The sequence below is a fragment of the Aminipila sp. genome, assembly GCF_032051575.1.
GTDB lineage: Bacteria > Bacillota > Clostridia > Peptostreptococcales > Anaerovoracaceae > Aminipila.
This window is the reverse complement of the sequence record NZ_DAMBYD010000017.1, coordinates 1-47,451: the sequence shown is the minus strand read 5'-3', so window position 1 is coordinate 47,451 and position 47,451 is coordinate 1. Positions and strand designations below refer to the sequence as shown.

General features: G+C 35.6%; 45 protein-coding genes. 18 read left to right on the top strand and 27 right to left on the bottom strand.

Annotated features, from left to right (window positions below; translation table 11 throughout):
- Positions 1-83: 83 nt before the first annotated feature.
- A complete protein-coding gene (locus tag RTW14_RS18065) occupies positions 84-2,666 on the bottom strand; it encodes a diguanylate cyclase domain-containing protein (RefSeq protein ID WP_312654098.1) in 2,583 nt (860 codons plus the stop codon).
- Positions 2,667-3,067: 401 nt separating this feature from the next.
- Here RTW14_RS18065 and aroF point away from each other — a divergent pair, with 401 nt between their 5' ends.
- The 9 genes from aroF (at position 3,068) to RTW14_RS18020 (ending at position 13,565) form a co-directional block, all read left to right on the top strand.
- Entirely contained in the window at positions 3,068-4,081 is a 1,014-nt protein-coding gene (aroF, locus tag RTW14_RS18060) for a 3-deoxy-7-phosphoheptulonate synthase (protein ID WP_312654096.1), read from the top strand.
- A complete protein-coding gene (locus RTW14_RS18055) occupies positions 4,082-4,924 on the top strand; it encodes a prephenate dehydrogenase (RefSeq protein WP_312654094.1) in 843 nt (280 codons plus the stop codon).
- Complete coding sequence (gene aroB, locus RTW14_RS18050) at positions 4,924-6,018, top strand: 3-dehydroquinate synthase (RefSeq protein ID WP_312654092.1); 1,095 nt, start codon at positions 4,924-4,926, stop codon at positions 6,016-6,018. The genes RTW14_RS18055 and aroB overlap by 1 nt, the downstream gene beginning before the upstream one ends.
- Positions 6,019-6,048: 30 nt before the next feature.
- Positions 6,049-7,320 (top strand): 3-phosphoshikimate 1-carboxyvinyltransferase, encoded by a 1,272-nt coding sequence (locus RTW14_RS18045; RefSeq protein ID WP_312654090.1) that lies wholly within the window; start codon positions 6,049-6,051, stop codon positions 7,318-7,320.
- Positions 7,310-8,431, top strand: coding sequence for a chorismate synthase (gene aroC / locus RTW14_RS18040; RefSeq protein WP_312654088.1), 1,122 nt, complete (start codon positions 7,310-7,312; stop codon positions 8,429-8,431). Before RTW14_RS18045 ends, aroC begins: the two co-directional genes overlap by 11 nt.
- Positions 8,432-8,479: 48 nt before the next feature.
- The gene (locus RTW14_RS18035) at positions 8,480-9,619 is read left to right on the top strand and encodes a bifunctional chorismate mutase/prephenate dehydratase (RefSeq protein WP_312654086.1); all 1,140 of its coding nucleotides are present in this window, start codon (positions 8,480-8,482) and stop codon (positions 9,617-9,619) included.
- A gap of 21 nt (positions 9,620-9,640) precedes the next feature.
- Positions 9,641-10,471 (top strand): shikimate dehydrogenase family protein, encoded by an 831-nt coding sequence (locus RTW14_RS18030; RefSeq protein WP_312654084.1) that lies wholly within the window; start codon positions 9,641-9,643, stop codon positions 10,469-10,471.
- Positions 10,472-10,482: 11 nt separating this feature from the next.
- Positions 10,483-11,244: a type I 3-dehydroquinate dehydratase gene (gene aroD, locus RTW14_RS18025; protein WP_312654082.1), complete on the top strand. Its 762-nt coding sequence runs from the start codon at positions 10,483-10,485 to the stop codon at positions 11,242-11,244.
- Between the two features lie 395 nt (positions 11,245-11,639).
- On the top strand, positions 11,640-13,565 hold the full coding sequence (locus tag RTW14_RS18020) for an endonuclease MutS2 (protein ID WP_312654080.1): 1,926 nt from the start codon (positions 11,640-11,642) through the stop codon (positions 13,563-13,565).
- 173 nt (positions 13,566-13,738) lie between these two features.
- Here the strand turns inward: RTW14_RS18020 and RTW14_RS18015 are convergent, their stop codons facing one another.
- On the bottom strand, positions 13,739-14,158 hold the full coding sequence (locus tag RTW14_RS18015) for a GNAT family N-acetyltransferase (RefSeq protein WP_312654078.1): 420 nt from the start codon (positions 14,156-14,158) through the stop codon (positions 13,739-13,741).
- Complete coding sequence (locus RTW14_RS18010) at positions 14,155-14,688, bottom strand: shikimate kinase (protein WP_312654076.1); 534 nt, start codon at positions 14,686-14,688, stop codon at positions 14,155-14,157. Before RTW14_RS18010 ends, RTW14_RS18015 begins: the two co-directional genes overlap by 4 nt.
- Positions 14,689-14,911: 223 nt before the next feature.
- On the opposite strand from RTW14_RS18010, the gene RTW14_RS18005 reads away from it, so the two are divergent.
- Positions 14,912-15,292 carry a RidA family protein gene (locus RTW14_RS18005; RefSeq protein ID WP_312654074.1) on the top strand — a complete coding sequence of 127 codons (381 nt, stop codon included), beginning with the start codon at positions 14,912-14,914 and terminating at the stop codon, positions 15,290-15,292.
- A gap of 66 nt (positions 15,293-15,358) precedes the next feature.
- Here RTW14_RS18005 and ybaK read toward each other — a convergent pair whose 3' ends face one another.
- From ybaK to RTW14_RS17930, 15 genes are all read right to left on the bottom strand, one after another.
- Positions 15,359-15,847 (bottom strand): Cys-tRNA(Pro) deacylase, encoded by a 489-nt coding sequence (gene ybaK / locus RTW14_RS18000; RefSeq protein WP_312654072.1) that lies wholly within the window; start codon positions 15,845-15,847, stop codon positions 15,359-15,361.
- 13 nt (positions 15,848-15,860) lie between these two features.
- Positions 15,861-17,144: a hypothetical protein gene (locus RTW14_RS17995; protein WP_312654070.1), complete on the bottom strand. Its 1,284-nt coding sequence runs from the start codon at positions 17,142-17,144 to the stop codon at positions 15,861-15,863.
- A 2-nt stretch (positions 17,145-17,146) separates the two neighbouring features.
- Positions 17,147-18,445, bottom strand: coding sequence for a hypothetical protein (locus RTW14_RS17990; RefSeq protein WP_312654069.1), 1,299 nt, complete (start codon positions 18,443-18,445; stop codon positions 17,147-17,149).
- 29 nt (positions 18,446-18,474) lie between these two features.
- Positions 18,475-19,101, bottom strand: coding sequence for a GNAT family N-acetyltransferase (locus RTW14_RS17985; RefSeq protein WP_312654067.1), 627 nt, complete (start codon positions 19,099-19,101; stop codon positions 18,475-18,477).
- Between the two features lie 4 nt (positions 19,102-19,105).
- Positions 19,106-19,645, bottom strand: coding sequence for a GNAT family N-acetyltransferase (locus RTW14_RS17980; protein ID WP_312654065.1), 540 nt, complete (start codon positions 19,643-19,645; stop codon positions 19,106-19,108).
- Positions 19,646-19,657: 12 nt separating this feature from the next.
- Positions 19,658-21,637, bottom strand: coding sequence for an LTA synthase family protein (locus RTW14_RS17975; RefSeq protein WP_312654063.1), 1,980 nt, complete (start codon positions 21,635-21,637; stop codon positions 19,658-19,660).
- A 62-nt stretch (positions 21,638-21,699) separates the two neighbouring features.
- A complete protein-coding gene (gene rsmA / locus RTW14_RS17970) occupies positions 21,700-22,578 on the bottom strand; it encodes a 16S rRNA (adenine(1518)-N(6)/adenine(1519)-N(6))-dimethyltransferase RsmA (protein WP_312654061.1) in 879 nt (292 codons plus the stop codon).
- Complete coding sequence (gene rnmV / locus RTW14_RS17965; RefSeq protein WP_312654059.1) at positions 22,578-23,114, bottom strand: ribonuclease M5; 537 nt, start codon at positions 23,112-23,114, stop codon at positions 22,578-22,580. Before rnmV ends, rsmA begins: the two co-directional genes overlap by 1 nt.
- Positions 23,115-23,126: 12 nt before the next feature.
- Entirely contained in the window at positions 23,127-23,630 is a 504-nt protein-coding gene (locus RTW14_RS17960; RefSeq protein WP_312654057.1) for an FtsB family cell division protein, read from the bottom strand.
- Positions 23,576-23,980 carry a spore cortex biosynthesis protein YabQ gene (gene yabQ, locus RTW14_RS17955; RefSeq protein ID WP_312654056.1) on the bottom strand — a complete coding sequence of 135 codons (405 nt, stop codon included), beginning with the start codon at positions 23,978-23,980 and terminating at the stop codon, positions 23,576-23,578. Before yabQ ends, RTW14_RS17960 begins: the two co-directional genes overlap by 55 nt.
- On the bottom strand, positions 23,980-24,240 hold the full coding sequence (gene yabP, locus RTW14_RS17950) for a sporulation protein YabP (RefSeq protein ID WP_312654055.1): 261 nt from the start codon (positions 24,238-24,240) through the stop codon (positions 23,980-23,982). The genes yabQ and yabP overlap by 1 nt, the downstream gene beginning before the upstream one ends.
- 155 nt (positions 24,241-24,395) lie before the next feature.
- On the bottom strand, positions 24,396-25,115 hold the full coding sequence (locus RTW14_RS17945) for a hypothetical protein (protein WP_312654053.1): 720 nt from the start codon (positions 25,113-25,115) through the stop codon (positions 24,396-24,398).
- 14 nt (positions 25,116-25,129) lie between these two features.
- Entirely contained in the window at positions 25,130-25,330 is a 201-nt protein-coding gene (locus RTW14_RS17940) for a hypothetical protein (RefSeq protein ID WP_312654051.1), read from the bottom strand.
- Positions 25,331-25,487: 157 nt separating this feature from the next.
- Entirely contained in the window at positions 25,488-27,311 is a 1,824-nt protein-coding gene (locus tag RTW14_RS17935) for an ATP-binding protein (RefSeq protein ID WP_312654049.1), read from the bottom strand.
- 3 nt (positions 27,312-27,314) lie between these two features.
- Positions 27,315-28,013, bottom strand: a complete 699-nt coding sequence (locus RTW14_RS17930) for a response regulator (protein ID WP_312654047.1) — start codon at positions 28,011-28,013, stop codon at positions 27,315-27,317.
- A 209-nt stretch (positions 28,014-28,222) separates the two neighbouring features.
- Here RTW14_RS17930 and RTW14_RS17925 point away from each other — a divergent pair, with 209 nt between their 5' ends.
- The 7 genes from RTW14_RS17925 (at position 28,223) to RTW14_RS17895 (ending at position 36,329) form a co-directional block, all read left to right on the top strand.
- Positions 28,223-29,911 (top strand): methyl-accepting chemotaxis protein, encoded by a 1,689-nt coding sequence (locus tag RTW14_RS17925; RefSeq protein WP_312654045.1) that lies wholly within the window; start codon positions 28,223-28,225, stop codon positions 29,909-29,911.
- A 115-nt stretch (positions 29,912-30,026) separates the two neighbouring features.
- Positions 30,027-31,235 carry a S8 family peptidase gene (locus tag RTW14_RS17920; RefSeq protein ID WP_312654043.1) on the top strand — a complete coding sequence of 403 codons (1,209 nt, stop codon included), beginning with the start codon at positions 30,027-30,029 and terminating at the stop codon, positions 31,233-31,235.
- A gap of 49 nt (positions 31,236-31,284) precedes the next feature.
- Entirely contained in the window at positions 31,285-32,067 is a 783-nt protein-coding gene (locus tag RTW14_RS17915; RefSeq protein ID WP_312654041.1) for a MerR family transcriptional regulator, read from the top strand.
- A 69-nt stretch (positions 32,068-32,136) separates the two neighbouring features.
- On the top strand, positions 32,137-33,492 hold the full coding sequence (locus tag RTW14_RS17910) for a Sapep family Mn(2+)-dependent dipeptidase (protein ID WP_312654039.1): 1,356 nt from the start codon (positions 32,137-32,139) through the stop codon (positions 33,490-33,492).
- Between the two features lie 33 nt (positions 33,493-33,525).
- A complete protein-coding gene (locus RTW14_RS17905; protein WP_312654037.1) occupies positions 33,526-34,902 on the top strand; it encodes a Na+/H+ antiporter NhaC family protein in 1,377 nt (458 codons plus the stop codon).
- Between the two features lie 134 nt (positions 34,903-35,036).
- Entirely contained in the window at positions 35,037-35,807 is a 771-nt protein-coding gene (locus RTW14_RS17900) for an alpha/beta fold hydrolase (RefSeq protein WP_312654035.1), read from the top strand.
- Between the two features lie 24 nt (positions 35,808-35,831).
- Positions 35,832-36,329 (top strand): GNAT family N-acetyltransferase, encoded by a 498-nt coding sequence (locus tag RTW14_RS17895; protein WP_312654033.1) that lies wholly within the window; start codon positions 35,832-35,834, stop codon positions 36,327-36,329.
- Positions 36,330-36,470: 141 nt separating this feature from the next.
- Here RTW14_RS17895 and rbr read toward each other — a convergent pair whose 3' ends face one another.
- Complete coding sequence (gene rbr / locus RTW14_RS17890; protein WP_312654030.1) at positions 36,471-37,004, bottom strand: rubrerythrin; 534 nt, start codon at positions 37,002-37,004, stop codon at positions 36,471-36,473.
- 27 nt (positions 37,005-37,031) lie between these two features.
- Positions 37,032-37,637 carry a flavin reductase gene (locus RTW14_RS17885; protein ID WP_312654028.1) on the bottom strand — a complete coding sequence of 202 codons (606 nt, stop codon included), beginning with the start codon at positions 37,635-37,637 and terminating at the stop codon, positions 37,032-37,034.
- Between the two features lie 199 nt (positions 37,638-37,836).
- On the opposite strand from RTW14_RS17885, the gene RTW14_RS17880 reads away from it, so the two are divergent.
- Positions 37,837-39,165, top strand: coding sequence for an MATE family efflux transporter (locus RTW14_RS17880; protein WP_312654026.1), 1,329 nt, complete (start codon positions 37,837-37,839; stop codon positions 39,163-39,165).
- Between the two features lie 21 nt (positions 39,166-39,186).
- Here the strand turns inward: RTW14_RS17880 and RTW14_RS17875 are convergent, their stop codons facing one another.
- The 7 genes from RTW14_RS17875 to RTW14_RS17845 form a co-directional block, all read right to left on the bottom strand.
- Entirely contained in the window at positions 39,187-40,272 is a 1,086-nt protein-coding gene (locus tag RTW14_RS17875; protein ID WP_312654024.1) for an ABC transporter ATP-binding protein, read from the bottom strand.
- Positions 40,253-41,332 carry an ABC transporter permease gene (locus RTW14_RS17870; RefSeq protein WP_312654022.1) on the bottom strand — a complete coding sequence of 360 codons (1,080 nt, stop codon included), beginning with the start codon at positions 41,330-41,332 and terminating at the stop codon, positions 40,253-40,255. Before RTW14_RS17870 ends, RTW14_RS17875 begins: the two co-directional genes overlap by 20 nt.
- Positions 41,316-42,431: an efflux RND transporter periplasmic adaptor subunit gene (locus RTW14_RS17865; protein ID WP_312654020.1), complete on the bottom strand. Its 1,116-nt coding sequence runs from the start codon at positions 42,429-42,431 to the stop codon at positions 41,316-41,318. The genes RTW14_RS17870 and RTW14_RS17865 overlap by 17 nt, the downstream gene beginning before the upstream one ends.
- A 16-nt stretch (positions 42,432-42,447) precedes the next feature.
- On the bottom strand, positions 42,448-43,317 hold the full coding sequence (locus tag RTW14_RS17860) for a carbohydrate ABC transporter permease (protein WP_312654018.1): 870 nt from the start codon (positions 43,315-43,317) through the stop codon (positions 42,448-42,450).
- Positions 43,314-44,201: a carbohydrate ABC transporter permease gene (locus RTW14_RS17855; RefSeq protein WP_312654016.1), complete on the bottom strand. Its 888-nt coding sequence runs from the start codon at positions 44,199-44,201 to the stop codon at positions 43,314-43,316. The genes RTW14_RS17860 and RTW14_RS17855 overlap by 4 nt, the downstream gene beginning before the upstream one ends.
- Positions 44,194-45,657, bottom strand: a complete 1,464-nt coding sequence (locus RTW14_RS17850) for an ABC transporter substrate-binding protein (RefSeq protein WP_312654014.1) — start codon at positions 45,655-45,657, stop codon at positions 44,194-44,196. The genes RTW14_RS17855 and RTW14_RS17850 overlap by 8 nt, the downstream gene beginning before the upstream one ends.
- Before the next feature lie 122 nt (positions 45,658-45,779).
- On the bottom strand, positions 45,780-47,264 hold the full coding sequence (locus tag RTW14_RS17845) for an ABC transporter substrate-binding protein (RefSeq protein ID WP_312654012.1): 1,485 nt from the start codon (positions 47,262-47,264) through the stop codon (positions 45,780-45,782).
- Between the last annotated feature and the right edge of the window lie 187 nt (positions 47,265-47,451).

Genomic DNA, 47,451 nt, shown 5'->3' with positions numbered 1-47,451 from the left:
CTGGATGAAAAAGTTTATATTTATTCAGTTGTCTACTTGACGGGGAGCGGTTCATCCTACAAGTGACAACCTTTTTAAATAACTTAATCAATATGGCTTGCATCGTAAATCACATACCTGCATTTACCGCATTTCTTTGCCTCATACATTGCTTCGTCGGCATATTTATATAATAATTCATAGTCAACATATTTGTTAGGTACAATAACAATTCCAACAGAGCAGGTGGTAATTAAATCATCCTTTTCAAAAACTAAACTATTACAAATTTGTTTTGCCTTTTTTTCAACCATTTCATAGGAATTGGCATTTTTCATAAATATAATAAATTCATCCCCGCCAAGCCTTCCTATAAAATCTCCCGTTCTAAAGGATTTTGCCAGTTTGTCAGCAATTTCTCTTAACACCTCATCTCCATATATGTGTCCATACGTATCATTAGCCATTTTAAAGTCATCTGTATCTAGGATAATTAATGCACTGACTGAACCTTCCTGATATTCTTTTTCTAAAAATTCCTGCACATAAGCCTGAAAAGAAGTTCTGTTTAATAGGTTTGTAAGCGGATCTCTTGAAGCTTTTTCCTTAAGTCTTAATGCCTCATTGACCTTATCCGTCACATCTTCTGTTAACCCCACTGCACGAATGGGTTTTCCATTTTTATCAAAAATAGTGGTAATTTTAGTTTCCACCCAAATATACTGATCTGTCCATTGACCATCAGTTCCCACTTTTTTAAGCCTAAACACTCCAGAAGCAACCTTTTCTCCCTTTGCAATATTGTCAAACATTTTTAAAAATTCTTCTGTGCATTCAGGATGAACATATCCAGATTCGATAAAGCTTTCCGGGACATTTTCTACCCGATCCTCTAACCCCCTCCAATTTTTGCTTGTCTTTGTTCTTATGATGCGTTTATTGGCCAAATCGTAATCCCAAACAAGCATATTTGTTTGTGCTAAAGCGATATGGATTTTTTTATCACTTAACTGTATTTCCTGTTTAACTGTTCTCTCCAGTTTTCGATTACAATAAATAGCCATACATATGACCAGCCACAGGATACAAATTACTGTTAATGTAAGTACTGGGTACTTATAAACGTAATCAAAAGTTTCTTCGTGTTGTTCATTAAATAAAATATTGTTAAATATGATGTTGTCAATCTGGCTTTGGGGAATGTTGTTTATGGCCTTGTTTATTATTTTATATAGAATTAAATCACTATTATCAGGTACAGCAAAGCAAAGTTTATAATTAAAATCTGGTACTGCATACGTTCTTATCCTCGTATATGAAGCTTGCGATCCAAAATAATCTGCACTATATGTAGGTATATAGGTAATATCAGCATTCCCACTATTCACTGCTGCAACGCAGGACTTTATACTATTACAATAAACAAAACTCTTATATATCTTAGTTTCCTTTATTTTCTCTGTTAAATAATCGTTTTTTACAACGGCTACCTTTAGATTTGAAAGCGTATAGTCTTTTATATAGTCCTGTGTAATAACGCTAATGGGTATGTTTAAATAGGAAGAAGTAAGCCTTACATGTTTTTTGGCTGCCCATTTATAATCTGCACCAAAAGAATTGATAAGCTGAATTTGATTCTTTTCTACATTCTTGCTGTCACCACGGCAATTATCATATATAACGTAATTAAAATCCAATCCTGTATTTGCACTTATTTGTTCCAGTACATCACCAGTAATACCTGAAATTTTATTTTTATCCTTATCATAGTACTCAATTGGTATAAAATCAGCGTTAACACCTACTGTGATAACTGGATTATTTTCTATATATTTCTGCTCTTCTTGTGTCCAGGAAATACTTAGCTCTTCAGGTCCACTATAGTACTTATTATATAATTCACTAGAAAATTCAGGGTATTTAACGTTTATTTCCTCTAACGCTGCATCCAACTGACTATACAACTGAGGCCTTCTTTTATCTGTAACTACATATAAAGAACTGGGATGTAACCTTAAAATTACTCTTTCGCCTTCCAGCTGCCTAATGTTACTTGTATATATGGCATCAACAGTTTTCGTATCAAATAGCGCCGTTTTCATTTCCTCAACAGTAGAGAATGTACTTAATTGAAATGAAACATTATTATTTCTCAAATATTTACTTATTTCATCATTTCGTGAACTGCCTGCTAATACACCAATGGTTATGCCTTTTAATGAATTGATATCCTGCCTACTGTACTTTATATTGTCCTCACTTGTAGTCAATATGCCATAATCCTCGGACATTGGAAAACTTGGAAACATAAAGCGGTTTTCAGTATCTGCTGTTTTCCTTACATTGCAAACTAAATCTACCTTCCCATTTTCAAGCATTTTTAAAGCTTCTTTATAGGTAAGCCTGTGTTCTTGCCCTGTCGCGGTGTCTGTTGTTTTATATACAAAATCATAATTCCATCCTGTATACTTAGCAACCTCCATTAAATACTCATAACCATAACCACTAAAATACCCATCCTTGGAAATGTCATTAAATCCATCCAGTTGAAAATATCCAACCCTTATAGTTTCCCCTTGATTATTTCCCTCTGCATAGGAAGTATCTGGTATAAAACTACTGAAAATAATTAGGACTGTAACTATTACAGCTATATATGTATATGTATGTCTTTTTTGTTTTGACATTACTTCGTTACCTTTCGAACAGATTGTACCCTTTTATACCTTATTTTTAATTATACATTTTATGCTTATAAACCGTCAACGAACAAAAAAAGATAATTTTCAAAAATATCTTTACAATATTGCGCGGTTGTTGTATAATCAAACATATTATCACATATTTTTAGTGAATAAAAACAAAATTGAAAGGGTAAGTCCATGAAAAACGTAATTAGCTGGGCAGTTGAATATTTTTATTTTAGCTTTACATTCTACTTTAGAAGTAAGGCTTATTTGAATTTCTCTGCAAATATGGACACTCTGGTTTAACGGATAAATAAATCTGTTAAGCAAGCATATATAAAAATTAGAGTCCGCAGGTGAAATTCACTTGCGGATTTTTTTTAGTTTTGGAGGAAAACATTATGGTAATTATTTTAAAAAGCAACCCCAATCAGAAGCAGCTGGACAATTTATTATCCTGGCTAAAAAGTATGAATCTTGGAATTCATATGAGTGAAGGTGCAAATACTACTCTTATTGGATTAATAGGAGATACATCAGGAATTGATATGGAATTAATAAATGCACTTGATATTGTTGAAGCGGTAAAAAGAATACAGGAACCCTATAAAAACGCAAATAAGAAATTTCACCCAGACGCTACGGTGGTAGATATTTCAGGAATTAAAATTGGCGATGGTAACTTTCAGATCATAGCAGGTCCTTGCTCTGTTGAATCAAAAGAACAGATTTGCCAAGTTGCTTTAGATGTAAAGGCAGCAGGAGCCTGCTTATATAGAGGTGGGGCTTTCAAGCCTAGAACTTCGCCTTACGCATTTCAGGGAATGCGGGAAGAGGGTATCAATCTTCTTATTGAAGCAAAGAAGGTTTCTGGGCTGCCAATTGTAACTGAAGTAATGGATATCTCCCATCTTCCATTATTTGAGGATGTGGATGTCATTCAAGTTGGTGCAAGAAATATGCAAAACTTTGAACTTTTAAAAGAATTAGGTACTTTGAAGAAACCAATTCTTCTAAAACGAGGATTATCCAGCACATTACAAGAATTTCTTATGAGCGCAGAATACATCATGGCTGGGGGAAATGAAAACGTAATCCTCTGTGAAAGAGGTATTAGAACCTTTGAAACGGCCACTAGGAACACTTTGGATCTGGCTAGTATTCCACTTTTAAAATCGATGACCCACTTGCCTATTATTGTTGATCCAAGCCATGCCACAGGCATTGCTAAATTAGTAAAGCCTATGGCTCTTGCAGCAGCTGCTTGTGGTGCAGATGGCTTGATGATAGAAGTTCATAATGATCCAGCCCATGCACTTTGTGATGGCGCGCAATCCTTAACACCAGAAGCATTTAAAGATGTGGCAGATGCCGTAAAAGCAATTTTGCCATACAGTTTTAAGGGGGACAGATAGATGAACATCGGAATAATTGGTCTTGGTCTTATTGGGGGTTCTATGGCAAAAGCTATTAAACAAAATACCGCTCATAAAGTTTTCGGCCTTGACCTTCAGGATACCATTATAAAAAAGGCCATTTTGGTAGGTGCCATTGATGAAGCTCTAACGGATGAATTTTTTCCAACTTGTGACTTATTAATAGTAGCCCTTTACCCACAAGCTACGATTGACTTTGTTAAATCTCATGCTCATATCATAAAAAAAGGTGCCCTTGTTCTTGATTGCTGTGGAGTAAAACAGGTTATCTGCCGGGCGTTAGAACCAGTGGCTAAAGAAAACGGCTTCACCTTTATGGGGGGCCACCCTATGGCAGGGCTCGCCCACGCTGGATTTACACATGCCAAAAAAGCATTATTTAATAATGCCTCTATGATTTTAACTCCTACAAAAGGTACACGAATCGAAGATGTTCAAAAAGTAAAACTATTTTGTGAAAGCATTGGTTTTTCTAATACTCAGATTTCTACACCTGAAGAACATGACCAGGTTATTGCTTTTACTTCACAACTTGCCCATGTGGTTTCCAATGCGTATATAAAAAGTCCCTCTGCCTTAAAACATAAAGGTTTTTCCGCAGGAAGCTACAAAGATATGACTCGAGTTGCAAAATTAAAGGAGGACATGTGGACTGAACTTTTTCTTGATAACCCAGATTACTTGGCAGAAGAAATCGATGGCATTATAGAAAGGCTAATGCAGTACAGCAAGGCTATAAAAGAAAAAGATGCTGCTACCCTTTGTGCGCTTCTAAAAGCTGGCAGAGAGCGCAAAATGCAGATAGATGGAGAAAAGTTCTAATGGAAAAGATTCAAGTAAGTGCCTCTAGAAAATATGACATAATAATAGGAAGAGATCTACTGAAAGATACTGGTAAATATGTGTCCCAAGTTATTTCACCTTGTAAAGTTTGTATCATAACGGACGATATTGTGTATGGCCTTTATCACCATATGGTGTGCAGCTCGCTTACTGATGCTGGGTTTGAAGTATTTCGTTTTATCTTTGAAAAAGGTGAAAGGTCTAAAAATATCAATACGGTCAGTTCTATTTTGGAACTAATGGCGGAAAATGACTTTACCAGAAGTGATGCTATCATAGCTTTAGGCGGTGGCATAACCGGTGATGTCGCTGGTTTTGCTGCTTCAATTTTTCTTCGCGGGATACAATTTGTACAGATTCCCACTACTTTTTTAGCTGCTGTGGATTCATCTGTAGGTGGAAAAACAGGAGTTAACCTGCAAAGTGGAAAAAATTTAGCAGGAGCCTTCTGGCAGCCTTCATTAGTTCTATGTGATTGTAATACTTTTGCTACTCTGACTTATGAAATATTTTTAGATGGTGTTGCAGAAGCTGTGAAATATGGTGCTATACTGGATAAATCGTTATTCGATTTACTAATGCTGCATGGCGACAAGCTCTTTAACAGTTCTATGGTTGGCAATAATGATTGTCTTTCTGACACTCTCATTCAAATTGTAAAGCAATGTGTAAGTATAAAACGAGACATTGTTATGGAAGATGAACGAGATACTGGAATCAGACAGCTTCTTAATTTTGGCCATACCATTGGTCATGCTATAGAAAAATGCAGTAATTATTCCATCACGCATGGTCATGCAGTTGCTCTGGGTATGCTTATAGTTTCTAAGGCTTCTCATAAGCTCGGATTATGTCAGACAGATTGTTCATTAGATATTGAAAATATATTAATGAAGTTTAACTTTCCTATCACGTGCCCTTTCACCTCAGAAGAACTTTCTCATATTGCTCTGAAGGATAAGAAGCGCGCTGGTGACACCATTACCTTAGTTTTGCCAGAATCCATCGAACATTGTTATTTAAAGAAAATCGATATTTCTGACTTAAAAACTTTTATCAGTGCCGGCTTATAGTTTCCATTCCCGTTTTATTTTTAGTAACTGTTGGAGAAAAACTTTATGAATATAAAAATTATACCACAGCCCTTGAAGGGATCTATAAATTCTATAAGCTCAAAATCACATGCCCATAGGCTTATGATTGCCGCAGCACTTTGCTCTGATTATTGCAAAGTCAACATTGCTGATATGAATCAGGACTTAGAAGCCACGCAAAATTGTCTACTGCAATTAATGAAGGCATCTCCTGTTTTGGATTGTAATGAAAGCGGCTCTACTTTAAGGTTTATGCTGCCTATAACTATGGCTTTAAAAGATAAAGCTACTTTTCTTGGCGCAGGAAGACTGCCGGAAAGACCCATTTCTCCTCTTAAGGAAGAAATGGAATCTCACGGCTGCACTTTTGATACAAATATTGAATTACCACTAGAAAATAACAAAAAATCAAAACCTATTTTTACAGTATCAGGTAAACTGAAATGTGGCACCTTTAACTTGGCGGGGAATGTGAGTTCACAATATATAACAGGTCTGTTATTTGCCCTGCCCTTGTTAAGAGGAGACAGCCTTATAAACATTACTTCTAAGCTTGAGTCGCTAGGCTATGTCATGCTGACTTTAGAAGTCTTAAAACTCTTTGGAATTAACATTGAATTAAAAATTGCTGCAAATTCACAAATTCAAAGCGAGCGTTTTTATTCATTTTTTATAAAAGGAAGTCAAAACTATACGTCTCCAGGCGAAGTCACTGCAGAAGGAGATTGGTCTAACGCAGCTTTTTGGGTTGTGGCGGATGCCCTGTGCTCGGATGCTAACTGCTTAGAGCCAGCCGTCTCATGCCGGAATCTAAACTTTAGCTCTGCTCAAGGTGATAAAGAAATCGTCTCTTTTATTAAGACGATGAAGGCATCTGCAAACAGTGGCAAAAACCCAGTATTTGATGTTTCCGATGTGCCTGATTTAGTCCCAATACTAGCAGTACTTGCTGCTTCCCGTCAGGGCATTACGGAAATCGTAAACGCAGGAAGACTAAGAATAAAAGAAAGCGACAGATTATCTACTGTCTGTGAAATAATACAAGCTTTAGGAGGAAACATTACTGAACGTCCTGAGGGACTTATTATCCATGGCACAGGAATACTAAAAGGTGGCACGGTCAACGGTCACAATGACCACCGAATCGTCATGGCGGCTGCCATTGCCTCCATACTATGTACTGAACCAGTTATTATACTGGGAGCAGAAGCGGTCGATAAATCGTATCCTCGATTTTTTGATGATTTTTCTTATTTAGGAGGTGAATATCATGTGCTCTAATACAAACACTACTGAAACTCAATCTGCTACGATTTCCTCTTCCTTTGGAAAAAACCTCAAAATCACTATCTTTGGCGGCTCTCATGAACCCCATATAGGTGTATCTATTCAAGGTTTACCAGAGGGCATTACCATAGATTTTCATAAAATGAATCAGTTTTTGTCCCGAAGAGCTCCCGGCAACAGTATTTTTGCCACTCCACGAAAAGAAGCTGACACTCCTATAGTTCAATCTGGTCTTGTGGATGGAAAAACCACCTTAGAGCCCTTAACCCTGATTATAGAAAATACCAATACTCGTTCCGGTGACTATACGGCCCTCCGAGATATACCCCGGCCAGCCCATGCAGATTATACTGCATCAGTAAAATATGATGGCTCGGTCAATATGTCTGGCGGGGGTCCCTTTTCAGCAAGAATGACGGCTCCCTTGTGTATTGCAGGGGCTATCGCCTTGCAATTACTTGAAGATTGGGGTATTTCCATAGGGGCTCATATATATTCCATAGGTCATGTTAAAGATACGCCTTTTGACCCAGTAATGGTCAGTTCAAGCGACTTTATTCCCCTCAGAGAAAGTTCTTTTCCTGTTCTTGATGAATCGAAAGGCTATCTTATGGGAGATTTAATCCAGAGAGCTATGGCAGAGGGTGATTCTGTGGGCGGCATGATTGAATGTTGTGCTGTTGGCGTTCCCGTAGGCATCGGTGGGCCTATGTATGATGGTATCGAAGGTCATTTATCACAAATCTTCTTTGGAATACCCGCTGTAAAAGGCGTTGAATTTGGTAATGGTTTTGAGTGCACTACATTATATGGTTCACAAAATAACGATGCTTTCTTTATGGACGGTAATACAGTTAAAACGGTTACAAACAATCATGGGGGAATTTTAGGTGGAATTTCTTCAGGAATGCCGCTTATCTGCCGGCTTGCATTTAAGCCGACACCTTCTATATCTAAGGAGCAGAATTCAGTAAGTTTAACGAATAAAACCAATGAGAAGCTGATTATTACAGGCAGGCATGATCCCTGTGTCGTTATAAGGGCAGTGCCTGTGGTTGAGGCGGCCATGGCCGTTGGACTATTGGATTTATTATTAGGAAATTAAATGTAAATTGTTATTTCTATATTTTATAATAGAATAAGGTGTGTAAATATGACATTAAAAAAATTAAGAGATGAAATAGATAATATAGATACTGAAATGATGGATTTGTTTGTAAAACGAATGAATCTTTCAAGGCAGGTTGCAGAAGAAAAAAAAGCTTCCGGGACTCCTATTTTAAATATGAAAAGAGAAAAAGAAGTGTTAGCTAAGGTCTCTGATCAGGCTGGAGAAACGCTTGATCGATATGCACGCATTTTATATAATACGATTTTCGATGTAAGCCGTTCTTATCAGACGCGTTTTGTGCATACAGATTCTCCTTTAAAAACTGCTATTGAAAACGCCATGTTAACTACGCCGGATATGTTTCCAACAAAGGCAATCGTCGCTTGTCAGGGGATTGAAGGTTCTTACTCGCAACAAGCTACGGAAAAGATTTTTAATTTTCCATCCATCATGTATTTCAATAATTTTGAAAGTGTTTTTAATGCAGTTGATAAAGGTCTTTGCCAATATGGGGTTCTTCCAATTGAGAACAGTTCTTATGGTTCGGTAGGCCCTGTTTACGACCTGATGAAGAATCATCATTTTTATATTGCTAGAAGTTTTAAGCTGAGGATTGCTCACAGACTGTTAGCTAAGCCAGGCATTAAACTTGAAAATATAACAGAAATTGTTTCTCATGAACAGGCATTAGGGCAATGCTCCAAGTTTCTTGAATCTTTAAAAGATGTAAAAATAACCGTATGCGAGAATACAGCCATAGCTGCTGAAATGGTAGCAAAAATCCAGCGTTCCGATATAGCTGCGATTTCTTCAAGGGAATGCGCTGAAATTTACGGTTTAGATATTATTTCAGAAGACATTCAGATTAGTGATAATAACTATACCCGCTTCATTTGTATTTCTAAAAATCTTGAAATATATCCTGGAGCAAATAAGCTAAGTCTTATGTTATCACTGCCACATCGTCCAACGTCATTATACAATATGATTGCTAAATTTTCTGCGTTAGGCCTAAATTTAACTAAATTAGAATCAAGACCGATACCAGGAAGTGATTTTGAGTTCATGTTCTACTTTGATATGGAAGCCTCTTTATGTTCTCCTGAAGTTGTCAGCTTACTTTGTGAGTTAGCATCACAGCCTGAGCTCTTTGTCTTCCTTGGGAGTTATATAGAAAACTAATTTATGATTACTGGAGGAGTTATGATTTACGGACTAATTGGAGAAAAACTTGGACATAGTTATTCAAAAATCATCCACGAAAAACTGGGTGCTTATACATATGACTTATTTCCACTTACTATACAGGAGTTAGACTCTTTTTTGAAAGAGCGAAGGTTTGCAGGTCTTAATGTCACCATACCGTATAAGCAAACGGTTATCCCTTATTGCGACTATATATCTCCTTTAGCAAAGGAGATTGGTGCAGTCAATACGTTATACTTTAATGGTCAGAAAAAACTTTGCGGAACCAATACTGACTATAATGGTTTCATCTATGCTATGGAAAGTGCTGGCATACCAATTTATAATAAAAAAATACTGATTTTAGGAGATGGAGCTACTTGTAAAACTATCCGTAAGGCTGTTCTGGATAAAGGTGCCAATGAAATTATAATTGCATCAAGAAAAGTCAAAACTCCAATCTTTGAACAGCTCAAGACAAGTACAGAATTTTCACCGTACGCTTTAATAAACTGTACTACTTTAAACTATGAAGATCTCGATGCGCAGCTTGATGTAGAAATAATTATAAATGCAACACCAGTGGGGATGTGGCCAAATACAGCCAGTCGGCCCGTTGATTTAAGTAAATTTTATAAATGCTGCGGGGTTTTTGATGTGGTCTATAATCCTTATTACACCAAATTCATTCTACAGGCCAAAGAACTAGGTATTCCTTACGCAAGCGGACTTGCTATGCTTGTGGCACAGGCTACTGCAGCTGCTGAATATTTTACAGGGGAAAATGGTTTTGAAGCTCATAACAATACTATTATTAAGGAACTTAAGGAATTATTTTTAACGGCTTAAGGAGCGAAAATATGAAAACTGTACAAATAAGAAATTTAATAATAGGAGAAGGCATGCCAAAAATTTGTGTGCCTATTGTTGGCATTACAAAAGAAGAGATTCTTGCTGATGCCAAATCAACGAAGGATATTTCTGTGGATCTGGTTGAATGGAGAGCTGACTGGTTTGAAGATATCTTTAATTTCAATCAGGTTTTAGAAGTACTTTCACAGCTTAAAACAATACTCAATGAGGTTCCTCTTCTATTTACTTTTAGGACCGCTCCTGAGGGCGGCGAAAAGTCTATAGACATCGCTGCCTATGCTGAATTAAATAAAGCAGTCGCAAGAACAGGCTTTATAGACTTAATAGATGTACAAGCTATTGGAGATGATGACTTTATTATCCCTATAATTACAGAAGCTCACACGCATGGCATAAAGGTCATCACCTCAAATCATGACTTTGAAAAGACCGTATCAAAGGATGAGATAATCCGCAGGCTTACAAAAATGCAGGATATAGGTGCAGACATAGCTAAAATAGCTCTTATGCCTCGAAATAAACATGATGTACTGACCCTTTTGGATGCATCTCTGGAAATGTCAGAACAGCACGCCCAAATCCCGATTGTGACAATTTCTATGGGGAAGGACGGGCTTATAAGCCGTTTAACAGGGGAAATGTTTGGATCTACAATTACTTTTGGGACTTTGAAAAAAGCATCTGCCCCGGGTCAGATGGGTGCGGAAGATTTACATCAAATATTAAATCTTATTCATAGGGATTTGTAACACAAATGTATTTGACTTTACATATATAATAAAGTATGCTAGAGTAAATTATAATCATTTAGAAATGGGAGGACGTTTTTTGTTAATTGTATCTGTAATGGTGATTTTCAACTAAATAGTTGAGAAAGGTTACTTTATAAAGTGGGTATTTGCCTGCTTGTTTAAGTGTGCCTATTTGGGCCTTACAGATATACTTCCTATATTCTATTTGAGTATTAAAATGCTGATGATGTAGCATTAAATTTATAATATTTCAATAAAAATTTTCGGAGTGTAACTGGCTTTTTCTGTTGCGCTTTTTTTATTCCCAAATCTTACTTTATGGAAGTATTCTGTCTTTCATTAAACAAATTAAGGTAACCTTTCTTTGGTTATACTTTATATGGAGGATTTTTATGAATACAAATAATACCTTGGAATTTAATATTATACTTGAGAAATTAGCATCTTTTGCACTCACAAAAAAGGCAAAAGAAAAGCTACTCGTATTAGAACCTTTTTTGAGTGAACGAGAATGTAAAAATAAAATGCAAGAAACAACAAGTGCATTTAAAATACTAGACAGCATCGGCAATCCACCTCTGGCATCCATGGAAGAACTTGAACAAATTTTAGATTTGACATCTAAAGGGTCCATGTTACTTCCTGAACAGCTTATGTGCATCTGCTCATTTCTAAATTCCTGCAAACGGATGAAAAGCTATCTGAAAAGAGCTGAAACCATTCAAGAAAATATTTCTGCCTATGGCGCTTCTTTTTATACTCTTGATAATCTTTCTGAAGAGATTACTAGTTCTATAAGAAACGGAATAGTTGATAATGAAGCGTCTGCAGCCTTACATGGAATACGCAGAAAAATTGAAACGATGAATGCTTCAATAAAAGCGAAGCTTGAAAGTATACTTCGTAATAATAAAGACTGGTTTGAAAATGGATATATTGCTATTCGAAATGGAAGATATGTTTTACCTGTTAAAAGTAAATATAAAAATCAAATAACTGGGACTGTAATTGATACTTCTAATACGGGAGGGACTTGTTTTATAGAACCTGCTTCCATTACCAGACTACAGGAAGAATTAGCTGTTTTACAAATTGAAGAAGATAATGAAATCCGAAGAATCCTGTATACTTTAACAGCATTAGTAGATAGCTGCATAAATGAATTAAAAATCAATATAGATTGCATGGAAACCCTGGACTTCATATTTGCCAAAGGCAAGCTATCTATGGAAATGAACGCCATTCCGGTTCCACTTACTACGGAACGAGAAATAATAATAAAGCAGGGAAGGCACCCCTTGTTAAAATCTGATACCTGTATACCTTTAGATTTCCAAATTGGAGGAGATATAAACGGAGTCGTAATAACAGGACCAAACACTGGAGGAAAAACAGTTGCACTGAAAACCATCGGCTTATTATCACTTATGGCACAAAGCGGCCTTCACGTGCCCGTGGAGGAAGGAAGTTTATTTTCCATGCACAGCAATATTTTATGTGATATTGGGGATGGCCAAAGTATATCGCAAAATCTATCTACTTTCTCTGCACATATTACAAATATAATTGACATTCTAAAGAATGTTTCTAATGAGAGCCTTGTTCTGCTGGACGAATTGGGTTCAGGGACAGATCCTGCGGAAGGAATGGGCATAGCTATTTCCATTTTAGCTGAATTAAAACATAAAAACTGCCTGTTTGTTGCAACTACACATTATCCTGAAATAAAAGATTTTGCTAAAAATACGAATGGTCTTACTAATGCAAAGATGGCTTTTGACCGTGAAAGTTTAAAACCGTTATATAAATTGCAAATTGGTGAAGCAGGCGAAAGCTGTGCCTTATACATTGCACAAAGATTAGGCTTTCCTAATCATATGTTAGCCATAGCAGAAAAAGCATCTTCAAATAAAGCCACTATGGCAGACAATTCCCTAAATATATCTTTTCAGGAGGAAACCATAAAATCTGATCTGATATGTACCAATAAAATAAAAAAAGATGTAGATAAAGATGGTATAGTCTCACCAGCCGATGGCTTTCGTATGGGTGACAGCGTCAGAGTATACCCACAAAAACTAATTGGAATTGTTTTCAAAGAGGCCAATGAAAAAGGTGAATTAGTTGTACAAATCAAAGGGAAAAAACAGGTTATTAATCATAAACGACTTAAACTTATAACACCTGCAAGTGAATTGTATCCAGATGATTATGATTTCTCCATTATTTTTGATACCAAAGAGAATCGTAAAGCCAGACATGACATGAGCAGAAAATTTGATCCTAATCTAATAATTAAATATGATGACGAAATATGACAAGTTCAAGTAAGCGCTTTGTCACATTTTAAATATTATTCATAAAAAAAATATTAAAAATATTCTTTAAATAAAAAAAAAGAGTCACTATGTGGCTCTCTTTTTGTAAATTAAAATGTAATTTTTGCTTAAGTAACATCTATCAATTCAACGCTTTAGGATGATTGGTTTATCTATTTTACATTCACCCATCGGCACATTCCTGGCCCCATAGTCTTGTTTGGTCTTGCAGCAAGTCCAAATTTCTCATAAAAAGTTTCTTTTCCTGGTACAGACATAAGATTTATCATCATTATATCATCACCCGTCACTGAAGATTCCAGTGTGTTCATTACATTGTTCATGATGTAAGACCCGATTTTCATATTTTGATAATCAGGATGTACCATTACATCTACAATTAAAGCCATATATGTGCCATCTCCAACAACTCTTGCCATCCCAACGACTTTATCATTGTCGTACGCCACAATCATATACACAGACCCCTTTAAAGCTTTCTTCGCTTGTTCTCGAGGCACGTTCTTCCACTTTACAGCATCTCTTAACTGTAAATAATCATCAACAGCAATCTTATTCTTATATGTTATCATTCAGTACCCTCCATTATTCTAAGTTTTAATACAATTTCCTGACAAATCTGCAGAATATCTTTGTCATCTGTATTAACTATAATATCAGCCGCCTTTTCGTACGCAGCTTGTCTTTTCTTCATTAATCCTTCTATATATTTCACGTTCATATTGTTTTTAAGCAATGGTCTCTGAGTGTCACTTTTAACTCTTATATAAATGTTTTCTGCACTGGCCGTCAAAAGAATAACTTTGCCTGATTTCTTCATTATTTCCACATTTTCATCTTTTACAGCAATCCCGCCTCCACAAGAAACAATACTGCTATCGGAAGTAGCAATTTTCTGTAATACTTTCGTCTCTATTGTCCTAAAATAATCTTCACCTTTTTGTTCAAAAATCTCAGGAATACTTATCCCACTTATGTCTTCAATAAAAGTATCTGTATCTAGTACTTTTAATTCCATTACATCTCCTAATTCTTTTGAAACCTGAGATTTTCCAGTGCCCATAAACCCTATTAAATATATATGTTTGTTAAAATTACTCATATTATAATCCCTTATTTATCGCTTATATCATAGTGAATTAATTAATAGACTATATTTTAGCATATCACTTATTTTTATGCTAGTTGTTTTTTTGCATATTTATTCATTATAATATATATTTATAACCATTATCTTACTTGAATCCTAGCAAATAAAGCTATATAATTATAATTAGTAAATTATAGTAAAGCTTTTAAAGCTTTAGTCTAAGGAGGATTTAAAAATGCGTAAAGTAGTTTCAACATCAGCAGCACCTGCTGCTATCGGTCCATATTCACAAGGTAACATCTTTGGAAACTTTGTATTCACATCTGGACAGGTTCCACTAGACCCTGCTACTGGCGAAATCGTTGGTACTACCATCGAAGAGCAGACAGAACAGGTATTCAAAAACATCAAAGCTATTCTAGAAGAATCTGGAAGTTCTTTGGATAAGGTTTTAAAGACTACTGTATTTATCAAAGACATGAATGACTTTGGCAAAATGAATGCAGTTTATGCCAAGTTCTTTGCAGAAGGTGCATTTCCTTCAAGATCTGCAGTTGAAGTTGCACGACTTCCTAAGGATGTTCTGGTAGAAATAGAAACTATCGCTTATTTATAATAATTAGTATTTACCAAAAAAAACCATAAATAAAAAGAATGTCCCAAATGAAATGAGACATTCTTTTTATTTTACTATTAAGTCCGTTAAATCCGCACCTACTACACTTACTAAATCTGTGACCAACAATTCTACTTGGAGTCCAACTTTCCCTGCACTTACAACGATTTGTTGTAAATTTTCGGCATGGCTGTCAATAGCTGTCCTAAATTGTTTTTTCATCCCAATGGGGGAACACCCCCCTTTAATATAGCCAGTTACATTTGTTATTTCTTTTGCTGGAATCATTTCAATTTTTTTTTCACCAAAATGCTTTGCAGCCTTTTTTAAATCCAGTTCTTCCGCTACAGGTATTACACAGACATAATGCTCTTTACTGGCGCCTTGCGTAACCAATGTCTTATATACTTTATTTACATCCATCCCCGTTGCCTTTGCAACAGATACTCCATCTAAGAAGCCGTTAGGCGCATCATATTCATACACATTATGGCTAATTTTTTTTGCATCCAGATGCCTTAATGCATTTGTCTTAATCTTTGATGTCTTTACCAATTTTACATCCCCTTTAGTGTACTATTTGACTTCTATGTCGTTCTGCCACCCAAATTTCTTCTGCCGTTACTGAGTTAAGCAGCTTTATACGCTTTAACTTTACTTCCACATTTAACCTTTCATGCCCTTCTCTTTTCTGGCATACAACATAATAGACTCTTTCACCTGGCGCATCATGTAAAATCCCATGTTCAAGAACAGTCACCATAGGAAGTTCCTTGGCTACAAAGGAATTAAATACTTTGTCCGCATCATAATCTGATTTATGCTGTCCCACATAAATTTCTCTTGCATATCTTTCTGTTAATTTTTCTGAATAATCATATTCCTGCCATTTTATATCGTCTTCTACATAACCACTAAACCTTTTAAATGGTCTTTCATCAAATCCATCCGTTATCCAGATTTCAGTTACTTTTTCATCACTAGCAAAGAATGCAATATATCGATTTGTATCATCTTTAGGAATAAAGCCATAGCATGGACCAGCGCCTTTGAAATCTGCTTCATAGGATAAATCTCCACGATACTTTTCTTTCAATTCTTCCAGAGAGCTTCCTACATGTATTCCCCGATGAGTTTCTGCCACAGGATTAAAACTTTTAATCCAATAAATCAGTTCTTTCTTTTTTTCAAACTGGATCCAAGTGCTGACTTTAATCTCCTGGCCTTCCCAAGTATCTGTAAATTGAGCAGTATAACTAAGAAAGTCCTGCGTACGCTCTCTTGTTTGAACGGCATAAGGAAAAGGTGCTTCCCCTTCTAGGTTTTCCCATAGTGTAATTATGTTATCATCCACTTTCAAAGAGTATTCTTCATCGACAGGCCAATTTTTTGTATTCGCATAACGAAAGTTAACATAGCCTTTATATCCTTTTTGGGCTATATCTCTGTCGTCTAAAAAAGATATTTCAAAAGTTTGATCTGCATCTTTTCTAAAAAATAGTAATAATGGTTTTCCTTTTAAGCCGCCTTTAGACAAAAGTTCACTTGAATTTAATACAATCCCATTGGCATCAACGACTGCTTTTTCTGGGCAGATGGTATAATCAAAGCTGTAATATTCGAACTGCCCATCCTCAAACGGTACCTCAGAGAGTAATTTAAATCTGTTGAGTTCAACTTCCTTTACCTTAAGCTTTAATGTTGTTAACAATAATTCACAATACTGTTGGAAAGCTGCCTCTATCCCTTCGGGCATTACCTTTTTGGGTTCAGGTTTACGAATAACAATTAAGCTTAAGAATGCTATGATTATAAGTATTATACAAATTACTAAAATGATGAATTCTCGCATATCTATCCCCTCTTTTTTTGACTTCTGTGATGACTGACTACCCAGATGGTAGTATTACCGTTAGGTGTTGTTATAGGTATCTGCTTTAATTTCACTTCAACATAAAGTTTACTTTTATCATTAGGGTTTTCACATATTACAAAGTAAACTAGTACTTTGCCCTCCTCATATTCTCGCCAGAGACCTTTTTGGAGAATAGACACAGCTTCAAAGTTATTCGTTACAAATATATTAAAGACTTGCCTTGGATCCAGGTCAACCTTATGCTGCCCTAAATATATAGACCTTGCATATTTTTCAGTAAGCTTTTCTCCATAATCATCCTCAATCCAAGGGATGTCTTGATCTATATAGCCATCTTTAGGCTCAAATGGGCGCGGTCCAAAGCTGTCCGTAATTATAATCTCGTTTATAATGTCATCTTTGGTTCTAAAACCTATGTATCTATTACTTTGATCTTGAGGGATATAACCATAGGCTGGTCCTTGTCCATTTAAATCTTCTGTAAAAGAAAGATCTAAAGGATATTTTTCTTTTAATTCCTGTACGGAACTGCCTACGTGAATCCCTCGTGGAGTCTCAACATTCTTGGTTTTTGCAGTCAGACTAAAAACCAACTCCTTCTTACGCTCAAACTGTATCCACGAGTGGATTTGTATGTCTTGATTTTCAAGTATATCAATATACTGTGCAGCGGAAGCAAAATCACCCTCAGCCATGGTTCTTGCCACCGTTAAATCCTCAAATATCGATTGGTCCGCTATGTTTTCCCAAAGAGCCAATGGTTTACCATCTATAGACACACTGTATTCATCTAAAGTCTCCCATTCTTTCACATTTGTATATCTCGTGTCTATGTAAGCCTTATATCCCTGCATAGTAAGGCGTCTTTCTGAAATAAAAGAGACTTCAAAAATTTCTTGATTTTCTTTATAAAATAATACGATAACTTCGTCTTTAATGCCAAACATTTCAAATATCTCTTTGGAATTTAGTACGATGCCCTGTGCCGTCTCAACTGGAGTTTCAGGAACCAAATTATACTCTATTCTATAATAGTGAAAAATACCATGCCCATAAACAACTTCTGATAAGGGTTCCCAGCTGATTATTTTTGCTTCTTCAAGCAAAATTCCTTCCTTAGCTAATAAATTGTCCGCAAACTCTCTAAAAGAAATTTGTACAGGCTCTGGGATAATCAATATATCGTCCTGATTGTCCTTTTTTTTATCCGACTTTGCCGCCACAAAACAAATTGCTATAAACACGATGCTCATTATAAGTATAATTGTTTCTGTCATAAATACTACTCCCGTTTACCATGAATTAATTACGATCTTACAAGATATATATTTATAAATTCAAATTTTCTAGAGCTGGTTATACCCATAATTTTAAATCCCATACTCTGATAAAACTCAACATCCTTCGGTTCATTTGTGAATAACATAACAGGAAGATTCATTCCTTTGCTGTAGTCAATAATCTTCTCCATCATTGCACGGCCATTTCCCAGCCCCTGGTATTCAGGTTTCACTCCCAAAAAGTTAACATATATATATTTTGACGGAAATTTTATTTCTGTTTCCATCTGATCCATTTCATTGAAAAGCTCAATTCTTATTCGTTGCTCCTCTTCTGTAAGTCTTAATAAAGCATTCTTATATCTTTTGGAATAACTACCGGCAATCATATATTTTAACTTAGAGCCTTTTCTACGGGATGAAGGAATAATCACCACAGCTCCCTGGCACTTTTCATTTAAGGCATATGCTCTGCCATATCGCATACAGTAGGCAACATAAAACCTTAAAGTGGCTTCCACTGCAATAGCACGTCTTCCACGTTCAGGAAAACCCTTTGTTAATTTGGGATAATCAATAAATGCACTGGTTAAGGTGGCAATTACTTTCTCTTTATCTCGTATTCGTGTTAACCCACTTATATCTGCTGCCATTAAATCACCTTAAGGCTTCCCACTCTGTTTTAAATAATGAAAAACATCTAGAGTCTCTCACGCTGCCATCATAAATTTTATAGCAGTATCTTGACGTTCCTTCATACTTAAATCCACATTTTTCAATGACTCTTGCAGATCTTTCATTAATTGGACCTGTACATATAGCTATAATATCCAGGTTCATTTCTTCAAAGGCATATGTAATAGCAGCTTTTGCTGCTTCTGTCATTATCCCTTTTCCCCAAAATTCTTCTGCTAAAGAATATCCTAATTCTTTAGCAGCAATTCCTGGTCTGCGCTTATCTGGTTCAAAACCAATACTTCCAATAAGCCTGCCACTCTGCTTGTCAATAATAGCCCATACCTGGTTTATCAAAAATATCTCCTCAAGTACTGCCTTGGATTCCTGCACATCTGCGTGGGGCTTCCAGCCAGCGTGTGGTCCTACATTGGGATTATTCGCATAAGCAAATAATCCCTCTGCATCTTCTTTTGTAAAAGGCCTTAATAATAATCTTTCTGTTTCTAGTGATTGTAACATATTTTTCACCTTCTATTCTGTAGTACTTAAAATTTCTTTATTCTTCTCTACCTGGCTCACTTTCATTCTCCCGGCTGCATTTAAATCAACCTCTTCCTGAAGTCCTAAAATTGAAGAACCAAGGAATATCGTTTTTAATATTTTACCATCCAAAGAGATTTTGCTAAACTCGGTAAAGTTTTCGCCCTTTATATATAGTTTGTCGCCAACCCTGACAACATCTGTTATCTTTATTGGTTTTACCCCCATTTGCAAATCTGTTTTTTTGTATGGGTTCTGGCCATTGAAGATGTACTTTTTACCATAAAGCATGTCATACTCAAGCTTCTTCATATCTGCCTTATAAGTCTGGCTGCCTTGATGATTTTGGTGATATTTAGTCATAACACCCATGTGGAATCCAAGTCTGTCAAAGACATCTGCCGCTACCTGATAGGCATACATATCCTTCGGAATTTTTTTCATCGGAAAATTGCTCCAGATAACGTACTGAGTCTGGAATATAGAGCCATTAACCATTTGATCTTCTGTCATTTCCAAAGCCGGTAAATGGTCGCCGTAGATGACTAAAACTACCTTTTCGTCATACTTCTTTAGCCTGTCTGTCAACTCTCCTAAAAACTGATCCATCTCATGTATCTGATTTACATAGTACTCATACTGCCATTTAAGGTCTTCCGTTGGCGCATCCGTCACTACAACCTCTGGATCTTCAATCACTTTCTCCGTTGGATATTTACCATGTCCCTGAACAGAACAAGTATAAATAAAGTCTTCATTATCTGTAGATTCCAATGCGTCAAAGATCTGATCGGTTAGAACATAGTCTTTTGCCCAGTTTTTAGGAGTCCTAACCACATGGTTCATATACTCAACACTGGTAAAAGTATTAAATCCTAAATTCGCAAATACTTTATTTCTACCATAAAATACAGCTCTATGATCATGTACAGCATGAGAAGAATAGCCTATAGAATTTAACTCATACGGTACACTCTCGCAGGTTTCATCCATAAGAATAGATTTATATGGATATTCTCCCGGTCCGAAGAATTTAACACTCATACCTGTCAACATTTCAAATTCTGTATTTGCAGTTCCTGCACCAACAACAGGAACCGTCAAATATCCTGAAGAATAGTTCTTCTCCAGCTTTCTAAAATTTGGTATTGGATCTGTGGAATATGTAAACCCCTTCACCAATGTGGGATCAATAAAAGATTCCATCTGAAGAAAAATTATATTGGGATGTTGTTTCCCATCATCCTGTACCTTTACCTGTGCATAATTTTGATCGCCCAATTCACCCTTATCAAATATGGACTTGATGGACTCTTGTGAATATCCCGCTGACTGTCGAATACCTGTATTCATCCAAGTATTAATAAAACAGTACGGTACACCGTAATCTCTGTACGCATACGCCAGATTCCCAAAAAAAGTATCTACAACTTTAGTTTTTATAGCAAGATCTGTGGCACCTATAACCCCAATCCATATTGCTAAAAATAACGCAAGATTTTTCTTATAATTTATTCTATCTTTTTTCCTAGGCGCAAACTTAAATAATAGGATTGTTAGAATTATACCTATTACTACACCAACGCACGCCAAGATGATTTCTGTTATGGATAAATAGTTTGTAACAATTGACAGCCCATCACTAAGTACCGCCAAATCATTTGTAGTAAACGGTGTCATACGTTCTGCCAGAATGATACCATTCGTTAGACCAAGTGCCAGCCATAAAGCCGAAAATGCAACATAAACAAACACTCTTCTTTTAATCAGAAGTGCCAATGATAATGTTGCAAATATAATAAAAACATTATACATAAACACTAATGGTGAATTTAGGAAAAAACTAAATCCACTTGCAAGTGAATGTCTCGCTAATGATTCAATAATTAAATTTAATGCTAATGACAGTACTATACAAATAGCAACTGCATTGTGCAGATATTTCATAAAAAACTGTTTATACTTCTCCATATCTTCTTCCTTTGTTTTCCCTTTTCTCGTGTGTAAAATTTTTGCTGCATTTTTAATTACAGCTATCCCCTAATCATGTCATATACAGAATTTGATAATTGGGCAAATTCTTCTATGCTCATTGTTTCTGCTCGTCTTCCTGAATCTATCCCGATAGATTCCATAACTTTCCCTACTTGTTCTTTAGACAAACCACACACTCCAGTAATAGAATTGGACATCGTCTTTCTCCTTTGTCCAAATCCCGCTTTTACGCATTGAAAGAAAATCTTTACATCCTTTAACTCTACTGGTTTTTCTTTTCTAATATCTAGCCTTATTACGGTAGAATCTACCTTTGGCTGTGGAATAAATACTTCCTTGGGAACACTTGCCACATGGGCTACCGTGCAGTAATACTGAACTGCAACTGACAATGCTCCATAAACTTTTTTCCCTGGCTCCGCTTTAATTCGATCAGCTACTTCCTTTTGCATCATTATAGTTATGCTGTCGGCTTTAACACCATCCTCTAAAATTTTCATTATAATTGGGGTTGTAATGTAGTATGGTAAATTACCAATAATTCTAACAGAATTTAATGGTTGTCCATTCACTACAGAATTTTGTTCTATAACCTCATTTAAATCTGTCTTAAGGATATCTTTGTTTATAACTTCAACATTATCATATTCCTTCAAGGTATCTTGTAAAATAGGTATCAAGTTTCGGTCAATCTCTACAGCAATTACTTTTCCTGCATGCTCAGCAGCTTCTGATGTGAGTACACCAATCCCTGGCCCGATCTCAATAACTAGATCGTTTTCACCAATAAAGGACTCCTCAATAATTTTATCAATTATATTCTTGTCTGTTAGGAAATTCTGGCCTAAGCTTTTTGAAAGTCTAAAGTCATACTTGTCCTTTATTTCTCTAATTGTTGATGGTGCGTATAATTTCATTAAAGTTTTCCTGCTTCCTCTGTAAATTGTTGCCTGGCAATACCATACTGGTTTAGCTTGTTTAAAAATGCAGCAGAATTTCCATATCCGATCCCTAAAGCCTTACCAAGCCTGCCTCGCTTATCAGAAGCTCCAGCTCCTCCTGCTAACCCATACATCATCAAATCCTGCATAGTAAATTCTTTTATTATTTCTGTTTTGGTACAGTGAGCTTTCTCTAATGCCTCTAGAATAGCTTCGGGTTCTGCATTTTCTATACCTATATCTCCTGCCTTGGTTGCATCTGCTCTTGCTAAATATGCATCTTTAGCTTTCGGAAATTTAGCTTTGAGTTTTTTACGTATTTCTTCTCCAGCAAAATCTGGATCTGTAAAAATAATAATCCCTCTAGTATTGTATGCCCGCTCTATTAATTCCCATGTGGATTTTTTTATTCCATACCCATGGGTTGCAATAGTTTCAGTATCGATGGCTCTTTTAACAGCAGCCTGATCATCTCGACCTTCCACAACTATTACTTCTGCTATACTTTCCATTTTTAATCCTTTCTAATCAGAAGCTTCTCCTGCTGGTAACAAATGAGAATTGTCCCTTGGAACGATGGAAGCTCCTGTTGTATTTGTCTGTGGTAATACATATAAAACTTCTCCAGGCTTAACCATTTTTAGTTGTTCTCTGGCCTGCTGCTCTACATATTCAGGCTTATTCACGTTACCAAGTTCTTCTGCAAGATCTTGTTTTTGTTCTTTTAAAGCTTTATTTTGAGCTTCAATGTCTTTATATTCTTTATGCAATGAATAGACATTAAAAATAGACACACCTATTACCAGCATAATACCTAATATTATACAGAAATAGATAAGCCTCTTTCTATTCCTTTTATTCGCTTTTCTTTCTGATAATTCTCCTGAAACATTTCTTTTGTCCTTATTTTGCTTCTTGTTGACCGCTTGTTTCCTTCTTTCGCGTCTTTCTTCTCTAGCCTGCTTCAGGTCAATTACTTTATCTGAGTTTTTAAACTCTCTACTTCTTCTTTTCTTTTGTTTAAACATTTGCCTTCACCCACTGACATTGTAGCATAAAACAACAGATTCCACAAGAAAACTCCGCATACAAATGCACATATAACATGAATGCTAATCTCTCCATAAGAGCAGTAATATAAAAACTGGCATGTAAGTATTCCTGCAAAAACCCAAAAAAGGATTTCATAAATTGCAGCAATTATCCTGTTTTTTATGTAAATTTTAATATGCCTTGTAAAAAGTCCATATAATAGCGCAATAACCATGCCGCAGCCCAGCATAACCAAGCCTTCAAAAATCTGTGTTTTTATAAGGTCTGTGAGTACTAAATTTAACTTAAAGTTATTTAAAATGGCTGCACCAGAAGACACAACCATTATTCAAAAATCCTCCTTATTAAGCTTTTTTCGCTCTTATTTTTCTTTTCTGTATATACGGCTGAATTTATTTCTCCAGTAATAACAACTTTTCCTTCCGCAAGATCAAGTTTCTGAATATGCAATTTTTGCCCTTTTACAACTAACCCTCCGCTCTTCAAGGTAATTAATATGGTATCTTCATTAAAGCTATCCACATCAGCTACTTCTGTAACTGTAAGACGCTCTCTGTTATCAATATTCAAAACATGGTTTTCCATATAGACTCCCCCTTCGTATTTTAAATATATGCATGAAAATAAAAAAAATACCTCACAAGATTGCATTTTCTATGCTCTCTGCAAGGTATTTTCATATTTTCTTTAAAAATCCTAATTCTTAATATCAGAAGTATCATTTTTATAATAATTCTCTTTTAAAATGCCACCCATGTTGTACGGCCATCTGAATCATAACCTGTCTGTTTAGATGCAGATAATATTTCACCTGTTCTGGGATCTAAAAATACATGTGCAAGCAAGCTCTCACCGTCTTTATTTGGTGAATTGGGAGATATGCCTGTTACCCTTATAACCATAGTCGTATCATAGGAGTCCGGATTTGTAAGTGCCCCATATATTGTAATATGATACCCATTTATCCAGTCATCTTCAACGGTAGGGTTACCTGGTTTTATATGTTTGACTTTTATTGCTTTCTTAACAGCATAAGCAGAGTCAACTTTTAAATCAGAAATGCGATATTCACCCTTTAAAAAAAGTCCCTCCTTATTTTCTTTTACAAAGTCGATGCTACTTTTACCATCTCTTACCTTACAGCATACTCGCACTGTACCTTCTGCATTTCCAAAAGACAAATTCCATGCAGTTCTTCTTCCATTTAATCCCTCTTTTATATTCGGACTCTCTTTTGTATCATCTGTACTTTGTATATTATCTAATAGGGGATCAGTCATTACACTTTGTGCATCTTTGTATGCCAGCTCCCAAGCTTCTTTAGCCGTAAGCATTTCTTTGTTTTCTTCAATCTGATTAGCTGAAGTCCTTACAGTTTTTTCTGTGCTGTTGTCATAAACTTCTATACTTACGACAGCAATAAATATAATGAAAACTATAATGAAAAGTTTTTTCTGCATTTTTCAACGTCCTTCTATATCATCTGATTATATGTCAGTACAATATTACCATAATTTATAGCTGATGTTGTATCATGATGATAATAAACATCTAGCCAATAATTACTTTTATTAGGTCCACGACCTGTATCATCTACTCTAAACTCACTTACGTACCCTACACCATCTGGTAGCCATACATTTCTGTCCAAATAAACGTACGTTCCAAAAGGCATAACCGGTTTATTTCCACTACCGCCTATATCTTTTTCCTATGTACTGCTACAATTCCTAGTTCAGGCCAATTGCCATTTGCGGTCTTATTTCCAGTCCAAAAGTGTAAAGTAAGAAAACAGCACTTCATCTTACTAAAATCAAGTACTGTTTTTTACGTTATTCTATATTACTTATGCCTTTTTTAAGTGAAAGGGGTAGTGTAATCGTAACCTTGGTTCCCTTACCGTCTTTACTTTCAAGTTCAATTGTCCCCAGGTGTCCTTCCACAATTTGCTTTGAAATGGCAAGACCCAATCCTGTTCCTCCCAAAGCTCTTGAACGGGCCTTATCTACACGAAAGAAACGTTCAAATACTCTGCTTTGTTCAGTTTCTGGGATTCCTATGCCATTATCTGTTATGGTTATAACTGCATTTTTTTCCACTTTTAACGCATCAATGTCAATTCTTCCGCCCTCTGTGGTATACTTTATCGCGTTACTTATAATGTTTAAGATAACCTGTTCAACTCTATCTTTGTCCATATCTACAGGAATCCGTTCCTCCGCATTAAATAAACAGTTTAAATGCTGGTCTTTATTAGCTGCAGTAAGCTCCACCTTTTTAACTGCTGCTTTAAGCAGACTGATTAGGTTTCCTTCTTTTCGGTTAAGGATTTCCTGGTTATTGTCCAGCCTTGAAAGCTGTAGCAAGTCCTTAACCAGTCTGTTCATTCGGTCTGTCTCATTGTCTATGATTTCAAGAAATTCATTAACCGTTACAGGATCATCAACGCATCCATCCAAAAGTGTCTCGGTATAACTTTTTATAGTGGTAAGTGGTGTTTTCAATTCATGTGAAACATTAGCCACAAAATCCATCTGCATGTTTTCCAATTTTTGTCTTTGGGTTATGTCCTGAAGAAGAATAATTATCCCTACATCATTCCCATCTTCATCTTTAAACCAATCATATCTGGTGGCGTACGTGCACCCTGCCTTTTCAAATACGTCTGAAAGCTCTCCTTCCTTGCACTTTTCCATAAGCAGTTCTAAAGACAACTCTTCATTTAATTGCTTTATAAGTGTATTGTAGCTTTGACTTTCTATTTCTTCTGAAGTAACCTTCAGCATTCCAATTGCAGCAGGATTTGCATGTATTATATGCCCCTCTAAGTTTACTGCAATTAAGCCATCCGCCATATGCTTCAAAATGGTTTCCATTTTGTTCTTCTCACTGGACATTTCAAACAAAGTCATATCCAATTGTGTTCTTAACAAGTTAAACATATCGGCGAGACGGCCTATTTCATCATTGGATTTGACGCTAACCTCTTGTGAAAAGTCACCCTGTGCCATTTTCTCTGCCTTTTCTGTCACATCGTTAATAGGCGTTGTTATACTCCTTGATATAAGTGTTCCTAAAATGACAGTAATAACAAGCCCTACGATCATAGCCTGTACAAATATCTGCTTTGACTCATTTATGGTATCATAAACACTAGTCATATCTGACCGTATATAGATAACACCTGAAATCCGTTTGCCCTCTCCAATTGGAAAAGTCATATTCATAACAGGAATCGTGGAGTTTTTGGTAGAAATATTTTCATAAGACTGGCACACCTCACCCTTAACTAATGTATTCATTATAATTGGGGTTTCAAGTAAATCAACAGCACTCCGTCCCTGATTTGCATTATTTGATGCAATAATCATGCATTTGTCATCAATTACAAAAATTTCTTCCTGTATGGTTTTATCCCACGCGTTAATATTTGATTGTATTTCTTCCCGATGATCACTTAAATTGTCATAAATATTTAAAGAGGATATAAGTGTTGCTTCCTTTTTAGTCAGATTTTTCTTCGTAGAATCAATATAATATGATTCAAGCTGGCTCATAATAAGTACACCAATAATGGTGGTTGCAATAAATACTAACAAGCAGTAAATTAAAACAAGCTTCCACCTCATACTGCGGCTAAATTTTTTTACATTCATACTTTATGGCCTCCTAAAGTAATATCCTATACCTCTTTTGGTCATAATGTATTTAGGGCTGCTGGAATCATCTTCCAGTTTTTCCCTTAACCTTCGAACCGTAACATCCACTGTCCGAATATCTCCGTAATATTCATATCCCCAAACCTCTTCTAACAGCTGTTCTCTGGAAAACACTTTATTTTCCCTTTCTGCTAAATACTTCAATAATTCAAATTCTCTTAAAGTCAGCTCAAGTACCTGATTATTCTTTCTTACTTCATATCTGTTCATATCAATTTCAAGGTTTCCAAAGTCCTGAATATTTGATGGATCATTTGCCGCTCCTGTTGCCAGTTCCGTCCTTCTTAAATTAGCCTTTATTCTGGCAATAAGCTCTCTCATACCAAATGGCTTTGTAATGTAATCATCCGCCCCCAGCTCAAGGCCTAGTACTTTATCTACTTCTTCCTCCTTAGCTGTAAGCATAATAATTGGAACCGTGCTTCCCTCTCTCACGCGTTTACATACCTGAAATCCATCCATAGATGGCAGCATTACATCTAGTAAGATTAAATCTGGCTGTGTATTTAATGCTTTATCTAACCCCTCTTGCCCATCATAGGCAGCATCCACTTCAAAGCCTTCTTTTTTTAAGTTAAATTTTATAATATCCGAGATTGCTTTTTCATCTTCAATTATTAATACCTTTTTTGAGTCCATATGATGCGACCTCCCAGCTCCCACTTTTGTTATTTATTTATATAGTTCATAGTATTATACCAAAAAAAATACGTTTGGGCAAACGGATTATATGTTGTTATTCTTTGTTTTATTACTAATTTAATTATTGTTACCTTGGGCTAACTATGCTAAAATTAGCTATAATTTACAATGCTTTCATTAAAATGCGAAGAAAGGAATCTAGTACTATGTTAAGTAATTTAAAAACTCTTTTCTCTAAAAATAGTTTAAAAAGTAAACTTCTTACTCCGGTGCTTATTTTGGTCTTACTGTTTATGATTTTTATCATATTTCAGATTAACCAGACCAGCCATGTGTTAAGTATGTCAAAAGAACTACAGAATAATCAGTTTGCAACAATTATAAAAGGAGAAGAATTGAAACGAAGTGTAATTCAGGTACAACAGTGGCTTACTGATATCAGTGTTACCCGTGCAGCTGAAGGCCTTGATGATGGGTTTGATGAAGCTGCGGTCAATGCAGAAAATGTGCGTACGCTTGTTGAAGAATTAAAAAAACTGAATCCCGATAAAACTGCAGAGCTTAATGAGATACTCAAAGCTTTTGAGGCCTATTATCAAACTGGAATAAAAATGGCAAACGCATACATAGAAGGTGGCACAGAAGCTGGGAATGCTACTATGGGCCAATTTGATGATACTGCCACAAGGATAAACCAGAATGTTGATGATTTCATGGGTTTTGCTAATGAAAACATCTCCGATGCTATGAAAAAGATGTCTATTATTATAAGTATATTAATTGCTACAAGTATATTTACTCTAGTAGTTTCTGTAATCATTAGTATACTTATACGTAAATCACTTATTAAAAATGTGCTTACACCAATTAGCGAAATTACTGAGGTGGCAAGCAGCATGGCACAGGGAAGTTTGAAACAACATATAGAATTCCACTCTGACGATGAGGTGGGTAAACTGGCAGAAGATCTCCGTGAGATGTCAACCAGCTTAAATTCATATATATCAGATATATCTGGTTTTATGCTGCAGTTAGAAAGTGGTAATCTAAAAACATCCTTAAATTCCGATTTTAAAGGAGATTTTCATAATTTAGCCCTAAGCCTTGAAAACTTCCACCAATCCATAAATTCAACATTACAGGAAATCCATATAGCTTCAAAAAAGGTAGAGGAAGGTTCTTCTCAAGTTTCTTCGGGTGCGCAGCTACTTGCGCAGGGTTCCACAGAACAGGCCAGCAGCATAGAAGAACTTTCTTCTTCACTAATAGAAATGTCTGATAAAATTCAGACTAATGCCTCCAATGCAAAACAGGCTTATGACTTATCTGAAGAAGCTCATAACAATGTAATAACAGGAAATCAGCATATGAAGGACATGTCATCTGCTATGGCAGATATATCTGAGAAATCATCGGAAATTGGCAGAATTATTAAAACAATTGATGATATTGCATTCCAAACAAACATTCTTGCACTGAATGCTGCTGTAGAAGCTGCCCGGGCAGGCACTGCCGGAAAAGGATTTGCCGTTGTTGCAGATGAAGTCCGTAATCTGGCACAAAGATCAGCAGATGCTGCTAAAAGTACTACCCGTCTTATTGAGGGTACTGTAAATGCTGTAGATAATGGTGTTCATATTGCCAGTGAAACGGCTTCTGCATTAAATGTTATAGTAGAAAAGGTGACAGCAGTTACTCAAACACTAAAGCAAATTGCCTCTGATTCAGATGAACAGGCATATACGGTTAGCCAAATAACAGAAGGTATAGAACAAATCTCCTCTGTGGTTCAGACGAATACTGCAACAACAGAAGAAAGTGCTGCAACTAGTGAACATCTTTTCTTACAATCACAGAAACTTAATACCTCAGTTAACAAGTTCATTCTTAAGTAAATAAATCTAGCTGTAAAACAAACCAACTTCATACAAGCCCTTTTATATCACATGGGGAATGCCTTGCATATTATGGTATAAAACCAGAATTACACCCTAAAAGGAGGGCTTTGAAATGAAGGATAGTAAAGGCACTATGCCTGTAATTATATATTCTAAGAAAAATATAAACCAAATACGACAGTGTGTCTTAGAAAACTATGGAAAAATTAAATATGAACTGCCTTTTATAAATGCTCTATGCGTTGAGGTCCCTATTCGAAAACTTAGCAGCATTAAATGTAATACAAATATTTCACTTATTTCAATGGACGCAGAAGTTTCAAAACTACCAGTAGAGACAACCTCTGTACTTACAGACCCTTTTTCTCTTATCGGAAAAAAAAATGCAAAAAACAGAAAACTCCGAAAAAATGTTTTTTCAGGTTCCCTTTGCGGGGAGGGAGTTACTATTGCCATAATAGATACAGGAATATCTCCTCATTATGATATTGTTAAACCCGTAAACAGAATTGTTGCCTTTAAAGACTTTGTAAATAACAGTATCATTCCTTATGATGATGACGGCCACGGTACTCACGTTGCTGGTCTGGCTGCTGGTAATGGCTATATGTTTGGTGGTAATACTATAGTGGAAACGATTCGTAATATGTTTCCAGAAAACGCATGCTCCTTGATTTGTATGGGCACTGCTCCTAAAGCAAACATTGCAGCACTAAAGGCTTTAGATAATGAAGGAAATGGTAACACTTCGGATATTTTAGCCGCAATGCAATGGGTTGCAGATAATCACCAGAAATATAATATTCGGGTTTTAAATTTATCTTTAGGCATTGATGCTGCAAGCTTTGATATGGACGGAGACGGTCAAGACGATGTGGCCGACCCTCTGGTATTAGGCGCTAATTCTCTGGTAAATATGGGAATTACCATAGTTGTTGCTGCTGGCAACAGTGGGCCGAAGGCTGGAAGCATTACCTCCCCAGGAACCAGCCCGGCTGTAATAACCGTAGGTTCTATAAATCCAAACGGAGAGGTCCCTGATTTTTCCAGTCGTGGACCGACGGCCACTGGAGCAATTAAGCCTGATTTACTTGCTCCAGGCATGGATGTACTTTCACTGGATGCAAGCACTAATAAACGGTATTTACGACAGTCAGGCACTTCCATGTCCGCTCCGGCTGTGGCTGGGGCAGCCGCCTGCCTTCATGCCGCAAACCCAAAGCTGACACCTGCACAGGTTAAAGCTTATCTTATGAGAGTCGCCATCCCTCAGGAAAAAGCTGACCTGAATGCTCAAGGGGCAGGCTTGTTAAATATTTAAAAATTATGTTATACTGTGTGTAAAATTTATAATAACGAGGTGGCTGCCCATGTATTTAACAGTTGGTGAAATATCGAAATCACTGGAAATTTCTACAGAAATGATCAGGTTTTATGTGAAAGAAGGAATTATTACACCTAAAAAAAATGAGGAAAATAATTATTGGGTATATTCTTCTGATGATTTAATGCGTTTAACTGATGTTCTTTTTTATAGAGATTTAGATTTATCTTTAAAAGATATAAAAACAATTATGGGTGGCCTGGCGTTAGAAAAAATAGGTGATGTCATTCAGGAAAGAAGATCGGATCTTATTAAAGAAATTCAAAAAAAAGTTAAATCTCTTTCTATGTTACAGGAGTGGGATGAGGACTATCATAAAGAAATAAACCTAGTTGGTAAATTTGAGCAAGGCAATATGCCTTCAGAACTAAGAAAAGAAGATTATTACGATGAGATGGATCATATAGCCAAGTATATGCAAGGCAGTCTTAAACTAGATAGAGAAGACTGGATGTATGTTTCGCTTTCCTTTTTCTATAATATTTATGAGAAGGATTTTAAACTAAAAAAGTACTTGTCTGTAAATAAAACCTTAAAAACTCAGATTACAAATGGCTCTTCTGATATTATAGAAGAAAAAGCAGAACGTTGTATCTACACCGAAGTTTATTATAGTGAAAGCATCTCTGATATGATAAATCCTCTGATAGAATATGCCGAAAAAAATGGCTATGAACTTACTGGCGAAATCTATGGTCGTGAAAATACCAACTACTTTGAAAGTGGCAAGCGTATGGCCCTTTATAAAGTTTACGCTATAATTAAATAATAAAAATACATGATTGACCCCGGAGTTACTCCGGGGTTTATTATTTTATTGAAAGAGAGATGAGATTTTATGTACAACGAAAAAATTATTCAATATATAGACTATATGCAGCCTGACATGTTAGAAGCTTTAGCCGGCTTTATTAAGATACCCAGCATTTCAGCTGATAAACAACAAGTAACCGAAGCCTTAACTTATGCTTTAAACTTAGGCAGGGATTTGGGCTTTGAGGCCCATTCTTATTTAGATAATCAGGTGGGAGTTATTGAAATCGGTCATGGAGATGAAACACTAGGAATTCTTTCTCATGTAGATGTAGTGGCACCCGGTGATATGAAAAAATGGAACACCCCACCTTTTCAAGCTGTAATTAAAAATGAAAAAATATTTGGTAGAGGAGCTATTGATGATAAAGGTGCAATTATTGCCTCTTTATATGCCATGAAAGCTGTTTTGAATCTGGGGTTCCCTTTATGTAAAAAGATACAGCTCATTTTAGGAACTCAGGAGGAAGTAGAATGGACAGATATGGATGCATACGTGAAACAATTTCCTTTGCCTGATTATGGTTTTACCCCCGACGGTGAATTTCCTCTATGTAATATTGAAAAAGGCTGTATGGACATTACCATAGAGTTTCCTCTTGGCTGCATTTCAAAAGATGCTGGCTCCTTAGTCTCCATATCTGCAGGAACTGCTGCCAATATTGTTCCAGGTTTATGCACCGCAGAAATAATGGAGAATACCGATGGCGTTCTCGTTCCATGTACCCATAAAGCCTTAGGGAGGGCTGTTCACTCATGCCAGCCAGAAAAAGGTCAAAATGCAATTTTTAATATGGCGAAACACTTATCTAATTTAACTTTAAAACAAAATAGGCTTTTAGATTTAGTATATATGATCAATGAAAAATTTAGTGATTTGAATGGTACTGCCCTTGGACTTTATAGCCAAAGTGAATATTATAATGAAGAATTCGTGCATAGGAATGTATTTACTCCAACAATTTTAAACGTTGAAAATAATATTGCAACGTTAATTGTTAATGTACGATACTCTTATGGTACAAACGCCCAAGATATTATAAATAGATTTGAAGATTTAGCAAAATATTACGGGGGTTCGTTAACCTCATTTACCAATCTTCCTGCCGTATATGTTAGTAAAGACCGTCCTTTTATGCAAGCTTTTGCCAAAGCTTATGATCAAGTAAGCGGTCGTAAAAATGAATTTGTTTTAGCTTATGGGGGTTCTTATGCTAAAGCAATGCCAAATATTGTATCCTGGGGACCTATTTTTCCTGAAGACGAAGATACCTGCCACGAAGAAAATGAGTATATATCCATAAAAAGTCTTATGGATAATTCAAAGATTTTTGGAGTTGCTATAAGTGAAATTATTCTTTCAGGAAAGTCCTTCAGATAAATTATTATTCTTCAAAAAAGAGAGGAGTGTATCATGGATACTTTCGGTTTATTAAGTCTAATACCAGTAGTAGTAATTATTGTATTTGCACTTATAACAAAAGACACTTTTATTTCATTGTTTCTCGGGGTTGCATCGGGCTTTCTTTTAGTCGCTCACGGTCATCCTTTAACTGCCTTCAATGGCTTCGTAGCCGGGCTTTACACGGTGTTGGCAGATAGTAACACCGCTTGGGTTTTAATGCTTTGTGGTTTATTTGGATCGATGGTTATGCTTATGCAGGAATCTGGAGGGGTTTTAGGCTTTTCTAATTTAACTCATAAGGTGCTAAAAACAAGAAAGGCCTCTCTGCTTGGAACCTGGATTTTAGGCATTATTGTATTTGTTGACGATTATCTGAATTCGCTTGCTGTAGGAGCTGCTGTAAGAGATATTACAGATAAGCACCGGGTTTCAAGAGAAATGTTAGCCTACATCGTAAACTCTACCGGCGTAACGGTTTGTGCTATTGTTCCAATTTCCACCTGGGCTGCTTTTATGAGTGCACAAATGAAGACGGCACATATGACAGAAGGGCTTTCTGCCGCTGGTGCTTACGCTCATGCAATTCCCTTTATGATTTATGCCTGGCTTGCAGTTTTATGTGTTCCCCTATTTTCATTAAAAATTTTGCCTTTATTTGGTCCTATGAAAAAAGCAGAACAAAGAGCTTTAGAAACAGGTCAAGTTTTTTCTGAAACCTCTAAAGAAGCTTTAGTTGAAATTCCAGATGAAGAAAAGAGATTCGCAAATATATCTTGTAGAGCCTTTAACTTTTTGATTCCTATGCTGGTAGTTGCAGCTTTAACAATTATAACTGAAGATATTTTAATTGGTCTTTTTGCTGCCATTGCTGTATGTTTTGTTATGTATATTCCACAGCGTTTAATGAATGTTCAGAAATTCTTTGATAGTGTTATGGGTGGCTTAGTTGACATGTTTCCAACTTTAGTAATTATTGTTTTATCATACGTATTAATTGAAGTAAACGGACAGCTTGGTCTGGTCAATTTCGTCGTAGACGTTGCTTTAAAGACAGTTAATCCAGCATTACTTCCAGTTACAATCTTCGTAGTAATAGGTCTGTTATCCTTTGCTTCAGGAAGTTTCTGGGGTCTTGCGGCAATCGCCTTTCCTATAGTAGGCCCGCTTGCCGCTGCCCTAGGAGTTAATGTTTTCTTATGTGCTGGTGCTTTAGTTTCTGCCGTTGCTTTTGGAGGCCACATCTGCATGTATTCCGATACCGTTATTCTGGCTTCAGCCTCTACTCAAACGACCAATGCTGAATACTTTAGGACATCTGCACCATTAGTAATGGTTCCTTTCGCTCTGTCTATCCTAGTATTTTTAATTCTTGGCTTCATAATGTAAATACATATAATTATCCAAAACCTGAAGTATATGCTTCAGGTTTTTTATTTACAGTAAACAAGAATTAAATAGAAATAATTGCTTATTCCTGTAAAATGTTTTATTCTACTATCATAAGCAAAGGGGGAATATAAATGCCGTATTTTAAGTATAAGAATAAATCCTGCTATTATGAGGCTTATGGAAATGGAGAGCCTGTGGTTTTTTTGCATGGAAATACTGCCTCTTCTAAGATGTTTTCTTCATTAGTAGAATTATTTTCACAGAAGTTTGAAGTAATCCTTATGGATTTTTTAGGACATGGTAAATCTGACCGTGTCGAAAGCTTTGCAACAGATTTATGGTATGATGAAGCATTACAGGTTATAGCTTTTATAGAACAGGCAGGCTATAAAAAAGTAAACGTAATAGGAAGCAGCGGCGGGGCTTTAGTGGCCATAAATGTTGCGTTAGAGCGCCCTGACTTAGTAAATAAAGTAATAGCTGATAGTTTTGAAGGGGAGCAGCCTTTTCCTGCCTTTATTGAGAATGTTGTTACGGATAGAGAGGCCTCAAAACAGGACGAAAATGCTAAAGCTTTTTACTACATGATGCACGGAGAAGATTGGGAAGGCGTAGTGGACAATGATACAAAAGCCCTTTATGAACACGCAAAAACAATTGGCAAATTTTTTCATAAGGATTTATCAGAGTTAGCTTCACCCATTTTATTAACGGGCAGTAAGGAAGATGAATTCGTAAAATTAATTAATCCTAATTTTTATAATACGCTGTTTTCAAATATGATTGGAAAAATTGGACACGGACAAATGCGTATATTTGAAACTGGTGGTCATCCGGCTCTAATGTCTAATCCAGAGCAGTTCTCTAATTTTGCTATAGAGTTTATTGAGACCGTTTTATAGTATTGAAAAGTATGGAGGTTTTAGATGGTTAATACTAATTTACCAGGTTTCACCATAAGATTTGCTGAGAAGAAAGATGCACCTTTAGTTGTTAAATACATTCGAGACCTAGCTTCTTATGAAGATGAACTTGACTATGTATCAGTAACTGCAGATATTCTAGAGAAATACATGTTTGATCAACATGGTGCTGAGTGCCTGCTAGGTGAGTCCAATGGTAATCCTGTTGGTTTTGCATTTTTTCATGAAAGTTTTTCAACTTTCCTTGGGAAACCAGGTATTGCTTTAGTTGACTTATATATTGAACCAGAAATGAGAGGGTGTGGATATGGCAAATCTATGCTTTCCTGTCTTGCAAATATTGCGAAAGAAAGAGACTGCGGTCGTTTAGAATGGTGGGTTCATGACTGGAATGAACCTGCAGCTGAGCATTACAGGAACTGGGGTGCTAAAATGGTTAAGGATATTCGAGTATATCGTATGGACGGTTCTGTTCTTGACAAGTTTTCAAAACAATTTTAAACGCCTACAAAATATGCTACCCAACTATTTAATTTCTAAAAAGTTGGGTAGCTTTTTGTTCAAAATGTTGCCATATTTTCTATGTTTTCATAAATTTGAGAGCACATAAGTCAAATTATTGCAGCTCAAATTAAATTCCAATTAATAGTTTATTTTTCTTACCTCAAAATAACTCTGTGGGTGATTGCATACTGGACATACTCCAGGAGCTTCTTTCCCCGTATGAAGATGTCCACAGTTACGGCATTCCCATACTTTTTCCTCTGACTTTTCAAATACGGTGTTAGTCTTAACATTATTTAGCAGTGCCCTATATCTTTCTTCGTGATGCTTTTCAACCTGAGCAACTGCTCTGAACTGAACTGCTAACTCAGTAAATCCTTCTTCTTCAGCATCCTTGGCAAAGCCTTCATACATATCGGTCCATTCATAATTTTCACCTTCTGCCGCTGCCAAAAGATTTGTAGCAGTATCATTTAACCCACCAAGAGCTTTAAACCAAAGCTTTGCATGCTCTTTTTCGTTATCGGCTGTTTTTAAAAATAATTCAGCAATCTGTTCATATCCCTCTTTCTTAGCCTTGGAAGCAAAATAAGTGTACTTATTTCTAGCTTCTGATTCGCCAGAAAATGCTGCCATTAAATTCTTTTCAGTTTTTGTACCTTTTAGTTCCATGTTCTTCTCTCCTTTTTATCTTTAACTTTATATTTTCTCGAAATCTACAGCCCCATGCTTACAAACCGGACAGATAAAATCTGATGGCAGTGGATCTCCTTCATATATATACCCACAAACCTTACATCTCCAACCAGATTTTTCTACAGGCTTTGGTGCAGGCTTCACATACTTCTGATAATAACTATAGGTTAGTGTTTCTTCATCAGAAAAGCTCATAGCATTAACCACTTCAGCCTTAAATAGTGTGTGTGTACCAAAATCAAAGGTTTTTAACACTTTTCCTGAAAGACATGCATTTGTATTTTCAGTAATATATAGGATGCCATTTTCTGCTCTTTCTACTGCCTTAAAATCTGCAAATTTGTCTACCTCCTTGCCAGATTGGAATCCAAAATTTTTAAAAATAGAGAATTCTGATTTTACGTTCAGTATAGATACATTAAATTCTTTTGTATTCATAATCATGTCATGAGTGTAATTCTGCTTATTTACCCCTAAAGTAATAACAAGTGGTGAACTTGTAACCTGCATTACTGTATTGATAATACAGCCGTTGTCTTTGCTTCCATCCTTTGCGGTTAAAACATAAAGCCCGTAACCAATTTTAAATAGTGCACTGTTGTCCAACATATTTATCCTCCCTTACATCTTTACAAATCTCTAGCTATAACTTTTAAACTGGTTGTGTTTCCTAATGCTAACTTATTCTATAAACCAATATTTGTCAATATTATCTTAATAAATTTTTCGATTTCAATATTTTTTCTTGACTATATTGTTACTGTATAGTTTATTCTATATATATACACTAAATTTTAAGGGAGTTTTTATGAACAACATACAGAAAAATTTTAACTTTACATCACTTATTAGTTATTCCATCCCAACTATTGCAATGATGGTATTTATGTCCATGTATAGTATTGTAGATGGTGCTTTTGTTTCAAAATATATCAATACAAACGCACTTTCAGCATTAAATATAGCTTATCCTTTATTTAACGCGGTCATTGCCATCGGTGTAATGCTTGGCGCTGGCGGCAGTGCATTAATTGCAAAAAAAATGGGAGAAGATAAATTTCAAGAGGCAAAAGAGAACTTTAGCCTGATTGTTTATGCAGGTATAGCTATAGGCTTAACCCTTACTATTTTAGGTGCTGTATTTATGAAGCCAATGCTTGGATTCTTGGGGGCAAATGACCTATTAATGAATTATTGCTACGACTATGCATTTACTCTTTTATTATTTACAACTCCTACAATATTACAAATGATTTTTCAATATTTATTTATTACAGCTGGAAATCCCCATCTAGGACTTGGTCTCACTATTGTTGGCGGCGGTCTGAACATGATTCTTGACTATATTTTTATAGTTCCATTGAACATGGGTATCAGTGGGGCAGCTTTAGCCACGGGCATAGGAATTATGGTTCCTTCTTTAGTCGGGCTCTTTTATTTTTCACTTAACCGAAAAGGAACTTTATGTTTTGTAAAAACAAAATTACGTATGGGTATACTTGTCCACGGCTGTGCAAATGGTTCCTCGGAAATGGTTACCGAACTGTCAAATGCGGTAATAACTTTTTTATATAATGCTATTATGCTTAGATATCTGGGAGAAGATGGTGTAGCAGCTATTACCATATTACTTTACGTAGATTTCCTACTTAAGGCAGCCTTACTGGGCTTTTCTATGGGAGTTTCTCCGATAATCAGTTATAATTACGGTAGCCAGAACATTGCTCAAATAAAAAGAATTTTTAAATACTGTTTTTCTTTTGTGCTGGCGAGTTCTCTAGTAATATATATTTCCTCCAGCCTTTGTGCGCCTCTTCTAACAAGCATCTTTGCACATAAGGGCAGTAATGTGTATAACTTAGCCATAAGTGGATTTATGCTATATAATATATCCTTTTTGTTCTCAGGATTTAATATATTTTCCTCCGCTTTGTTCACCGCCTTTTCAAATGGTAAAATCTCTGCGATTATATCTTTTTTAAGAACCTTTGTGTTTCTTTCCGCGGGGTTACTTGTACTGCCACCTTTAATTGGGATCAAGGGGGCATGGATAGCAGTTACCATTTCCGAAGGGCTATCCGTTATAATGAGCTTATTTTTTTTGATTAGATACAGAAAAATATATCAATATTTATAGATTTAATATTGTTGCTGAATTTTAGATTGTCATTTCTGTATCCTTATCAAAGATATGCAATCTATCCTCTTTGAACGCCATAAACGCAGTACACCCAATGGTGTATTCCTCACTTATCTGTGTTCTCACGATAAACTTGTTTTCGTTTAAAGTACAGTGCAGGTACATCTCCGAACCCATATGTTCAATTAACTCAATATTCATCGGAATAGAATTACTGCTTATATTTTGGACTGAAACATCCTCAGGTCGAATACCTAACACAACTTCTGTCCCCTCATATTCAGCAAACTTTTCTTGTTTGCACTGGGGAAGAGCAATGTGTTTTTCTTCAAATTCAGCAACATATTGTTCTTGTCTTTTAATAATTCTTCCACTGAAAAAGTTCATCTGAGGGCTGCCAATGAAACCTGCAACAAATACATTGCACGGATTATTGTATAGATTCTGAGGTGTGCCAATTTGTTGAATGTATCCGTCCTTCATCACCACCATACGATCACTCATCGTCATGGCTTCCGTCTGATCATGTGTGACGTATACAAAAGTAGTTTCCAGTTTTTTATGCAGCTTTAAAATCTCTGTACGCATTTGGGTTCTCAATTTAGCATCCAGATTGGAAAGAGGTTCGTCAAGCAGAAAAACTTCAGGATTTCTTACCATAGCACGGCCCAGGGCAACACGCTGACGCTGCCCCCCTGAAAGAGCCTTCGGCTTTCTGTTAAGAAAATCTTCAATCCCCAGCACTTCAGCCGCTTCTTCAACTTTTTGCTTTATTTCTTCTTTTGGCATCTTCCTTAAAATAAGCCCAAAAGCCATGTTTTTAAATACCGTCATATGTGGATATAAAGCATAGTTTTGAAACACCATTGCTATATTCCTATCTTTGGATGCTACATTATTTACCAGTTTATCCCCTATATATAATTCACCCTCACTGATATCCTCCAGCCCTGCAATCATTCGTAGCATGGTTGATTTCCCACAGCCAGAAGGACCAACCAGAACTATAAACTCCTTATCTCCTATTTCCAAATTAAAATTATGTACCGCTGTCACATTGCCGGGATAAATTTTTTTTAAATCTTTAATTCGTATTTTTGCCATTATTCCAATCTCCTGATGAATGTAATCTTTCCATTAATAATAAACAAATATTTATGGAAAACCCGATTATAAAAAACACTGATAAATAAATACTTGTTTTTAAGGCTGAAGTAATAAATCCAAAGGCCGAAGAATCATTTAACTGCAAAACCCATATATTATCATGACAAAATAAAAAATACTCTATGGAGCTAAATATAAGATTCAAAATCAAAATAATCATTGTTATCATACAGGTAAATGCAAAACCTATTTTTATTACTTTTTTGGGATAAAATTCAAACAGCTCACGTGCATAATGCCTTTTCAATAAATCTTTGTATTCCTTTATGTTTTGTTGCAGCCTGCAATTACTTCTCTGAATAAAGAACAAAAAAATACTAATTGCAGCAAGTTTTAATCCAATAAGAAACACTCCATAAACTACTTCTGCCAAGTCGCCAAAGTAAATAAAACGATACCCACTTTCTTCTGAAAGTATTGATTTACATTGGTTTTTAATTTGCTCTCTTGTTAAGTTATTTTCTAATCCAACAACAAAGGACCTGGGATTTTCCTCTGAACAGGAAACCGGAATATAAATGCTTTTATCTTCACTTTCATCATCAATTACACCGGTTACAGTATACTGGTTCTGACCCATTTTAATCTTCAATCCGCTTACATTAATATTTCCAAACATGGCATAGGCAGAAGTTTTATTTAGAACAGCCAAATTTTTTCGTTCTTTTTGATCTTTTTCAGTAAAAAAAGAGCCTTCAAGAAGCTTTTTATGCATAATAAAGGGATAAGTAAAGTTGGTTTTTATTACTGCCACATCATAATTTGCGTTTAACGCCTGAAGATTTTCTTTTGACAGAATCTCATATGTCAAAAGAAATACCCCCCCATTGGTCTTTTCTAATGCCTCTGTATTAATTCGCGATGAATCGGAGGTAATTGGAGTCACAAGAAGCCAATCCTTACAATCCATCATTCTTACATGAATTGATAGGATGAAAAGTCCCATAAGAAATGTAGCTGTAAGCAGCCATAAAAAATGCCTAATTTTTTTCTGCAAAGAAATCACCTTCATTTTCAAGTACTATCGTATCCCCTTTTGACAATTCTTTGTTGCAAAGCAATACAACCGGTTCAAAAAAAGTAATACCTTTTGTTATGATTGTATTTTCATTATCATTATCACCAATATAGACTTTCAGCTTTTCTACATAGAATTCTTTACCAAGCATGCCTTCCCTTTGTTTTATCTGATATAGAAAATATCCCTCACTATCCTTATTCAACGCACCGTTTGGTACAAGTGTGTGCGATTCAGCACCTTTCTTCTCAAATTTAACATCAAAGGTTTCTCCAGCTTTTACTTTATCCGATTGAATTAATATGGATACTGCTTTTTTCCCTTCTACTGCTTTTACCTCAGTAACGGTTCCTTCGAAACTATAGGATGAATTCTCCAGCTTACATTTATCGCCCTCCGTTATAAAATTGTTATCTAAGGTAATACTGCAATTTACTTTTAAATTTTGAGTCAATCCGCATTTTGCAACAAGTTCTCCACTGCTAACCTTCTGCCCTTTATGTATGGATAATTCCGAAACAACTAAATTATCTGGAGCATATACTGTCATTGAACCAGAATCAGACGTGTCTTGGTATTCAAGCATCAGCTTCTGTTTTTTTATATATAGTGCCTTTAGTTCTCTATCTACTTTTTCATAGTCGTTCTTCGGTGCAGCGCCTTGCTCATATAGTTTTTTTGAGTCACTGCAATCATCTTCTGCATTCTTAATATCCATATCCACCTGCTGGATTTCATAAGCCTTATCTCTATTTTTAGTTATTTCCTCCTCTGATAAGGATACTCGGACAATTGGCTGTCCTTTCCGTACATAATCCCCCTGTTTTACAAAAATCTCTTCCACATTTCCTCCGGTATCGGTATATACTTCCAGCTTATCCGCCCATTCTGCAATCCCCTTAGCTGATTCTGTTTTATCCAGCTTTCCGTTTACTGGAATAACTGCCGTTACAACGGGCAGGTTATAGTTATAAACAGTTTTTGAAACGAAGGTTAGAATGAGAATTAAGATGATAAATCCTGCTCCTATTGTTTTAACATTAATTCTTCCTTTTACATGATTATTGTTATTCATCATACATTTCCTTTTACTTTTATTTTATGCCAGACATCTCAATTCCTTTTTCCAAATCTTTTTGTCCAATAGTTAAAAACCAAAGCGGTAACATCATATAGACCGTAGAGACCGCAAAAATCAAGCTGACATTCTGTGAAGGTATCATAGAAAGAAATACGGAAAGCGGTTCTCTGTAATACTCTTTGATAAAGATTATAGCTTGCTCCACTATATTCCAGTATTCAATAAATACCAGCATAGATAAAGCTGCGATTCCTGATTTTATCTGAGGAAGACCTATATGCCAAAAAATATAAAGCGCACCTGCCCCATCCACCCGAGCCGCTTCAAAGTATTCTTTAGGGATTCCCTTCATCATCTGCCTTAGTAAAAAAGTACCAAACGGAGAAAAAATCCCCGGAAGAATGATGGCAAAATAACTGGTTGTCAGACCAAGTTTATCCGCCACAATATAATTAGGTACCAAAACAGCCTGAAGCGGCATCAGCATGACTACAATATATATTAAGAATATTTTTTCTTTATGTCTCCAAGTCCAAATCGTAAATCCATAGGCCGTTAGTACCGACACGATAACATTTCCTATTACTATTGGTACTGTAATCTTAATAGAGTTAGCCAGCAAAATTAAAAAGGATGGCTGGTTAATCAAAGTCTCTTTGTATTGTGAAACTGTGATCTGGCTGGGAATTAACGGAATTCGTATAAATTTCTCCTTTACCCCATTTACCAAATCAAAAACAGAAAGTGATGTAGTATAGTGAGATATGATGTCATTTCCCGTCATGAAGGAATTTGTTATAGTTACCACTAGTGGAATCATAAACAGGACACTAAGTGCAATCAGTATTGCTACAATAACCTTATTTTCTAATCCACGGCTCATTCACTATGCCTCCTTTCAAACCAAAGCAAAAATTGAACAAGCAAAGTAATAAGCAAGACCATTACACTTGTTGCTGTTGTCAGTTTCTGATAATTTAATGAGTAGAACATATTATTCATAAAGTGCTGGAGCATATAGATGCTTTCATGAGGGTATTTCCCAGTTATCAAGTATATTTCTTTAAATACCTTAAAGGAATTAATGATGGACATAATTGAAACTAGTACAATCATTGGTACCATTCCAGGTAAGGTTATATAAAAGAAGTTCTGAATACCATTTGCACCGTCAACTGCAGCTGCCTCATAATGCTCCTTTGGTATGTTATGTAACCCTGCCATGAATAAAACCATATTATAGCCAAGGTTCTTCCAAATAAAAATCAGCACAACGACATACAGCGCCGCCGAAGTTTCCAGCCAATTAACGCCCTGAACCCCTACAGCATTCAATATTCCATTGACATACCCCTGATTCATAAACAAAGCCTTCCAAAAAAAAACCATTGAACCTGACGGAATCACAAGGGGAATTAGAAAAATCAACACAAACAATTCTTTGTGATACTTTACTTTGTCAATCAGTATAGCTACCATCAATGATAGAAGCATTCCCAGCGGTACACTCATACTAATAAAAATCAACGTGTTCTTCAGTCCCAGAAGATAGGGTTTGTTTTGAAACAGATCCATAAAATTCTTAAATCCAACAAAAGAGCCGTTTACTGGTTTATTCATAAAAGCATATCCAAATGACACGAAAAACGGCCATATATAAAACACAATTAATCCTGCAAATCCTATAAATAGAAAGCAGAATGCAGGATTAATTCGATATTTTTTTGTACTTTTATTCCATTTTTTTAACATATTTAATTTATTCATTTAAATATAACTCTATTTTCTCCTGCAAAGTATTTGCAACTTCATCGGCTGTTTTTGAGCCATTAAAATAGTTATCTACTTCTTTTTCTATCATGGTATCAATGGTATCATCCTTAATTGGATAGTAATTTAAAGCATCAGAAAATTTTTCAATAGATTTAGTGGAAGTCTCATATGCCTTTTTCTGTTCCGCTGTTAATTCCTTATTTGGATCTGCCTTACCGTCAAATAACTGTCCTGAAATATACAGTTTAATCATATCCATTCGTGCTGTATTCTTAATAGGAAAAGAATAGGACTCTAATGGTATATCACCACTCATGAGAAATTTTAGGAAAGCCCATGCCAAGGCTTTATTTTGGGAATTTGAATTAATTCCATAAGCCTGCATATATCTAAATTGTGCTTCTCCATTGTCATTGGTCAAAGAACCCAATGATTTATCGTTACTAGTGTCTCCACCGTCCGATACAGGTCCATTTGAATTGATTCCTGCACTTTTTAACGCTTCATCTATTAATGAAGTATCCATTTTTGTTTTAAATACAAAGTGCTGCCTATCCATTTTCTCTAGATCTTCTACGGACAACTCTTTATAGTTTGGCTCTATATCTAAATAACCATTTTCTCCATATTTCTTTACGGACTCCAATAGTCCAGCAAATTTTCCGTCTATTAAATTTACTTTTTTGTTTTCAATATCAATATAGTTTTTATAATCAGTTCTCAGCATTTCTCTAACCATATCCGTTCCGGCGAACCGATCAAACATTCTGACTGGTTCAGTAGCATCTGTATTTGCACGCTGAAGTGGTTCCTTGCCAATATCAAACAACTTCTTATATGTATACTTATCACTTTTCTGTAAACTTTGCTTCTCATTCTCATTAAAAAGCGAAGCGTCATAAGCAAGATAGTCAAACATATAATCTAAAGGCATGATGTATTGACCGTCATGATATTTCATTGCATCTAATATATTTTTTTGGTAATCCTTTATATTAAAACTGCTATCCGCATCCATATAAAGCTGCAAATCCTCCAGTTGACCGCCATCTGCATACTTATAATAAGGTAGAATATCCATTGCCAATACATCCGCACCTTTTCCACTCATAAGCTCTGTATTTATTTTACTGACATAGTCTGCTCGTTTCTGTTCATCATCTTCCTTTGATGTGGATACAATAGATCCGCCTCCTTCTAATTCTTTTATTTCAGGCATAGGTGCAAAGCTTTCTACCTTAATTTTTGTACCTGGATTTTTTTTCTCAAAAGTTTTAGCAGCTTTTTCAAGAAAATCTTTATAAAGCATAGTATCATAACAACTTACTGTGATTTCACCTGACAGCTTTTCACTTAACAATTGTTTTACCACTCCTTCATTTTTCTGTCCGCAACCTGTTACTGAAAATCCAAGAGTAACCGCGCATATGACCGCAATCCATTTTTTCATAATAAACCTCACTTAACTCATTACTAATTATTTACTGCATAGATAATATCAAAAACAAACAGATTGTATCTTAATATTTAATAGTTTAATTCCTAAGAAAATCCTAACAAGCAATTAATATTTTATTCATTTAAATACAACTGTATTTTTTCCTGCAAAGTACTTGCGACTTCAGTAGCTTTTTTTGAACCATCGAAATAATAAGCCACTTCAGTGTTAATCATTTCTTTAACTGTATCATCCTGAATAGTATAGTGATTCAGCTCATCCGAAAAATCATTAACGGATTTTAAATAATAGTCATAGACTTTCCGCTGTGTTTCTGTTAATTCTTTATTTTGGTTTTCAGATCCTTTATCAGACGATATTCCTAAAATATCTGAAATATCCATTTTGACTTTTTCCTTAAGAGCCTTATTATTTATAGGCAAAGCTGAAAATTCAGTGCTTGATTGCATGTTCTCACTCATCAGAAATTTAATAAAGGCCCATGCAAGAGTTTTATTTTTTGAATTTGAATTAATTCCGTAAGCCTGCATATAATCTAAATTAATGTCACCATTTTCATTTGCCAAAACTCCTAAAATTTTATCATTATTTTCGTCTCCACCGGATGTATCAAAAGAGAAAAAATCTTTCTTTCCAGTACTTCTTAAAACATCTGACAATAAAGAATAACTTCCTTTTATTTTAAAAAGTAATTTTTCCTGTTTTATTTTTTCAAAATCTTCTATAGTCAATTGTCCAGATTCAGAATCCGCCTCTAAATATCCCTTTTCTCCATATTCTCTTACAGATTCCAACAGTTTAACAAAACTTCCATCAGTAAAATTTACTTTTCTGTTTTCAATATCAATATAATTCCCATAATCTAACCGTAGTAATTTTCTAAACATCTGAGATTCTGTTAATCTAAACATTCTGATTTGTCCTGCAGTACTTATATTTGCCCGTTGAAACGGTATCTTACCGGATTGAATCAATTGTTTGTATGTAAATTTGCTGCTGCCTTGCAAACTCTGTTTTTCTTTTTCTGTGAAAAATGTAGAATCATATGCAATATAATCAAACATATAGTCCAATGGCATCACATACAGGCCGCCATGATATTTCATTGCGTCTAATACAGTTTTTCTGTAATCGCTTATATCAAAACTACTGTCTTCTTTCATGTAAGTCTGTAAATCTTCAAGTTGACCGCTATCTGCATATTTATAATAAGGCAGTATGTCCATTGCCAGTACATCTGCACCTTTTCCACTCATCAATTCTGTATTAATTTTACTGATATAATCTAAGCGTTCCTGTTCATCATCCCCTGTTGTTACCACTGAAACGGAAACACCATCGCTTTCTGATTCTTTTACTTCCGGCATAACCCCAATAGCTTCTACCTTTATTTTTGTACCAGGATTTGATTTTTCAAAAGATTTAGCAGCTTTTTTAAGGAAATCTTTATACACCATTGTGTCATAACAGGACACTGTTATTTCCCCCGCCGGTTTTTCACTCAGAACTTGTTTTACGGACACTTCTTTTGTCTGTCCGCATCCCGTTGCAGAAAATCCAAGTGTAACTGCGCATATTACTGCTATCCATTTTTTCATAATTGTCCCTCCATATGATTTTTTGTAATTATTTCCTTTAGAGATTACACGTTTTATCTGTATCCAACCTGAATTCATTCTGTAGATTTCCTGTAGAAAAATACTATTTAAAAATTAAAAAAGACTGCCAAAATGAACCGCTCCCCGTCAAGTAGACAACTGAATAAATATAAACTTTTTCATCCAG

Coding starts and splice junctions, on each gene's coding strand:
- RTW14_RS18065 (WP_312654098.1), bottom strand. CDS start 2,666: ATGTCAAAACAAAAAAGACATACATATACATATATAGCTGTAATAGTT.
- aroF (WP_312654096.1), top strand. CDS start 3,068: ATGGTAATTATTTTAAAAAGCAACCCCAATCAGAAGCAGCTGGACAAT.
- RTW14_RS18055 (WP_312654094.1), top strand. CDS start 4,082: ATGAACATCGGAATAATTGGTCTTGGTCTTATTGGGGGTTCTATGGCA.
- aroB (WP_312654092.1), top strand. CDS start 4,924: ATGGAAAAGATTCAAGTAAGTGCCTCTAGAAAATATGACATAATAATA.
- aroC (WP_312654088.1), top strand. CDS start 7,310: ATGTGCTCTAATACAAACACTACTGAAACTCAATCTGCTACGATTTCC.
- RTW14_RS18035 (WP_312654086.1), top strand. CDS start 8,480: ATGACATTAAAAAAATTAAGAGATGAAATAGATAATATAGATACTGAA.
- RTW14_RS18030 (WP_312654084.1), top strand. CDS start 9,641: ATGATTTACGGACTAATTGGAGAAAAACTTGGACATAGTTATTCAAAA.
- aroD (WP_312654082.1), top strand. CDS start 10,483: ATGAAAACTGTACAAATAAGAAATTTAATAATAGGAGAAGGCATGCCA.
- RTW14_RS18020 (WP_312654080.1), top strand. CDS start 11,640: ATGAATACAAATAATACCTTGGAATTTAATATTATACTTGAGAAATTA.
- RTW14_RS18015 (WP_312654078.1), bottom strand. CDS start 14,158: ATGATAACATATAAGAATAAGATTGCTGTTGATGATTATTTACAGTTA.
- RTW14_RS18010 (WP_312654076.1), bottom strand. CDS start 14,688: ATGAGTAATTTTAACAAACATATATATTTAATAGGGTTTATGGGCACT.
- RTW14_RS18005 (WP_312654074.1), top strand. CDS start 14,912: ATGCGTAAAGTAGTTTCAACATCAGCAGCACCTGCTGCTATCGGTCCA.
- RTW14_RS17995 (WP_312654070.1), bottom strand. CDS start 17,144: ATGCGAGAATTCATCATTTTAGTAATTTGTATAATACTTATAATCATA.
- RTW14_RS17990 (WP_312654069.1), bottom strand. CDS start 18,445: ATGACAGAAACAATTATACTTATAATGAGCATCGTGTTTATAGCAATT.
- RTW14_RS17985 (WP_312654067.1), bottom strand. CDS start 19,101: ATGGCAGCAGATATAAGTGGGTTAACACGAATACGAGATAAAGAGAAA.
- RTW14_RS17980 (WP_312654065.1), bottom strand. CDS start 19,645: ATGTTACAATCACTAGAAACAGAAAGATTATTATTAAGGCCTTTTACA.
- RTW14_RS17975 (WP_312654063.1), bottom strand. CDS start 21,637: ATGGAGAAGTATAAACAGTTTTTTATGAAATATCTGCACAATGCAGTT.
- rsmA (WP_312654061.1), bottom strand. CDS start 22,578: ATGAAATTATACGCACCATCAACAATTAGAGAAATAAAGGACAAGTAT.
- rnmV (WP_312654059.1), bottom strand. CDS start 23,114: ATGGAAAGTATAGCAGAAGTAATAGTTGTGGAAGGTCGAGATGATCAG.
- RTW14_RS17960 (WP_312654057.1), bottom strand. CDS start 23,630: ATGTTTAAACAAAAGAAAAGAAGAAGTAGAGAGTTTAAAAACTCAGAT.
- yabQ (WP_312654056.1), bottom strand. CDS start 23,980: ATGGTTGTGTCTTCTGGTGCAGCCATTTTAAATAACTTTAAGTTAAAT.
- yabP (WP_312654055.1), bottom strand. CDS start 24,240: ATGGAAAACCATGTTTTGAATATTGATAACAGAGAGCGTCTTACAGTT.
- RTW14_RS17945 (WP_312654053.1), bottom strand. CDS start 25,115: ATGCAGAAAAAACTTTTCATTATAGTTTTCATTATATTTATTGCTGTC.
- RTW14_RS17940 (WP_312654051.1), bottom strand. CDS start 25,330: ATGCCTTTTGGAACGTACGTTTATTTGGACAGAAATGTATGGCTACCA.
- RTW14_RS17935 (WP_312654049.1), bottom strand. CDS start 27,311: ATGAATGTAAAAAAATTTAGCCGCAGTATGAGGTGGAAGCTTGTTTTA.
- RTW14_RS17930 (WP_312654047.1), bottom strand. CDS start 28,013: ATGGACTCAAAAAAGGTATTAATAATTGAAGATGAAAAAGCAATCTCG.
- RTW14_RS17925 (WP_312654045.1), top strand. CDS start 28,223: ATGTTAAGTAATTTAAAAACTCTTTTCTCTAAAAATAGTTTAAAAAGT.
- RTW14_RS17920 (WP_312654043.1), top strand. CDS start 30,027: ATGAAGGATAGTAAAGGCACTATGCCTGTAATTATATATTCTAAGAAA.
- RTW14_RS17915 (WP_312654041.1), top strand. CDS start 31,285: ATGTATTTAACAGTTGGTGAAATATCGAAATCACTGGAAATTTCTACA.
- RTW14_RS17910 (WP_312654039.1), top strand. CDS start 32,137: ATGTACAACGAAAAAATTATTCAATATATAGACTATATGCAGCCTGAC.
- RTW14_RS17905 (WP_312654037.1), top strand. CDS start 33,526: ATGGATACTTTCGGTTTATTAAGTCTAATACCAGTAGTAGTAATTATT.
- RTW14_RS17900 (WP_312654035.1), top strand. CDS start 35,037: ATGCCGTATTTTAAGTATAAGAATAAATCCTGCTATTATGAGGCTTAT.
- RTW14_RS17895 (WP_312654033.1), top strand. CDS start 35,832: ATGGTTAATACTAATTTACCAGGTTTCACCATAAGATTTGCTGAGAAG.
- rbr (WP_312654030.1), bottom strand. CDS start 37,004: ATGGAACTAAAAGGTACAAAAACTGAAAAGAATTTAATGGCAGCATTT.
- RTW14_RS17885 (WP_312654028.1), bottom strand. CDS start 37,637: ATGTTGGACAACAGTGCACTATTTAAAATTGGTTACGGGCTTTATGTT.
- RTW14_RS17880 (WP_312654026.1), top strand. CDS start 37,837: ATGAACAACATACAGAAAAATTTTAACTTTACATCACTTATTAGTTAT.
- RTW14_RS17875 (WP_312654024.1), bottom strand. CDS start 40,272: ATGGCAAAAATACGAATTAAAGATTTAAAAAAAATTTATCCCGGCAAT.
- RTW14_RS17865 (WP_312654020.1), bottom strand. CDS start 42,431: ATGATGAATAACAATAATCATGTAAAAGGAAGAATTAATGTTAAAACA.
- RTW14_RS17860 (WP_312654018.1), bottom strand. CDS start 43,317: ATGAGCCGTGGATTAGAAAATAAGGTTATTGTAGCAATACTGATTGCA.
- RTW14_RS17855 (WP_312654016.1), bottom strand. CDS start 44,201: ATGAATAAATTAAATATGTTAAAAAAATGGAATAAAAGTACAAAAAAA.
- RTW14_RS17850 (WP_312654014.1), bottom strand. CDS start 45,657: ATGAAAAAATGGATTGCGGTCATATGCGCGGTTACTCTTGGATTTTCA.
- RTW14_RS17845 (WP_312654012.1), bottom strand. CDS start 47,264: ATGAAAAAATGGATAGCAGTAATATGCGCAGTTACACTTGGATTTTCT.